Source organism: Alteromonas sp. Cnat3-28 (assembly GCF_022348265.1).
Classification (GTDB): domain Bacteria; phylum Pseudomonadota; class Gammaproteobacteria; order Enterobacterales; family Alteromonadaceae; genus Alteromonas; species Alteromonas macleodii.
Genome location: NZ_JAKREY010000008.1, coordinates 115,344 through 173,014, shown reverse-complemented (window position 1 = coordinate 173,014; position 57,671 = coordinate 115,344). Strand labels below are relative to the sequence as shown.

The 57,671-nt window shown below is 43.7% G+C and carries 47 protein-coding genes and 1 pseudogene (2 of these 48 cut by a window edge); 24 read left to right on the top strand and 24 right to left on the bottom strand.

The genetic code is table 11. From position 1 onward, the window contains the following. From MHM87_RS10495 to MHM87_RS10480, 4 genes are all read left to right on the top strand, one after another. Window positions 1-1,208, top strand: partial view of a thiamine pyrophosphate-binding protein gene (locus MHM87_RS10495; RefSeq protein ID WP_239258979.1) — the 3' portion only. The gene continues 550 nt to the left of window position 1, outside the view; the window shows 1,208 of its 1,758 coding nt (coding positions 551-1,758); its start codon lies beyond the left edge, outside the window; the stop codon is at window positions 1,206-1,208. 326 nt (window positions 1,209-1,534) lie between these two features. After that, window positions 1,535-2,380 (top strand): glycosyltransferase, encoded by an 846-nt coding sequence (locus tag MHM87_RS10490; protein ID WP_239258977.1) that lies wholly within the window; start codon window positions 1,535-1,537, stop codon window positions 2,378-2,380. Continuing rightward, window positions 2,377-3,588, top strand: a complete 1,212-nt coding sequence (locus MHM87_RS10485) for a glycosyltransferase family 4 protein (RefSeq protein ID WP_239258975.1) — start codon at window positions 2,377-2,379, stop codon at window positions 3,586-3,588. The genes MHM87_RS10490 and MHM87_RS10485 overlap by 4 nt, the downstream gene beginning before the upstream one ends. Then, window positions 3,589-4,764 (top strand): glycosyltransferase family 2 protein, encoded by a 1,176-nt coding sequence (locus tag MHM87_RS10480; protein ID WP_275443500.1) that lies wholly within the window; start codon window positions 3,589-3,591, stop codon window positions 4,762-4,764. It begins immediately after the preceding gene. An 11-nt stretch (window positions 4,765-4,775) separates the two neighbouring features. Here the strand turns inward: MHM87_RS10480 and MHM87_RS10475 are convergent, their stop codons facing one another. The 3 genes from MHM87_RS10475 to MHM87_RS10465 form a co-directional block, all read right to left on the bottom strand. Further along, window positions 4,776-5,495 (bottom strand): WecB/TagA/CpsF family glycosyltransferase, encoded by a 720-nt coding sequence (locus MHM87_RS10475; protein ID WP_239258971.1) that lies wholly within the window; start codon window positions 5,493-5,495, stop codon window positions 4,776-4,778. A 203-nt stretch (window positions 5,496-5,698) separates the two neighbouring features. Then, complete coding sequence (locus MHM87_RS10470; protein WP_239258970.1) at window positions 5,699-6,493, bottom strand: hypothetical protein; 795 nt, start codon at window positions 6,491-6,493, stop codon at window positions 5,699-5,701. 238 nt (window positions 6,494-6,731) lie between these two features. Further along, window positions 6,732-9,161: a hypothetical protein gene (locus tag MHM87_RS10465; RefSeq protein ID WP_239258969.1), complete on the bottom strand. Its 2,430-nt coding sequence runs from the start codon at window positions 9,159-9,161 to the stop codon at window positions 6,732-6,734. A 292-nt stretch (window positions 9,162-9,453) separates the two neighbouring features. On the opposite strand from MHM87_RS10465, the pseudogene MHM87_RS10460 reads away from it, so the two are divergent. From MHM87_RS10460 to MHM87_RS10430, 7 genes and pseudogenes are all read left to right on the top strand, one after another. Beyond that, window positions 9,454-10,300, top strand: a pseudogene (locus tag MHM87_RS10460) (IS66 family transposase); the annotation flags it as partial. A gap of 244 nt (window positions 10,301-10,544) precedes the next feature. Then, on the top strand, window positions 10,545-11,231 hold the full coding sequence (locus MHM87_RS10455; protein WP_239258968.1) for a PEP-CTERM sorting domain-containing protein: 687 nt from the start codon (window positions 10,545-10,547) through the stop codon (window positions 11,229-11,231). 320 nt (window positions 11,232-11,551) lie between these two features. Next, window positions 11,552-12,532, top strand: coding sequence for a phenylalanine--tRNA ligase subunit alpha (pheS, locus tag MHM87_RS10450; protein WP_239258966.1), 981 nt, complete (start codon window positions 11,552-11,554; stop codon window positions 12,530-12,532). 14 nt (window positions 12,533-12,546) lie between these two features. Continuing rightward, a complete protein-coding gene (pheT, locus tag MHM87_RS10445) occupies window positions 12,547-14,934 on the top strand; it encodes a phenylalanine--tRNA ligase subunit beta (protein WP_239258964.1) in 2,388 nt (795 codons plus the stop codon). Window positions 14,935-14,937: 3 nt separating this feature from the next. After that, a complete protein-coding gene (gene ihfA, locus MHM87_RS10440) occupies window positions 14,938-15,237 on the top strand; it encodes an integration host factor subunit alpha (RefSeq protein WP_014949129.1) in 300 nt (99 codons plus the stop codon). Window positions 15,238-15,351: 114 nt separating this feature from the next. Further along, window positions 15,352-15,897, top strand: a complete 546-nt coding sequence (locus tag MHM87_RS10435; RefSeq protein WP_239258962.1) for a hypothetical protein — start codon at window positions 15,352-15,354, stop codon at window positions 15,895-15,897. A 486-nt stretch (window positions 15,898-16,383) separates the two neighbouring features. Further along, window positions 16,384-16,977: a hypothetical protein gene (locus tag MHM87_RS10430; protein WP_061094791.1), complete on the top strand. Its 594-nt coding sequence runs from the start codon at window positions 16,384-16,386 to the stop codon at window positions 16,975-16,977. A 60-nt stretch (window positions 16,978-17,037) separates the two neighbouring features. On the opposite strand, the gene ybaK is transcribed toward MHM87_RS10430, so the two are convergent. Beyond that, window positions 17,038-17,508 carry a Cys-tRNA(Pro) deacylase gene (ybaK, locus tag MHM87_RS10425; RefSeq protein ID WP_239258960.1) on the bottom strand — a complete coding sequence of 157 codons (471 nt, stop codon included), beginning with the start codon at window positions 17,506-17,508 and terminating at the stop codon, window positions 17,038-17,040. Next, window positions 17,505-19,907 (bottom strand): penicillin acylase family protein, encoded by a 2,403-nt coding sequence (locus MHM87_RS10420; protein WP_239258958.1) that lies wholly within the window; start codon window positions 19,905-19,907, stop codon window positions 17,505-17,507. Before MHM87_RS10420 ends, ybaK begins: the two co-directional genes overlap by 4 nt. Window positions 19,908-20,005: 98 nt before the next feature. On the opposite strand from MHM87_RS10420, the gene nagZ reads away from it, so the two are divergent. Continuing rightward, window positions 20,006-21,016, top strand: coding sequence for a beta-N-acetylhexosaminidase (gene nagZ / locus MHM87_RS10415; protein WP_239258956.1), 1,011 nt, complete (start codon window positions 20,006-20,008; stop codon window positions 21,014-21,016). 46 nt (window positions 21,017-21,062) lie between these two features. Here nagZ and MHM87_RS10410 read toward each other — a convergent pair whose 3' ends face one another. The 4 genes from MHM87_RS10410 to MHM87_RS10395 all read right to left on the bottom strand — a co-directional run bounded on the left by MHM87_RS10410 (window position 21,063) and on the right by MHM87_RS10395 (window position 27,573). Continuing rightward, the gene (locus MHM87_RS10410) at window positions 21,063-21,578 is read right to left on the bottom strand and encodes a cob(I)yrinic acid a,c-diamide adenosyltransferase (RefSeq protein ID WP_049586488.1); all 516 of its coding nucleotides are present in this window, start codon (window positions 21,576-21,578) and stop codon (window positions 21,063-21,065) included. Between the two features lie 83 nt (window positions 21,579-21,661). After that, window positions 21,662-23,413 carry a CsiV family protein gene (locus MHM87_RS10405; RefSeq protein WP_239258954.1) on the bottom strand — a complete coding sequence of 584 codons (1,752 nt, stop codon included), beginning with the start codon at window positions 23,411-23,413 and terminating at the stop codon, window positions 21,662-21,664. A gap of 1 nt (window position 23,414) precedes the next feature. Continuing rightward, a complete protein-coding gene (gene mfd, locus MHM87_RS10400) occupies window positions 23,415-26,912 on the bottom strand; it encodes a transcription-repair coupling factor (RefSeq protein WP_239258952.1) in 3,498 nt (1,165 codons plus the stop codon). A 58-nt stretch (window positions 26,913-26,970) separates the two neighbouring features. Further along, window positions 26,971-27,573 carry a PilZ domain-containing protein gene (locus MHM87_RS10395; RefSeq protein ID WP_110287954.1) on the bottom strand — a complete coding sequence of 201 codons (603 nt, stop codon included), beginning with the start codon at window positions 27,571-27,573 and terminating at the stop codon, window positions 26,971-26,973. Between the two features lie 192 nt (window positions 27,574-27,765). Here MHM87_RS10395 and MHM87_RS10390 point away from each other — a divergent pair, with 192 nt between their 5' ends. Both MHM87_RS10390 and MHM87_RS10385 read left to right on the top strand, forming a co-directional pair. Next, a complete protein-coding gene (locus MHM87_RS10390) occupies window positions 27,766-29,076 on the top strand; it encodes a lipoprotein-releasing ABC transporter permease subunit (protein ID WP_239258949.1) in 1,311 nt (436 codons plus the stop codon). A gap of 77 nt (window positions 29,077-29,153) precedes the next feature. Next, window positions 29,154-29,717, top strand: coding sequence for a phosphoribosyltransferase family protein (locus MHM87_RS10385; protein ID WP_014949139.1), 564 nt, complete (start codon window positions 29,154-29,156; stop codon window positions 29,715-29,717). A gap of 24 nt (window positions 29,718-29,741) precedes the next feature. Here the strand turns inward: MHM87_RS10385 and MHM87_RS10380 are convergent, their stop codons facing one another. The 5 genes from MHM87_RS10380 to MHM87_RS10360 all read right to left on the bottom strand — a co-directional run bounded on the left by MHM87_RS10380 (window position 29,742) and on the right by MHM87_RS10360 (window position 34,864). Next, complete coding sequence (locus tag MHM87_RS10380) at window positions 29,742-31,184, bottom strand: ATP-binding protein (RefSeq protein ID WP_239258947.1); 1,443 nt, start codon at window positions 31,182-31,184, stop codon at window positions 29,742-29,744. Further along, window positions 31,181-32,356: an FIST C-terminal domain-containing protein gene (locus MHM87_RS10375; RefSeq protein WP_069944128.1), complete on the bottom strand. Its 1,176-nt coding sequence runs from the start codon at window positions 32,354-32,356 to the stop codon at window positions 31,181-31,183. The genes MHM87_RS10380 and MHM87_RS10375 overlap by 4 nt, the downstream gene beginning before the upstream one ends. Before the next feature lie 111 nt (window positions 32,357-32,467). Continuing rightward, entirely contained in the window at window positions 32,468-33,109 is a 642-nt protein-coding gene (locus MHM87_RS10370; RefSeq protein ID WP_110287957.1) for an energy-coupling factor ABC transporter permease, read from the bottom strand. 43 nt (window positions 33,110-33,152) lie between these two features. Further along, entirely contained in the window at window positions 33,153-33,962 is an 810-nt protein-coding gene (xthA, locus tag MHM87_RS10365) for an exodeoxyribonuclease III (RefSeq protein ID WP_014949143.1), read from the bottom strand. A 182-nt stretch (window positions 33,963-34,144) separates the two neighbouring features. After that, window positions 34,145-34,864: a hypothetical protein gene (locus MHM87_RS10360; RefSeq protein WP_239258945.1), complete on the bottom strand. Its 720-nt coding sequence runs from the start codon at window positions 34,862-34,864 to the stop codon at window positions 34,145-34,147. A 317-nt stretch (window positions 34,865-35,181) separates the two neighbouring features. Here MHM87_RS10360 and MHM87_RS10355 point away from each other — a divergent pair, with 317 nt between their 5' ends. Next, complete coding sequence (locus MHM87_RS10355; RefSeq protein WP_039227089.1) at window positions 35,182-35,577, top strand: DUF2750 domain-containing protein; 396 nt, start codon at window positions 35,182-35,184, stop codon at window positions 35,575-35,577. A gap of 16 nt (window positions 35,578-35,593) precedes the next feature. Beyond that, window positions 35,594-35,986, top strand: coding sequence for a SufE family protein (locus tag MHM87_RS10350; RefSeq protein WP_239258943.1), 393 nt, complete (start codon window positions 35,594-35,596; stop codon window positions 35,984-35,986). A 21-nt stretch (window positions 35,987-36,007) separates the two neighbouring features. Here the strand turns inward: MHM87_RS10350 and MHM87_RS10345 are convergent, their stop codons facing one another. Then, entirely contained in the window at window positions 36,008-37,297 is a 1,290-nt protein-coding gene (locus tag MHM87_RS10345) for a glycosyltransferase (RefSeq protein ID WP_239258941.1), read from the bottom strand. 489 nt (window positions 37,298-37,786) lie between these two features. On the opposite strand from MHM87_RS10345, the gene MHM87_RS10340 reads away from it, so the two are divergent. Beyond that, window positions 37,787-38,632 (top strand): HDOD domain-containing protein, encoded by an 846-nt coding sequence (locus tag MHM87_RS10340; protein ID WP_014976262.1) that lies wholly within the window; start codon window positions 37,787-37,789, stop codon window positions 38,630-38,632. 39 nt (window positions 38,633-38,671) lie between these two features. Here the strand turns inward: MHM87_RS10340 and MHM87_RS10335 are convergent, their stop codons facing one another. Then, the gene (locus tag MHM87_RS10335; protein ID WP_039229981.1) at window positions 38,672-39,487 is read right to left on the bottom strand and encodes a thioesterase family protein; all 816 of its coding nucleotides are present in this window, start codon (window positions 39,485-39,487) and stop codon (window positions 38,672-38,674) included. A 169-nt stretch (window positions 39,488-39,656) separates the two neighbouring features. Here MHM87_RS10335 and MHM87_RS10330 point away from each other — a divergent pair, with 169 nt between their 5' ends. Together MHM87_RS10330 and MHM87_RS10325 are read left to right on the top strand one after the other, a co-directional pair. Beyond that, window positions 39,657-40,979, top strand: a complete 1,323-nt coding sequence (locus MHM87_RS10330; RefSeq protein WP_239258939.1) for an MFS transporter — start codon at window positions 39,657-39,659, stop codon at window positions 40,977-40,979. 71 nt (window positions 40,980-41,050) lie between these two features. Next, window positions 41,051-41,863: an alpha/beta hydrolase gene (locus MHM87_RS10325; protein ID WP_239258937.1), complete on the top strand. Its 813-nt coding sequence runs from the start codon at window positions 41,051-41,053 to the stop codon at window positions 41,861-41,863. Between the two features lie 69 nt (window positions 41,864-41,932). Here the strand turns inward: MHM87_RS10325 and glgC are convergent, their stop codons facing one another. Continuing rightward, window positions 41,933-43,219, bottom strand: coding sequence for a glucose-1-phosphate adenylyltransferase (glgC, locus tag MHM87_RS10320; protein WP_239258935.1), 1,287 nt, complete (start codon window positions 43,217-43,219; stop codon window positions 41,933-41,935). Window positions 43,220-43,983: 764 nt separating this feature from the next. Between glgC and MHM87_RS10315 the strand changes: the two genes are divergently transcribed. Together MHM87_RS10315 and MHM87_RS10310 are read left to right on the top strand one after the other, a co-directional pair. Then, a complete protein-coding gene (locus MHM87_RS10315; protein ID WP_014976267.1) occupies window positions 43,984-44,517 on the top strand; it encodes an SRPBCC family protein in 534 nt (177 codons plus the stop codon). Between the two features lie 76 nt (window positions 44,518-44,593). Further along, window positions 44,594-45,748 carry an MFS transporter gene (locus tag MHM87_RS10310; RefSeq protein WP_239258933.1) on the top strand — a complete coding sequence of 385 codons (1,155 nt, stop codon included), beginning with the start codon at window positions 44,594-44,596 and terminating at the stop codon, window positions 45,746-45,748. Window positions 45,749-45,754: 6 nt separating this feature from the next. Here MHM87_RS10310 and MHM87_RS10305 read toward each other — a convergent pair whose 3' ends face one another. From MHM87_RS10305 to MHM87_RS10275, 7 genes are all read right to left on the bottom strand, one after another. Further along, window positions 45,755-46,441 (bottom strand): hypothetical protein, encoded by a 687-nt coding sequence (locus tag MHM87_RS10305; RefSeq protein ID WP_231514273.1) that lies wholly within the window; start codon window positions 46,439-46,441, stop codon window positions 45,755-45,757. 605 nt (window positions 46,442-47,046) lie between these two features. Continuing rightward, the gene (locus MHM87_RS10300) at window positions 47,047-47,943 is read right to left on the bottom strand and encodes a hydroxymethylglutaryl-CoA lyase (protein ID WP_275443503.1); all 897 of its coding nucleotides are present in this window, start codon (window positions 47,941-47,943) and stop codon (window positions 47,047-47,049) included. A gap of 4 nt (window positions 47,944-47,947) precedes the next feature. Continuing rightward, window positions 47,948-49,966 (bottom strand): acetyl/propionyl/methylcrotonyl-CoA carboxylase subunit alpha, encoded by a 2,019-nt coding sequence (locus MHM87_RS10295; protein WP_239258929.1) that lies wholly within the window; start codon window positions 49,964-49,966, stop codon window positions 47,948-47,950. Further along, a complete protein-coding gene (locus MHM87_RS10290; protein WP_239258927.1) occupies window positions 49,956-50,756 on the bottom strand; it encodes an enoyl-CoA hydratase/isomerase family protein in 801 nt (266 codons plus the stop codon). The genes MHM87_RS10295 and MHM87_RS10290 overlap by 11 nt, the downstream gene beginning before the upstream one ends. A gap of 11 nt (window positions 50,757-50,767) precedes the next feature. Next, on the bottom strand, window positions 50,768-52,375 hold the full coding sequence (locus MHM87_RS10285) for a carboxyl transferase domain-containing protein (protein WP_239258925.1): 1,608 nt from the start codon (window positions 52,373-52,375) through the stop codon (window positions 50,768-50,770). 257 nt (window positions 52,376-52,632) lie between these two features. Then, window positions 52,633-53,802, bottom strand: coding sequence for an isovaleryl-CoA dehydrogenase (locus MHM87_RS10280; RefSeq protein ID WP_239258923.1), 1,170 nt, complete (start codon window positions 53,800-53,802; stop codon window positions 52,633-52,635). Further along, on the bottom strand, window positions 53,799-54,206 hold the full coding sequence (locus tag MHM87_RS10275) for a MerR family DNA-binding transcriptional regulator (protein ID WP_014949161.1): 408 nt from the start codon (window positions 54,204-54,206) through the stop codon (window positions 53,799-53,801). The genes MHM87_RS10280 and MHM87_RS10275 overlap by 4 nt, the downstream gene beginning before the upstream one ends. A 352-nt stretch (window positions 54,207-54,558) precedes the next feature. Here MHM87_RS10275 and MHM87_RS10270 point away from each other — a divergent pair, with 352 nt between their 5' ends. The 3 genes from MHM87_RS10270 to kynU all read left to right on the top strand — a co-directional run. Further along, a complete protein-coding gene (locus tag MHM87_RS10270; protein ID WP_014949162.1) occupies window positions 54,559-55,734 on the top strand; it encodes an acetyl-CoA C-acyltransferase in 1,176 nt (391 codons plus the stop codon). A 108-nt stretch (window positions 55,735-55,842) separates the two neighbouring features. Further along, window positions 55,843-56,985 carry an alpha/beta hydrolase gene (locus tag MHM87_RS10265; protein ID WP_239258921.1) on the top strand — a complete coding sequence of 381 codons (1,143 nt, stop codon included), beginning with the start codon at window positions 55,843-55,845 and terminating at the stop codon, window positions 56,983-56,985. Beyond that, window positions 56,975-57,671 carry the 5' portion of a kynureninase gene (gene kynU / locus MHM87_RS10260; protein ID WP_239258919.1) on the top strand. The gene runs 539 nt beyond the window's last position, so the window shows 697 of its 1,236 coding nt (coding positions 1-697); it begins with the start codon at window positions 56,975-56,977; its stop codon lies off the right edge, out of view. Before MHM87_RS10265 ends, kynU begins: the two co-directional genes overlap by 11 nt.

Sequence of the window (57,671 nt, the reverse complement as noted above, 5' to 3'; positions counted from 1 at the left end):
CTGAAGTTAGAGTGTTAAAGAGAATTAACTATAATGATCAATTTCCAATTTTAACGAAACAGGTTAAACGGGTTGCTATTTATATTTGTTCGCATGCGGTATTTACAGAATCAGAAACAAAAGCTATTGACGCATTTTGTAAGAAAAATGATGCGGTCGTTTTCTGCGATCATACTAGTCGGTACAAGGGGAAATATAGAACTATGCTTGCTTTAATAGCAGGACAAGAAAAGTATGACTCTCCGCTTTGTTTCCCTGATTTGTTAATCCACATTGGAGAGTTATCGGGAGACTACATGACTTATGGTGTGTTGAAGGGCGCTAAAAATGTCTGGAGAGTTAGCCCTGACGGAGAGGTTAGAGATACATTCCACAAACTGACTCATGTTTTTAATATGCAAGAACAGACTTTCTTTGAGCATTACGCTAAACATCCGTTAAGAGAAACAGTGGACGAAGATTCTTACTTGAACGCATGTATTGCTGAATATAAAGATTTATACGAGAAAATACCCGAATTACCATTCTCTAACAATTGGGTAGCAAAATATGTTGCGCCTCGTATCCCGGAAAAAAGTGTGTTGCATTTAGGGTTGAGTAATACTTTACGTGCATGGACGTTCTTTGAGTTACCCAAAACCGTAAGTACAAGTTCAAATGTCGGTTGTAGAGGTATTGATGGGGTTTTATCTACATTTCTTGGAGCTTCTCTAGTTCAACCGAATGTTTTACACTTTTGCGTTTTAGGAGATCTAACCTTCTTTTATGATATGAATGCGATTGGGAATAGGCATGTAGGTAACAACTTAAGAATTATACTTGTTAACAATGGGAGAGGTATGGAGTTCCGGTTACATTCACATCCGGGGCAAAGACTTATGGGTGAGGACGCGGACGCTTATGTTGCGGCGGCTGGACACTTTGGAGAAAAATCACCTGATCTCGCGAAAGGCTATAGCCAAGCACTGGGTTTTGAGTACCTAAGTGCGAATAACAAAGAAGAGTTTGATATAGCTATAAAACGGTTTTTAACCCCCCAGATAACTGACAAGCCTATGTTATTAGAAGTTTTTACAGACTCAGAGAGTGAACGTAATTCGTTACAGGCGCTTGTTAATTTAAAATCTGAAGTAAACACAAAAAAATTAGTTAAAGCAGTGGTCGGAAAATCTGGTGTGAAATTGGCGAAGAAGCTTCTCAATAAATAGACAAAAAGCTGTTAAATAGTTGAAACAGTCAAAAAAGGTTGAGGGGAAGCGACTAATTTAATAAGTCGTTTCTCCTTTTAAAATAGATTGTCTTGTCCACTTTCCCTAAACTGTCTTCAAAACTCTATGGAATTTTTTGGGTCTAGTTTTTGCTTGGAAAATGTAAAGGCTCAGAGTGAAAACGAAAAGGTACTTCAATACTACCGTTCTCAGTTCATGATTTCTAAAAATTACTACTATAGTAACTTGTAATTTAATTACGTTTTTCTGTTACCATTGAGCTTATAAAGCATTTATTAGTTAGACTGTTTTAAAAGGGATTTAGATTGTTAGTTACTGTGTATATCACCACCTATAATCGCAGAAAGCTTTTAGAGCGGGCGATTAATTCAGTTTTGAATCAAACCCACTCTCCAATTGAACTTATCGTAGCTGATGATGGCTCAACGGACGGCAGTCAAGAGTACCTAACGGAAATGCATGAGCAAGGTATTTTAACCGCAATTCTCAATACAACCGGCAAATCGAAAGGAGCGTGTTACGGTCGAAATAAAGCAATTTCAACGGCTAAAGGGGAATTTATATCTGGATTAGATGACGACGATTACTTCGAACCATGGCGAATAGAAACATTTATTAAAAAATGGCAAGAGTATACAGTAAATAAAAAAGTGTTCTCTGCGTTGTTTGATAGTGTGGTAGAGCATAGAAAAAGTGGTTTAGTAGCGTGTTATGATATGGAAGTAGCTACTTACCAGAAGTTGAGAAAAGGTAATGTAGTTGGTAACCAAGTGTTCACTAAAACTTCTTATTTGAAAGCGGTAGGTGGCTTCGATGAACAGATGCCAGCACTACAAGATTGGGATACTTGGTTGCGGTTATCTAATCAATACGGAGATATCTTGAATGTAAACACTCGTTCTTATATTCAAATTCAGAATCACGAAGGCGAGAGAATAACTGGCAAACCTGCTGACAAGATTCGTTTCGCATTCAATCGATTGATGAATAAGCTTCAGCCATTAACTCGCTCAGAAGAGTCACATTTGTTATCTACTATGTATGGCGGTTATCCTCAAATCGATATCAGAATTTCCGAACTTTTTAAAATATTTATGGGTGGTCATTTTAGGAAGGTCGCTCAAGTCGTTAAAAGGACTTTACTTAAATGAAGATTCTTTATCTTATTAACCAGTACCCTAAAGTAAGCCATACCTTCATTAGACGAGAAATAATGTCGCATGAAGAGAATGGTATAGAAGTTTTAAGGGTTGCTATGCGTTCTGATGATCCGAACGACATGAGCAAAGTTGATTTCACAGAATATGAAAAAACGCACTACGTGTTGAAACAACCCAAATTTGAATTATTAAAGCACGTTTTTAGTGCAATTAGAGAAAATCCAAAGAGCTTTCTTAAAGCTTTAAAGGTGTTATTTAAAATGCATTCTGCATCGAAGCAGAGCTTGCTAATTCATTTAATTTATTTGGTGGAAAGCTGCAACGTTGCGAAAGTCTGCAAAGAAAGTGACGTAGATCACATACACGCGCACTTTGGTACTAATCCGGCGGAAGTAGCCATGTACACAAGCATTATTAGTGGCGTACCTTACAGCTTTACCGTTCATGGGCCTGAAGAGTTTGACAAACCTTTAACACTTAACCTAAGCCAAAAAATAAAATACGCGAGCAGAGTAATAGCGATAACTAATTATTGTAAATCGCAGCTTTTCCGCTGGGCTGATTATGAAGACTGGCAAAAAGTAGGGATTGTCCACTGCGGTCTTGAGGATAACTTCTTCAATGAGCAAATTTTAAACTCGAATAGGGAAGGGGACGAATACCGTTTTTTATGCATTGGTCGCTTATGTGAGCAAAAAGGGCAATTACTTTTATTAGAAGCATTTTCTCGCTTTATTAATGCTGGCTTTAAAGCACACCTTACTTTAGCTGGTGATGGCGAAATGCGAGTAGAAATAGAGTCTTTCATTAATCAGCACAATCTGCAAGGAAATGTAACCATAACGGGTTGGGTTGATAGCATCGAAATTAAAGAGTTACTCAGTAAAAGTGACGCAATGCTGTTACCTAGTTTTGCCGAAGGTTTACCCGTGGCTATTATGGAGGCTATGGCTACAGGTGTGCCTGTTATTAGTACGGCTATTGCAGGTATACCAGAGCTTGTAGTCGATAAGGTTACAGGCTTCTTGGTGTTTCCTGGTTCCGTTGCTTCACTGGAAGATGCATTAGTAGCGTTTACCAAATTGAGTCAAGGTGAGTTAGATGCGGTTCGAAAAAGAGCTTTCGAAGCGGTTAAGAAAGAACATAATATAACGACAGAAGCTGAAAAGTTAGCTGTGCTGGTTGGAGCAAAAGAATAAATGCTCCTACTAAATATTGTTTTCTTTCTCGTGGCTTTTGTATCAGCCTTTCTTTCTTTACAGCTATTTCTAGGTCTTCGAAATAGTAACTCGGTTGAAGTAAACAACAGTAACGATACTCTGCCATGCGTGGTCCTAATTCCGGCACATAATGAGGAGTTAGGTATTGCAAAGACAATAATGTCTGCAAGAAAAGAGGTTAAAGAAGGCGACTTGATATTGGTTGTCGCAGATAATTGTTCAGACAGTACGGCTGCTGTTAGTCGAGATGCTGGAGCTATCTGCATCGAACGTACTAATCTAGAATTAGTAGGTAAGGGTCATGCATTGCAATACGGGGTCGATTACTTAACCGAAAATGATGTTGAGTTTGCTACCGTTGTTGTAATGGATGCTGATTGCTTGTTTGGTGAAGGGAGTTTACATACGTTACTAAATGCGTCTCAAACGAAAAATTGCGTAGCGCAGGCCCTTTATTTAATGAGATCGCCGAATAAAGAAAACATAAAGCTTAATATCAGTGAGTTTACCTGGCTGATAAAGAATTGGGTGAGACCATTAGGCCAAAAAAGGCTAGGAATCAGCTGCCACCTACAAGGTTCTGGAATGGCTTTTCCAAAATCAGTTTTAAATAAATACTCTTTAGCATCTTCCAGTATTGTTGAAGACCTTGAACTAGGTTTGCACGTAGTTCAAGGGGGGGAAGAAGTGACGTTTGTTCCCCATGCATTAGTGACGAGTGAGTTTCCTGAGAACAATGAAGGGCTTGAAAACCAACGAAAGCGTTGGGAGCACGGCCATCTATCTGTTGTAAAGAAAATGCCAAGTATGATGCTGCAAGGCTTGAAACAGTTAAACTTTAGGTTGTTTTTTCAGGCATTAGATGCAGCAATTCCCCCAACTATTATGTGGATAATACTCACAATTCTTACTTTAGTTGTCTCGTTTATCGCTGCAATTTTCGACGGTTTTTACTGGTCTGCAGTTATAGGGATGTGTATCTCTGTTTTTGCTTTAGCAATTGTCTGTGTATGGTTTAAATATGGGAAAAAAATACTACCACCAGCACAACTAAAAGGCATGATTCCTTTTGTGCTAGGCAAATTCAGTGTTTATCGCACTTTTGTTTCAAACCGAGAGAAGAACTGGGTGAGAACGAAGCGGGACAATGAATGATTAGGTTGATATCAACCTAATCTTTCTTGTTTCATATTTTTCCGTAATATCCAGAAAAACTTCGGTATACCTATAGCATATCTATTAAATAATCTAATTGGCTCATTCATTAAACGATAAAGCCATTCCAAATTAAGTTTTCTAAAAATAGAGGGGGCGCGCGTAAAACGGTTTGCAATGAAATCAAATATGGCGCCGCCGTTCACTACAACCAATGGATTTTCATAGTTGTGCTGTAGGAATGCTGAAAAGTACTCTTGCTTCGGCATACCCATGCCCAGTATTAATATTTCGGGTTGATGTGCCTCTACAAACTCAAACATTTTTTCGTTACTTTGAAAGCCATCTATAAAAGCTTCAACATTGTGACCGTTTGATTTATAGATTGATGCAGCTTGCTCTATGTAAGGAGACTCTGTTCCGATAAAACATACTGACTTCCCTTTGAAACGGTCTAAGACTAACGGTATTAAATCGGTACCGTTAGCGTTATAGCCAACGGGCTTGCCGTATTTTTTTAAAAGTATTTTTGCGCCAATACCGTCTCTGAACAAAAGGTCTGCACCTAGCAAGCAGTTTTTAAACTTGATATCACTATTTGCCATGGTATAAGCGTGGGCATTGATAAAAGAGATCACACTTACCTTATTTTTCTGTAATTCTTGCTCGGTTAAAGTAATGGCCTGCGACTCAGTTTCAGCTGTGGTTATTTTACTGGCGATGCATTTCATATTAAAGCTTCTGTAAAAGAGCGTGTTGAAATAGAAGTTTGTCCCATTGTTATGTCTATGGTTAGCTTCAATTTATCATCTCATAAGTGTGGGAATTTGTATAAGTTACCAGTTCTACAAACGTTGTAGAGATATCTTCTTGGGTGAAATATAATCAATATTGAATATTCAGCCGTATAACATTTTATGCATTATGCAAAATTCTAATAAAGGTACTGCTCAAATTTTGTGGCCTTGAGTGCTCTTTCAATATCATCGTAGTTTGTAATAATATCTGCGAGATTTTGGGAAAGAACTTTTCGATGCTTGCTCTTAACTTGAGTACTTTCAACGCCAAGGAAATCAAAAATTTGCGAATTATGTTTTGATGTGCTCTCAGGACTCGAGAAGTAATCTTCATAAGAGAGTTGGTAAAACGGCTGCTTTTTAGATAACTTTGCAGCGAAAGCATTTTCTTCCTCATTCAGCTTATAGTCCCTTTTTAACTTAGCCAGAAGTTGCTCAATATCTATTTCAAAGCTTTTGTTCTCTGTACTATTCTCTGTTGTTGAGACTACACCTGCCTGATGCATCAACATCGCAGAGATTAAGCGCTTCAAAATATTACTTCTTTTTAGATGTATTATACTGATTTCTTTTGAATCAAGGAAATAGTTGTAAAGGTTATCTTGCTTTACATTTACGAAAAAGTCTTTAATTCCTATTGTTTGCGTGTCGTATCGACTCTTCCAATTGACAGGTTGCTTCTTCCTTAAATGCGAGTAAGCGCTATAACATTGTGCTAAGTAAAAATAAGTACTTTTCCTATATAACATATCTAAGTACCGTTCTTTGCTTAAACCACCCAATCTGAATAAAGGTTTATGAACTTTCTTCAAAAGTGTCCAGTGTCCTAATACTTCACCGTAGTTAACTACTTTAGCGTTCAAATTAAGAGTGTTTGCAAGATAATTGCTACCGCAACGACCGCTAGTGAGGATGAAATGTCTTTTATGCAATTTACTCTTCCTTGATCTCAGTAGTTAATAATCAATTTCTGTTTGTTCAGTTAATATACTAAACCTAACTGAGCCTTCACAACAATTTTTGAAGGCTCAGTGAAATTTTCTCAACACTAAACTGATTAATTATTATTTATCGATGACAGCATCGTGGAAAGCTCATAAATTTTTTCTAAACTAAAGTTTCGCCAATGAGTGAATTTAATTCAAATGATATATAAATGAGTTTGAATTTTTAGCAACCTACAAAAGAGTATAGGAACGTTGTTTCTATTCGAGTAATAGACCCTACTTTTTGAAGTAAGTAAATAAAACGCCCATCGTCTGAAAACTCTGTATCAACTACGCCACTTTCGTTGCCAAGAAGGCAGGTCATGTCAATCCAAGTATCTGAATGTTGTTTATTCATGAGTACCATTCCACTAGAACTTCCGCCCCAGCTAACTGCGCCTGCTATTGTAAGTAGCCCATTAGGTGCTTTGTTAAAACTTAAGAAAGCAGAGGATGAAGGTTCGTTCAATATCTCAACGAAGTTATTTTCACTTTCATTATATTTGTACACAACGGCGTTGCCTCTTGCACCTATTATGAAAATTTCGCCGTCTATATATGCCATATTAAACGCCCATAATCCCGCAGGCGCATTGACAGTTTTGACCAATTCGTTTGTTTCGATATCGTTAAAATAAAGCTTCTGCTGGTCGTCAATATGATAAGACATTATATATCTATCTGTTTTAAGAAGTGCCCGATAAACACGGTTGTTTGAAGTAGAAAATATCTTTTCAGACGTTGTTTCCTGTATATCGTTATTATTCTGCCGAGGGGTAAATTTCAACTTAAACAAACCACCAATAGAGCCATCTTTGTAAACGAGGATTTCTTCATCAACTACAAGCTTTCTTGAGTAGCTTTGACTCCAGAATGCTTCTGCATTACTTCTATTAGTAGCGTCGTCTATTTTTTGAACGTTAAGGAAGTTGTCTTCTTTATCGGCTGTCAGTAGGTAGTCTTGTGCTAAGTTCCATGGCGAAAGCGTTGCAAATACGCCTTGTTCATTACTATTAACAGACCAAGTATGCCCGGCGAGAAGCCAATCACTACTTCTTCTTGGGAAAATTTGTGTAAACTTATTTGGAGTTTCTAATGGCATTGAGACTAAGCCATTATCCATACTAGTAATGTATAACTTATCTGCGTCAATGTGTATGTCGGTTCCTACAAAGTTGCTAGCGTCTCTAGATTTTTCGTAAATCTTATTTGTACTTACATCGTAACCGTATATACCTCGGTAGTCGCTAAACCATATCTCTCCTAATACAGAGCGAGGCATACCTATAGGCTTAGTCATTACCTTTCTCCATTGTCTAAATGGCAGAGATGTATCGAAGCTAATAGGCACTTTGTCTCCAATAGTTAAACCTTCAGGAGTTAAAGTCAATTTGTATAGCCCAGCATTCCAAGTACTTCCAAGAGCAATTAGGTGGTTACCTTCTGATGTAGTATCCTTTAACACATTGAGAATAGATTTATTTTTTAAATCAACGGTAACTGAAGCAAACGAATCTAGTTCGAAAATTCCTTTTTGCGTATATACTAGGGACCCTAAAGATGCACCGAGCCTTTCAATTCTTAATATATTTGACGGAAATGTGTATTCTAAAGTTTGACTACCGTCACTTTTGTTAATTCTATAAAGCTTCTTGCCATTAAAGCCAAAAAGATAATCGTCGCTTTCATCAAAGTAAACGCCTTTTAGCTTGCTGATAGATAACGGTGTTTCACTTACATTCCCGTTTCTATCTATACAACCCAAAGTTGGCTGTAAAGCTGCAAAGCAAGTCACGCCGCTAGGTGACGTGGAATAAAGTTGGAGTGTTGTGTTTCGATAAGTTTTAAGTTCGAGCCCTATAGGTGACCACGTGTTATCGGCCCTAAGTTCTAAAAGTTGATTCTTTGTAGCGGCTAACAGGGAATTATGATGGATCAATAAACCAGTAATATCATAATTAGTCAGTCCTTTAACAAGAGGGTCCCACCCAGAACCATTAAACTTCCAAACGCCAGTAACATCAGAAGATGCATAAATTTCTCCCTCGAATTCGACGACACTACTAAAGAGCCCGCTTCCTCCCCAACCTATACGTAAAATATCAGGTTCACCACTTGAGGCAGGTACACCCATTATCAAAGTAGGATCCAAATTAGCCTTTACAATTAGCTCTACAAATTCTTGGCTGCTCAGTATGTCCTGCTGCCCAGCCTTTTGGGTTAAAGATTTCGCACTTTTAGGAAACAATACCAATAAACTTTCTAATTTTGACTTTATCTCTTCTTTATCATCTTGTTTCCATGTTGATATAAAGTTGAGGTTGCCGTTAGCCGCGGAAGCTAAAGTGCCTGTTCGAACCATTTCAACGATATTGGTTACATGAGCGTCGGAAAACTCATTTTGAGTATGCTCTTTTAAAAAACTAGCTACATAACTATGTAGCTCAGTGTCTTTTACGTTTATTAGTTCGGATGAAGTTGCTAATAGCTCGTCCCCCAGCTGCGTTTTTTGGGTTGTAGACGTTAAAGTAGATAGACAAGAGCTTAGCGAGGAGCTGACTAAAACTATTGCTAATATATAGAGTGCAGCAATAGATAATGAAGGGACTTTCATATGAAATTCCTTTGTTTTGCATATAGAAAAAAGCCAAGTTTATTGGCATCTGAAGACTAAGTACGAAAAGCACTGTGCAAAATAGCCTAACTATAGTGTAGTTAGAGCAACTTAATGTGCCAATAATTAGTTCATCAATAGAACAACGAAATTTTCTCCTGATTGATTTGGCTTGTGCCCATTTCTTCTCAATATGTAAACCTCCCCTAATTAGTTGCACCCATAATTAGAGGTTTCGGCCTGTTCATGCTTACTTAAATATTCCCATGGTGTCAGATCATTCAGCGCATCATGGGACAGGCTCAACGACCTTGAAGACCGACTGAATCAGAACAGTCGTAACTCATCGCGTCCGCCATCTTCTAATGGCCCGGGGGCGTCTTCTTCTGAGCCACCTAAAAAGCTAACTGGACGCAAGCGCCTTGCACAATCTGGTCATAAAGGCACCAAGTGAATGCTGGCCATGAAACCCCGACGTACTATCCCGATGATATATGTGCCTGTGGCGGTGTAATTACCATCAGCGATTCACCGTATCGCCGCCAACAGGTATTTGATATTCCCTGTCAGGCCTTCTCTGTGATTGAACATCAGTTACATCAGGGCCAATGTTGTCAGTGCAGCAAAACGATAAAGCCACGTTGAAGGACAACGTCAATCAGGGGCAGATGGGCAATAACCTGCTGGTTCATGTGGCGATGCAGTCGGGTCAGTTTCATCAGAGTATCAGTAAAAACCAGCAACAGCTCGACCAGAACTTCGGCTTATCGTTCAGTCGCGGCGCTATTTCTGAAGCGCAAAGCCGCGTCATAGCGGTACTCAGGCCTGCCCATCAGGATATCAAAGCGACTATGCTTGATGAGGCTGTGGTTCACTGTGATGAAACGCGTCATCAGCGAGGCAACGAAAATCGCTGGATGTGGCAGGTATGCACACCGACACTGTCTTGCGTTGTGACCCACTTCTCACGGGGCGCATGGGTGGCCAAGAAAGTACTGGGCGATAATCCTGAAAATATTGTTGTTACCGACCAGTATGCCAGTTATCACTATATTGATGCTGACCACCGACAATTATGCTGGGCGCATATCTTAAGAAAAATAAATGCCTTGGCGGAAAGCTGGAGCACGAATAAAACCACTTACCCTCTGCTAAACGACTTCAAAGCTGCCTGTCAATAGGGCCTGGTGAACGGTTGCGGTTAAGCCGTTTTTGTATTGTCATAAAATTTTACAGTAAAGCTCTCTGGAAAGTTTGTGCCTTTATAAATTTTTGATTTTAAAAGTTAAATATTTTTGGTATATTTAATGCATAGTTTGGCATTAATATCATTTGAACAAAATTTATTAACTTTCGACGTGCGCTTTTAGCTTTGGAGTATATATGGCGAGCTTTAGTACAAAACATTCAGCTTTAAAAGTTGTATCAGGATTCATCGGGCTTTGCTGCCTCTCTTTGAGTCTTAATGCAAAAGCTGCTTTTATAGATATTGATTTTACAATTGACGGTAATACCTATCACGAGCCCTTTACCGTTACCAATAATTCGTCTGCAGGTCTCAATATATTGAGCTTTGCGCTCGATTTAAGACCTAACGCAAGTAGTTTTTTGTGTTTTGATGAAGTAGCAAACTCTTGTCATAGTACTGTTGGTAGGAATTTTGCCGTGGTCGGTTCTAATGATGTTGGGTTTTCTTCTTATTCTGTTCTTGACGCTGTTGGCGGGATAAATACTCCTGACTTTTTACTCGTAAATTTTGACAGTGCTAGCTTTTCTTCAGGAGAGCAATTTAGTTGGGCAATTGATATTGATGGAGCTGCGTCAAGCGGTACCGTTCTAGGTAATGAACTTATTGGTAGCCTATTCTTTGTAGAAATGTCAGACGGTATTACCTACCAAGGGGCCATTGAAGCCGTTGCTGGTAACAGTGACGCAGGTCAATTGGTTCTTTACGGCAGTAGCCCTTTAACGATAGATAATGCGATAAACGCCGTTCCTGAGCCATCATCTATTTTGTTGTTTGGTGGTTTACTGGTCGCACTGACAAGATTTAGACGCAAAACCCTTTAATCAAAGTTCAAGATTAAGAGGTATGGCTTATCTAAATTAGGTCAAGTTCTCCAAATAAATGGCTCGCTTAAAAAGTGGGCCATTTTTTATTTAATGGTCATTAAGAGTATTTACGATGTAATCCAAAGTCATCACAAAAACACTTGATTGTCCATAATTCGTGATCAAGTCACCAAAATTTCGCCATTATCAGCTATATAGGGTAGCGGTAATGTCAGTCACTCGTGTAAACTACCGCTTTTATTTCAGGCAAGCCTTAGCGCACAGAATAATTCTTCCTATGCTTTGGCCATGCAGTCATCATGTAAATTGAGGAAAACATGGAGCTTGACGCTATTATCAATCAGGCACAAAGCCAGATTGACGCTGCACAAGATGCAGCCACATTAGACCAAGTTAGGGTCGAATTCATGGGTAAGAAAGGTAAACTTACCGACTTACTTAAAGGGCTTGGAAAGTTATCGAACGAAGAACGTCCTGCCGCGGGCCAAAAGATTAACCAAGCTAAGCAAGTTATTCAGCAAGCTATTTCTGCAAAAGGTGAGTTTTTACGCACTGAAGAGCTAAATAAAAAGCTAGCAGAAGAAGCGGTAGATGTAACTTTGCCTGGTCGTACAGAAAAGTCAGGAAACTTGCATCCGGTAAGCCGCACGATTGCGCGTATTGAATCTTTCTTTGGAGAGCTAGGCTTTTCAGTTAAGACTGGCCCTGAAATTGAAGATGGTTTTCACAACTTCGACGCGCTGAACATTCCTGCGAATCACCCAGCGCGTGCCGATCACGACACCTTTTATTTCAACCCAGACATGATGCTTCGTACGCAAACCTCTGGTGTTCAAATTCGTACTATGGAAGCGGAAAAGCCACCACTGCGTATTATCTCGCCAGGGCGCGTGTATCGTAATGACTACGATCAAACTCACACGCCAATGTTCCACCAAGTGGAAGGTTTGATGGTTGATAAGAACGTTAGCTTTACCGACCTTAAAGGTATTTTGCACGACTTCCTACATCACTTCTTTGAAGAGTCACTAGAAATTCGCTTCCGTCCGTCTTACTTCCCGTTTACTGAGCCTTCAGCTGAAGTAGACGTTATGGGTAAAAACGGTCAGTGGCTTGAAGTATTGGGCTGCGGCATGGTGCACCCGAATGTACTTAAAGCTGTGGGTATCGACCCAGAAGAGTACACAGGTTTTGCCTTTGGTATGGGCGTAGAGCGCTTAACTATGCTTCGTTACGGTGTTAACGACTTACGCGCGTTCTTTGAAAACGATCTTCGTTTCCTTAAGCAGTTCAACTAAGGCAGAGAGTACACATGAAATTCAGTGAAAAATGGTTAAGAGAGTGGGTTAACCCGTCGCTGTCGGCACATGAGCTGTCTGAACAGTTGAGCATGGCTGGCCTAGAAGTAGACGGTGTTGAGCCAGTAGCAGGCGATTTTAAAGGCGTGCTAGTGGGTGAAGTGGTTGAGTGCGGTCAGCACCCGAACGCCGACAAACTGCGCGTAACTAAAATTAACGTAGGTGGCGATGAGCTACTTGATATCGTTTGTGGTGCGCCTAACTGCCGTCAGGGCATTAAAGTAGCCGTTGCTGTTGTTGGCGCTGTCTTACCTGGTGACTTTAAAATTAAAAAAGCAAAGCTTCGCGGCGAGCCGTCATTCGGTATGCTATGTAGCTTCTCTGAGCTAGGTATTAGCGACGACCACGACGGTATTATCGAGCTTCCAGCCGATGCACCTATTGGCGCAGACATTCGCGATTACCTTGGACTTGATGACAACGCCATTGAAGTAGACCTAACGCCAAACCGCGCAGACTGTTTGGGTATTCGCGGTATTGCCCGTGAAGTTGGCGTACTTAATAACCTTGACGTGTGCGAGCCTGAAGTAGCTGCGGTAGACGCAACTATTGAAGATAAATTATCAATTACGTTAAGCGCTGACGACGCATGCCCACGTTATTTGGGCCGTGTGGTTAAGGGCGTTAACGTTAAAGCAGCATCGCCACTGTGGTTAGTTGAAAAGTTACGTCGTTGCGGTATTCGCAGCATCGACCCCATTGTAGATGTGACAAACTTTGTATTGCTAGAGCTTGGCCAGCCAATGCACGCGTTTAACCTTGCCAGCATTGAAGGCAATATTAATGTGCGTATGGCGAATGAAGGCGAAACGCTTACACTACTTGACGAAACCGAAGCTAAGTTACAAAGCAATACGTTAGTTATTGCTGATGACAACAAAGCGTTAGCAATGGCGGGTATTTTCGGTGGCCTACACTCTGGTGTAACTACTGAAACCCAAGACATTTTGCTTGAAAGTGCGTTCTTTAGCCGTGATGCGATTATGGGCCGTGCCCGTCAGTACGGTTTGCATACCGATGCGTCGCACCGCTATGAGCGTGGTGTAGACCCACAGCTTCAGCGTAAAGCCATGGAGCGCGCTACTGCACTGGTACTAGAAATTTGTGGTGGTGAAGCTGGCCCTGTAATTGAAGCAGTGGCTGAAGACAAGCTACCTAAGCAAGCTACGGTTACGCTTCGTCGCGAACGTTTATCTCGCGTACTAGGCATTAGCATTGACGATGCAAAAGTAACGGAAATGCTTAACCGCCTTGGTTTAGACGTAACGCAAACTGAAGCAGGCTGGGAAGCAGTTGCGCCAAGCTATCGTTTCGATATCTCAATTGAAGAAGATTTGATTGAAGAAATTGCGCGCGTATACGGTTACAACAACATTCCAAACGTGGCACCAAAAGCGACGTTGGCAATGCTGCCTTCGCTAGAAGCCAAGCTGCCGCTTAACACTATGAAGTCGTTGCTTTTAAGCCGTGGCTACAATGAAGCGATTACTTACTCGTTTGTAGATCCTAAAATTCAAAACGCATTATTCCCAGACGTAAAAGGTATGGTGTTACCACACCCAATTTCATCTGATATGTCGGTAATGCGTGTAAGTTTATGGCCGGGTTTGCTAGGTGCTACTGCTTATAATCAGAAGCGTCAGCAGCAACGTGTTCGCATGTTTGAAACCGGATTACGCTTTATTCCTCAACAAGATGCGCCAAATGGTGTATTGCAACAGCAAGTAATTGGTGGTGTAGTAGCAGGGCGTCGTAATGAAGAACATTGGGACTTGGGCGACAGCCCGGTTGATTTCTTCGATGCAAAAGCCGACGTTGAGGCGTTATTGGCACTTACAGGCAGAACCGGTGAGTTCCAGTTCGTTACAGGGCAACACAGTGCGTTACACCCTGGCATGACGGCAAAAATTTTGCTTAATGATGAAGAAGTTGGCTATATTGGTGCTATACACCCGCAGTTCACTAAATTGCTTGGTGTTAACGGCCGTGTATTTGTGTTCGAACTAGTGGTAGATGCCATTACCGATCGCAAGTTACCGTCAGCCGTACCAGTATCGCGCTTCCCATCGAATCGCCGTGATATTGCTATTACGGTTAAAGATGAAGTGCGTGTAGGGAATGTTCTTTCTTACATAGAAAATATTGGCGTAAATCAACTAGTTGCTCTAAACTTGTTCGATGAGTACAAAGGCAAGGGAATTGAGCCTGGCTATAAGAGCCTTGCTTTGTCACTTCATTTACAAGATCCGGATAAAACCTTGGAAGAAGCTGAGATTCAGCAAGCTGTAGATACTGTGGTTAAAGGTCTGGAATCTGAGTTTGGGGCCGCGTTAAGAGAGTAAACTATGGCATTGACCAAAGCCGAGATGGCTGAACACCTATTCGAGAAACTAGGCATTAACAAGCGTGATGCGAAGGATCTGGTAGAGCTTTTTTTCGAAGAGATTAAAGGCGCTCTGGAATCTGGTGAGCAAGTAAAACTGTCAGGTTTTGGCAACTTTGACCTGCGTGATAAAAATGAACGTCCTGGCCGCAATCCAAAAACCGGTGAAGACATTCCAATTAAAGCACGTCGTGTGGTTACATTCCGCCCGGGTCAAAAATTGAAAAGCCGAGTTGAAAACTCTGCACCTGTCGACCAATAATCTTTAGGTCGTTACAATACTGAAAAAGAGCGGGGTCTCTCGCTCTTTTTGTATTGCTTCTTTTATACAGTGCCGTCGCACTGGTTTTCATATGCAATTTCTTTGGAGGAAAGTGTGAAGAAAGCACTTGTCGTTCTTGCTATTATTGTTGCAGCTACGTTTTCATGGTTTGCTTATCTGTCGCTAGATGCAGACAAACGAGACCAAGACGCAGCCCAAGTTCCGCTTATTACGGTAATGGAAATTCTTCACGCAAGCGATTTGCAGGAAGGGGTTAAGCAGGCCGTGAAAGATGAAAATCTCGAAGTCGTAGACTCTTGGATGGCACAAGCCCGTGAAGTAGGGCAGGCTGCCAACCTGTCATCAGAAGATATGGAATATCTTAATTCCGAAACTGCGAAAGATTACGTTGTATTCAATGCTAAACGCCAGTTGTACAACGAAGCGTTTGAAGCGCGTTATTATGCATTGGAAGAGGTAGAAACGCTAAAAGAGCAATATCCGGAAGCCAAAGACTTGTTTCCCAGTACTGATGCACTGATTGAAAAGCGTGATGCGATCATTCAACAAATTGCTGTCGCTATTTCAGGAAGCGAACAGCCTGACGAAGCAGCGCTTGAAGAAGCGCGTGAGCAATGGTTAGCCCAGGCGGCCAATTAGATTATGATTATAAGTTATAACTTAGGCTATTGCTCGCGCTGCACTCAAACACTCACCAGAAACCTATACCACAGACCAGCTTCATACCCCTTCCTACTTTTCGTACTATAAATTCGTTGAAATCTTGATTTGAAAATGTACGCAATTTGGCGTACATTTGTCGTGCGCGTGGAGTGCTGGGTGCGTTACAAGGAAATAAAGCGACAGGTCATTGACTGTCTAAATAAAGGATACGTTTCCCATGAGCAGAGAAACGATATTGACGTTAAAAATTTATTGGCAATTGGGCAAGTGTCGCTTGAGGAAGTTGCCGAAATTATAGGTCGAAGTCGAGGAAACGATTATTCTTCCAGCCTTCATCATTTTGATAGCTGCATTACAGTACACGTAATTAAGACAAAGCTAGCCGGTCACAATTGGTATGTTAAATGGTATTACGTAGAACCGAATAGCGTTTTTATTAGCGTCCATCATTAAGGAAAAGATATGAAAATTTTCAAAGTCGGCGAGTCGCAGAAAGCGGCATGCAGCACGTGCCAGTCATTTGAAAATGCGACATTTCAACTTAGAGATGTTCCTTTCAGTGATGGTACGGGAGTGGTTAAAAAGGTTTTGGTGGGGGTATGCGATAAGTGTGAAAGCGTAACCGTGTTACCTCACCAATCTACACCTGCGGTTAAACGTCAATATGAAGCAAAGCGAAAGCCAGTGGAAGGGCGTTTACCTGCGCATTTAATCGATATTCTAAATTTAGCGACAATGGAAATTGGTGCAACTACAGACTTTGTTCCAAGCATGATGAAGTACTACATTCACTCATTGTCTGAAGATGAAAAGTCAGCGAAAAAGATAGCGAGTTACCTTCAAAGTGACTTGGCAAAAGGTAGATCAGAAAAGCGCCTATCGCTAAAAGGGCGTAAGATTTTCGAAGACATAGAGCACCTTAAATCACTCTCGCACATAGAAAACACCACTGATTTACTGAAAGGTATAATCCTTAAGATAAACGAAGACGTGCTGATTAAAAAAAGGCTTAAACCAATCGAAAACCTTAAGAATATAATGGCGGCAGTCGCATAACTAAAAGCTGCATTGTAAGTTTTTAGTTATGCAGCTAACCATATATTGGGTTGTAAAAAGTTAATTTACCGAAATATCTGCAAACTTAGCATTTGTTAGCGTAGCTAGATCAGATGGGGCGAGGGCCACTTCTAAACCTCGTTTTCCGGCGCTTACATGAATAGTTTGCAGATTTTCAGCGCTTTTATGAATGACGCTCGCTAACCGCTTTTTCTGCCCTAATGGGCTTACACCACCAAGTACGTAGCCTGTTGCAACCATTACTGCATTTGCTTGCGCCATTTCTACCTTTTTAACACCTAACGCTTTGGCCATTTTCTTTTCGCTAAGTTTGGTGTTTACAGGGACCACGGCCACGGCAAGCTTGTTGTTATCTGTACTCACTACCAAAGTTTTAAAAACGGTATCCGCATTAAGGTTAAGCTTTTCAACCGCCTCTAGCCCGTAAGATGACGCATTTGCGTCGTGTTCATATTTTAAAACGCTGTGAGCGATACGCTTTTTAGTAAGCAAAGTGATTGCAGGTGTCATTCAACCTCTTTTTTGTAAAATGTTCGGCTGTGTATCGGCTGGCTGGGCAGCAGAGGGGTAGCTGCGTGTGTTGCGTAGTCGTTAAAGCCAGTTGTAAAAAATTTTGACAGTGGGTGGCCAGATTGTCCGCCAGGTAGTGTTAGAATGGCATCCTCTAAATGGCCAGGGCTGACAAATAGTCGCTCAGAGGCACCAAAACTAGGTGCTTGTACAGCAGGCATGTATGTATCACCAAAACCTTCTACTTGTTGCATATTTAACATATCACCAACTAGAGGAATTTGATCGGCAAATGGATGTTTCACAGACAGTGCGTTCACTTTGCCCCAAGCTAATGTTTCCATATTAGCTTCTACTGGTGAATACTTGTCTAACAGCTTGTGTTTGGCGCGCCTGTAGGCGTCTACAAGTAATTCGTCGAAACTTTCAGTATCGTGAGGTAGCCAAGAATCAGGTTGGCTATGAATAAGTTGCCACACAGCAGGTTCAATGCCACGTAAGAGTGTACGGCTGTTTACACCTTGTTGGTCTAACGTTGAAAGTACGCCTCCAAAAAGGGTTTGTACCACTTCCTGCCTAAAGTGCTTAACTAACGTGTAGCCAACCGAATCTTCACATGCGCATTCGTCCCATGTGTTTAGGTAAGCGAGGTCGGGTTTAAATTCAATGTCTTGCATATTGAGCAGCCCAAACAAAAGGTGCTGCCAAGGAATAAGAAAGCGGGCATGATTATCTAACTGAATGGCGTAAAAGTCAGTCTCAGTAAAGGTGTCTTTTTCAAATAAACGGTCTCTTATTTGTTGTCCGCGAGCACCTAGCGCGTAACCACCGTCGCCCCAGACTTTGAAGTCATCAGCCGAAATTACTCTGGCATTTGCAGTCCATATTCTTCCCATATCGGGGTTTAAAACCATGGGAAGCTTTGATGCGCGCTTTTGTGGTGTGTTTACTGCTTCTTGTTCTTTTATAGCAGTGAATGAAGCCTGCTGCCTTTCCATAACTGCGCCGCCAGGAAGCCAAGCCGCATTGCCGCTTTCATCAACAATCACGAGGTTTTGCGTGGGAATAGCAATGCGTTGGCCCATCTTTATCGCTGCTTGGACATTTTTTGCATTGCCGAAGTTTATTATTCCCAAGTTGGCAGCAAACGGATGATGCGCTACCCAATTAAGTGCATAGCGCTTGCCATTGAGTTCTTTCACTGGCCCATACGAACTTACTTCAAACTCAAATGTGTGCTCACCATCAGGTAAAGGAATACGCTCTGTTACCGTACTTGTGGCCGTCGATTCGCCTAGCTCAATCCAATCTACATTGTCTAAATTTGCATTCGTAAAACCCCAAGCGATATGGCCGTTGGTGCCTACAACAATGCCAGGAATGCCCGGAAGGGAAACCCCGGTTACTTGCACATCGCTGCCCGATTCTTGATAGTTTAGCTGGGCGCGATACCAGATGATGGGAACCCGTAAGCCCAAATGCATGTCGTTTGCTAAAAGGCCTGCGCTTGTAGTGGTGTGACTCCCGGTCACCGCCCAGTTATTGCTACCAATATCAGGAAGTTCAGTACCGTTATATTGTGCACGGGCAATAGCAGTATTGTCGCTATCGTTTGAGTACTGAGTAGTCGCGTCTTCAGGCTCTTGCTTAATGCTCTCGCCATTACTATCTTCTGGTGAGTGAGTAATTGGGCGTAGCGATGCAGGGTACTCTGGAATAGGTGCTTCAAGCAATGGTATCTCGCTGGCATCAAGCGCTGCCTGATAATTACTCGGCTGAGTAATGAAGCTGTATACATCATTCCCAAATGTTGAAAGCAGTGCCTCTCTCGCTAAATCAAGTTCTACTTGGCTACCTTGTAAATCCAAATACATACTGTAAATCACAAGAATACTGTCGGTGGGGCGCCATTGTTTTATATCAACGCCTGCAGCTAGGTATTCAAAAGGTGGCAGCGTATACTCAGACAATGCGTCATTTACGCCGTGGGCGTAACGTACAAGTAGTTCTTGTTGTTTTGAGGGAAGGTTATCGAATACGGCTTTTGCTCGTTTCTCAAATTGATGAAAGCGGGCTTTTTTATCGATATCTAGGGCAATGTCGCCCACCCATTGTGACAAACTGCCCGATGCGGCGCGGCGCTGTAAGTCCATTTGAAAAAAGCGATCTTGAGCATGCGCAAAACCCAGTGCATAGGCTGCGTCGAAAATATCGTTGGCTTTAATAACAGCTTGGCCTAGTTCGTCACGGCTTAGCTCTGTAGGTGCGTTTACGTGATAGGTGGCGCTATTTCCGTCAAGTGCGGGCAAACTCATACGAAGCGAGATGTACAATCCCAGTACCGTTAAAAAAAGCAGTGCTAAAACACTTAAAACCAACCACTTGAACCAATTTATCACGTGTAAAACTCCCTATTTTTCTCTATCCTAACCACAGAACTTGCAAAATTGAAGTGATGTTTTATGACACATACTAAGGCGGTGCCGTGGGGCCATTAATGTTGGATTGTCAGGCCGAAGAACTTCTGCCTGAAGAAAAGGAAAAGTTAACACATCCAGTAGTGGGTGGCGTTATTTTATTTAGCCGCAACTATCATGATAAACGTCAGCTCTCTGCGCTGGTTCAAGATATAAGACGCTTTGCAAAGCGTCCAGTACTGATCGCCGTCGATCATGAAGGAGGCCGCGTTCAGCGTTTTCGTGAAGGCTTTACTGCCATACCTGCAATGGGCGATATTTTAAGGCAGTCAGAGCATCAAGATGAAAGTGCTGCATACGCAAAAGCGTGTGGATTAGTATTGGCTTATGAACTTAAAACCTTAGATATCGATTTTAGCTTTGCACCGGTGCTTGATATAAATGGTGTATCGCAAGTTATTGGTGACAGGGCATTTTCAGACAGTGCAGACGACGCTATTCGCCTTGCCGCTCATCTAATCCAAGGTCTAAAAGCCGTAAATATGCCAGCTATTGGAAAGCACTTTCCTGGGCATGGCAGTGTAGCGCCAGATTCTCATGTAGCGTTACCCGTCGATGATCGCGAATTTGATGAGATACGCAGTACCGATATGGTGGTCTTTGAACGCTTAATTGAGCGTGCGTTGCTTGATGGCGTTATGCCTGCCCATGTTATTTATAATCAGGTGTGCGATAAGCCTGCGGGTTTCTCAACTAAATGGCTGCAGGATATACTTAAACAGGATCTAGGCTTTGGCGGTGCAGTATTTTCTGATGATTTGTCCATGCACGGCGCAAGTGTCGCGGGAAGTTACGTTGAGCGCGCTGAGGCAGCGCTAGAAGCAGGGTGCGACATGGTACTTGCCTGCAACAATCCGCAAGGGGCTGAGACTATCCTTGATGGATTGGAAACGCGCTTTGCTAACCTGTCTCACAACGATTTACAAAAGCAAGAACGCGTTATGGCACTTTATGACCGTGTCATGCCTGCAGGGCTAAAAGATAAATACGACAGTGGGGTTGAGCTGGTGAAGCGCTTAAGCGAACGTTAGTTTTTATAACTACCGTTTTTCGTTTTCTGATTTTAATGCCGGCCGCTTAAACTGGTACTTCGTCTACGCCAGCTTCTATGTTTATAAATCGTGCAAAAGTGAAGAGAAAATCGCTTAAGCGATTTAAATAAGCATGTACCACTTCTGGCACGTCATAATGTTTAGATAGGCTAATGACAGCACGTTCAGCTCGCCGGCACACAGCACGACAAACATGAGCTTGCGCAGAAGCCTTACTTCCGCCAGGCAGTACAAACGACGTATTAGGCGGCATTTGGCGGGTAATATTGTCTATAAGGCTTTCTAGGTTCTCAATATCAGTTTGCGTCAGCGTTGAGCTTGCTGAAATAGCAAAGCCAGCTTGAAACAGGTTGCGCTGAATATCCTGGAGCATTGGCTTATGTTTGTCAGTAACATGCGCTGCTAGTAGCCCGATATGGCTATTGAGTTCGTCCATATCGCCGTAGCTTTGTACTACTAAATCATCCTTATCTACACGTACGGCTTTGTCAGCGTAAATTTGCGTGCTGCCCTTATCACCAGTGCGAGTGTAAATCTTCATAAAAACATATATCTCTCTATCAATCGCAAATGTTGTTTTTTTGCCTTTAAAACCAAAGCACTTACACTAAGCGTTTACTCAAATCACTCGCTAACGTCAGGGCGATTGTAGCGACGAATTTGTACTACAAAACCAAACAGCGGGTGGTCGAAATAATGCAGTTGCGTACTGATTACACGTCTTTGCTCAGCTAACGGAACTGAAACCAGTTTGTACGCTGTTGATGTCGCCTGACGGGGCTTAGCAGCATTACCAGAGCTGTCATCTTCACTGCTGAAGTAGCTCATTGGCACCGGCTGGCGATAAAACATCTCGCCATCTACATGAAGGTAAGGTACGCGGTTGATATATTTAAGAAATACTTTGATAGTGCCGTCAATTTCCCAAATGGGTGTTCTTAATGAAGCATCGGTAGTGTCATCTTCACCTTGCTCTACAATCATCGGCGTATCAAGCGCTTTAAATGCGCCATACTCTATAGCCTGTGGGTTTGACAAACGGCGATCCAAATCGGCAAAAATATCTGAAACAGCAAGAAATTGATCAGTGCCTTGCGCTGCAGTTTTATCAGCTTCAAAAGCAGTACTTACATCACTTAGGCTGTTTTCATCTGTGCTCGATGTATTTCTATAGTTATCATTATCAGTAAGAGCGGCGGTGGAGCCGTAACCAAACTCTGGAGCGGAATCGTCAGTTTCACTGTTTACATTATCAACGTGTTTTGAAGCTCGCACATCACCGTTCAAGTCAAACTGCTGCGCGTAGTTTTGCCCACCATAAAGACGCACGTTGAAAGCTTTGTTCTTACCAAATATAACTGGCTGACGCCAGGTTGCATGAAACAAACGTTCTAGCTCGCGATTAGAACGTATTTGGCGAGAAATTGAAGACAGTGCTTGCTGATTACTGGTAAGCAGATGCGCTTTTGACGCAAGCGGCCAGTCGTGCCCTTCAATGATAATAGGTAAACTTGCTGGAGCGGGTAGCCTATTATCCGGCTGATTCACCTTCCATACGATTACAGGTTGAAGCGCGCTGCTTCTAGACTTGCTCTCGCTTGTCGAAACGCCTGAGTTTAGTTCGTCGTCGCCTCGAACAACAACGTTCAGTGCAGTGGTTACCTCAGCGCTAAGCCATGGCTTCTCTTCTTCACAGTACTTAAATACAGGCACCGTGACAGGTGAGGAATCTTTTACGCCGAAGAATGACGTCCAATAGCTGGCGATGGTTGCAGCATCAGGAGCGGGTGTGACGTCGTCAGTGATGAACCCCTCATTTGAGTAGTCAAGGCTATCGCTATAGTCAGAGTCTGTTGAAGAATAAGTAGCGCCATACTCATCGACATTAATGGTTTCGCTTTGTGCCTGACTCGCTACGTCTGGTGTAGGAGATGGCTCATTGGCTGTTAAGCCGGATATTTCATTATATCCATAGCCCGCTTCTTCAGAGTAAGAGTTAGGAGACATGTCACCGTACTGCGAACTGTTATCTTTAGACAGCGACAAAAAATCTACATCTTTTGCGGGTACGCTCAATAGTCCGTTGCTAGGCCACTTAACCGATGTATCAGCGCCGCAAACGGCTAACCCTTGTTTTAGATAGCTTATATCAGGCGAAATGATATCGCTGATGATGTCTGCCTGAGCGCGAGGGGCTGACAAGTTGTCAGCCAAAGAAAACTGCTCTTCTAACTCAGTTAGTGCCACGTTGCGCTTAAACGCAATAACTTCCACATCGAACCACCAGTTGTCATTGGCGTTAACTGTAGTTGAAATTGTCGTTGAGAAAACGGCGCTTATTGATGCAACTAACGGGCACCAGCGAGATAACTTCATGTTACCGCGACTCCTTTGCAAAATCGGCAATAATATCGCTAATAAACGCGATGCGCTCTTTAGCTGTTTCGGTCTTTTTCACCAAACGCAGTTTTTGGCTTCCTTCAAACTTAAAGGTGTTTGGTTTGGTTTGCACCAAACTAATAATATAGCCTGGGTTAACCTTAGTGGTTTCTTTAAACTCTATGGTACCGCCTTGGGCCGACAAGTCTACTTTTAGAATGCCCAACGCCTGGGCTTTTAGTTTAATTTCAGCCACTTCTATCAAGTTTTTGGCAGGCTCTGGCAATAGACCAAAGCGGTCAATACATTCTACCTGGAATTCATCAATGTCGTCTTGGGACGTACAGCTTGCCAGGCGTTTATATAGCGATAGGCGAGTGTTAACGTCGGCAATATAGTCTTCAGGCAATAGGGCTGGAATACGCAGTTCAACTTCGGTATGGCCCGAGGTCGCGTCGTCTAACGAAGGCTCTCGGCCTTCTTTAAGCGCGTTAACGGCTTTATCGAGCATATCCATATACAAACTGAAACCAATACTCGCTATTTGCCCCGATTGGTCATCGCCTAACAGCTCACCGGCACCACGAATTTCTAAATCGTGGGTAGCAAGCGCAAAACCTGCACCTAAATCCTCAAGCTGCGATATTGCTTCTAAACGTTTTACTGCATCTTTGGTCATGCGCTTTGGATGAGGCGTTAATAAGTAGGCGTACGCTTGATGATGCGAGCGACCCACACGACCACGAAGCTGGTGCAGCTGCGCTAAACCTAAATGGTCGGCTCTATCCATAATAATGGTATTCGCACTTGGTACGTCGATACCTGTTTCAATGATGGTAGTACACACAAGTACGTTGTAACGCTGGTGGTAGAAGTCGCTCATTACGCCTTCAAGTTCACGCTCGCGCATTTGGCCGTGACCCACTGCAATACGGGCTTCGGGAACGATTTCAGCGATTTCTTCGGCCGTTCGCGCAATGCTATCTACTTCGTTGTGAAGGAAGTAAACCTGACCACCACGCAATATCTCACGCATAATGGCTTCGCGAATAACGGCTTTATTACGCTGCTGGACAAAAGTTTTAATTGATAAACGACGGGCAGGGGCTGTGGCAATAATCGATAAGTCGCGCATGCCTGATAACGCCATGTTAAGCGTACGAGGAATTGGCGTAGCGGTTAACGTTAAGATATCTACATCGGCACGTAAGGACTTAAGTTTCTCTTTTTGACGCACGCCAAAGCGATGTTCTTCGTCGATGATCACCAGCCCCAAATCTTTATATTTAATATCGCTAGACAGCAGTTTATGTGTGCCTACTACGATATCTACTTTCCCTTCGCCGATGCGCTCAACCACAGATTTTTGCGCTTTACCGCTTACAAAACGGCTCATCACTTCAATTTCAAACGGCCACGCAGCAAAGCGGTCTTTGAAGTTCTCGTAATGCTGCTGAGCCAGTAGGGTAGTGGGCACCAAAATCGCCACCTGTTTACCAGCATTAGCAGCAAGGAAGGCCGCGCGCATGGCAACTTCGGTTTTACCGAAACCTACGTCACCGCAAACTAGGCGATCCATAGCCGATGGACTGCCCATGTCGTGCATAACCGCAGCGATGGCTTGGGCTTGGTCGGGTGTTTCTTCAAAGGGGAAGCTGTCTGAGAAGGCTTGGTAGTCATCCCAATTTATTTTGTAGGCAAAACCTGGCTTGGCTGCACGGCGGGCATATACATCTAATAGCTCGGCGGCCACGTCACGAACTTTTTCGGCGGCTTTTTGCTTGGCCTTTGTCCATGCGTCAGAACCTAGGGCGCTAACTGGCGCGCTGTCGGCATCGCCACCAGTGTAGCGTGAAATCAAGTGAAGCGACGCCACAGGCACGTAAAGCTTAGATTGCTTGGCATACTCAATGCACAAATATTCGGTTGCTACGCCGCCCGCGTCCAACGTTTGAAGGCCCAAATAACGGCCAACACCGTGATCGAGGTGCACCACAGGCTGACCAATAGAAAGTTCGGCCAGGTTACGGATAATGGCGCTTTCGTCGGTGGCAGTGCGTTTATCGCGAAGGCGGCGCTGGCTTACCTTTTGCCCTAATAGTTCGGTTTCGGTAATGAATAACAGCTCGCCTTCCTGAGTTTGCCAGCGGAAACTGTTATCAACCATACCCACGGTAATGCCAATGGCGTCGTGGCTTGCGATAAAATCGCTAAAGCTATCAACAATCTTTGGTTTGATGCCTGCTTTTGCGAGTACGGTTAGCAAACCCTCTCGGCGACCTTGGGTCTCAGCACAAAACAGTACCTTAGCCCCGTTGTCAGTGGCTTGATTTACCGTTTTAATGAGTCTTTCAGCAGGTACTTTTTTCTGCGAGTTAATCGCGATGTCATCAAGCTTTTCGCACTGAAGGTTGCTAGTACCTGATTTTTCTTCAAGTACCTTGCTGGAAAGAGATGCACGAGGCCACTGTTTTATGGCACCAAATAGCTCATTTATAGGTAAAAATAGCTCGTCTGGTGCAAGCAGTGGACGTGCTAAGTTATAACGATACTGCTCGTAACGTTCTTGTACGTCGGCCCAGAAAAATTCGCTGGCGTCTTGCACATCACCGTGAAGTAATAGCAGGCTTTTAGGGTGAAGATAGTCAAAAAGCGTGGCGGTTTTTTCAAAGAAGAGTGGAAGATAATATTCCACACCGCTCGGCATGGTGCCCTTGCTTACCTGAGAAAATACGCTTTCAGATGCATTGTTTGCGTCGAACTTTTCTAAAAACTGCTGGCGGAAAAGCGTGATTGCCTCTTTGTCTGTGGGGAATTCTCGTGCTGGAAGCAAGCGAATTTCGTTAACAGCCTCGCCAGAGCGCTGGGTTTCAGTATCGAAATAGCGAATGGAGTCGATTTCGTCATCAAACAAGTCTATTCGAAATGGCTGGTCGCTTCCCATCGGAAAAAGGTCGATGATGCTGCCGCGCACCGAGAATTCGCTGTGGCTCATTACCTGACTAACATGCAGGTAGCCGGCTTGCTCGAGATTGCGTCTGAACTGATCTCTATCTAAGGTGTCGCCCTTATTTAGCATAAGCAAATACTTTGCTAAATAATCGGTAGGGGCTAAACGCTGCATTAACGTATTAACAGGCACGATGAATATGCCTTCGCCTTGCTGTGTGAAGCGGAAAAGGGTTTCTAATCGCTGAGAAACAATGTCTTGATGAGGCGAAAACGAATCGTAGGGCAGTGTTTCCCAATCTGGAAACAGGGTAATAGGTGTCTGCTTTGTATTATCGCTTAAGAAAAAAGCTATTTCTTTTTCGAGCTTCATTGCCGATGGAGTATCGGCGGTAATCAGTACAATAGGGCCTTTGTATTGGCTGAGTGCTTGGCTAATGCACAGCGCGGCACTACTGCCTTGGAGTTGGCCCCAGTGTTTGTGATCTTGTGAAGAGGCTTCTTTTTTAGGCGCAGGTAATGGAAGCGATAATAAAGTGGCTGTCATGACGTCCTGTTTTTTAAGTGCAAGATGAGTTTTACGGCTTATATACTGATGTTAGGGTCTATTCAGATCCCGCTTTTTTTTCTTTTGCCCGCTTTCTTAACTGTTGTGTTTGAATATGCAAGCTAGCGCGAACCAAAAGCTCCTGATCTTGCTCTCGAATGGTGTTAAAAATAAAGGCAATATGGTAACTATCTTCAACTTGCTCGCAAGTAATTACTTCGCCATAACAAAAAATTGCTGCTGCTTCGGCATCCAAGAAAAGTTTAAGTTCCGCCTTAGCACCCACGTCCAACGCTTCTTTTGACTCGATGACTACACCGCCACCACCGAGCTTTACGGTTTTGAAGCGAAACTCTGGTTCGTCTTGCTGGTGCAAAACGAATGACATCATCAAATCGATTTTTCGTGCCTGATGGTTTAAGTAATCAGTCAGCGACTCAGCATGATCACTTAGGTTGCGAAGCGGACGAATTGCCTGTGCTTCAATAGCGGCCATTTCGCTGGCAATGCGAAATGCATACGGCATCGACTCCTCTAAGTTTTCTTCATCTGGCACTACTTCGTCTTCACCTAACGGGCGCATATTGGCGTTTATGCGATGTGCGATAGAAAAATATTCATCGAATTGGGCTTTTTTTTGTTCTAGGCTAAGTTCGCTCACATCATTCCTCTGCCACTAATTCTTGTGCAGTTAGTAACTTATAAGTAGTATACCGATCACACGTAGTATACCCACTTTACTATTTTGGGGTTAACCCGTCATCTCGTCTTTGGGCTACTTATCTGAATTTCTCATTCATTAAGCATAGCTAAACATAAGGCAGATTACCGTATTACTGAAAAGCAAGGCGCTATGTTTTATCCTCTTTCTGCATTCATTGCTTATCGTTATGCCAAGTCTAACAAAGCAAGCCAAACCAGTTTTGTTTCATTTATTAATCGATTTTCAGTGGCCGGTATTGCACTGGGGTTGATGGCGCTCATTATCGTTGTGTCTGTTATGAACGGCCTAGAAGGTCAACTAAAACAGCGCATCTTAGGCATTGTCCCTCATATTGAAGTTACAAAGACACCCATCATAAGCGAGAACCCTAGCAGGACATCCAACGAAAACGCAGTTATAGAGACACCCACGCAAACTGCAGAAAAAACGCAGACAGTTACTTTAAAAGAAATTAGCGAGACACCCATCGAAGGCGTTGTTGCCACTATGGCTTACAGGGAAGCTGAAGCAGTAGTGCAGTCTCGCTCGGACTTGCGTGGTGTCCAGGTTCACGGTGTTCAACCTGAAGTAATGATTGAGCACACTTTGGTTGCAAACCATATGGAGCAGGGGCGATTTAGCGATTTAACTGAGGGGAGTTTTGCAGCGATCATTGGGCGCTCGCTTGCCATAAAACTTGAAGCACGAGTAGGAGATAGATTGCGTGTCATGGTGGCTGGTGCAAGTGTGTATACACCGTTTGGAAGAATGCCAAGTCAACGGCTTGTAACCGTGGTGGGTGTATTCGATATGGGTTCACAGATGGACGACAAGGTGATGTATATGAACCTTGAAGACGTTAACCGCTTAATGCGAGATCCTAAAGGCAGCGAACAATCCCTTCGGCTATTTTTAAATGACGCTTTTAACTATCAAGCAGTTGTTAGCGCGCTCACCGATAGGGTGGGTGTCTCTGTAAATAATATGAAGACTTGGCGTGAGCGTCAGGGGCCGCTATTTGATGCCGTCAAGATGGAGAAGAACATGATGACGCTCATGTTGCTGCTTATTATCGCGGTAGCGGCATTTAATATCGTTTCGGCACTGGTAATGGTGGTAACGGAAAAACAAGGCGATATCGCAGTACTCCAAACTCAAGGTATGTTACCCAGTTCAGTAATGTGGATTTTTGTGTTAAACGGTTTGTTTAACGGCATTAAAGGCGCTGGCATTGGTCTAGTATTAGGCGTAGTGATTACGCTCCAATTAAATAACATTTTGGACCTTATCGGGTCGCCGTTAGCCTTAGCTGCAGACGGTAGAGGGCTGCCAATTGAAATGGACGTTGTACAAATTGTAGGTATTGCTTTGCTGTCTTTGCTACTGTGTGTTTTAGCCAGCGTTTATCCAGCGCGCAAAGCGATGAAAATTGCACCATCGCAAGCGCTCCAAAACGAATAAATCGCTGAATTTACCGTGCAAGTTAGTGCAAAATTCACTATACTCGCGGTCTTTTAAATTTTGCCCAGTGAGACGTCATGAACAAGAATTTTATCACCTCGCAATCGCTTCTACAGGATTCCTTTCGCCTAGCGGCAAAGGTGTATGAAGACGGCTTTCGCCCTGACTTTATTATTGGTATCTGGCGTGGTGGTGCTCCCATTGGTATCGCGGTTCAAGAATTCTTTGAATTTAAGAATACGTCAACCGACCATATCGCAGTACGTACATCGTCTTACTACGGAATAAACAAACAATCGAAAGAGATCCGTGTGCACGGATTACACTACTTGGTAGAAAACGCGAATGCTGATGACAAGTTGTTGATTGTTGATGATGTTTTCGATTCAGGCCGCAGCGTAGATGCACTTATTAAGCAAATTAATAAACTAATGCGTTTGAACATGCCTAAAGATATTCGCATTGCATGTCCGTGGTACAAGCCGCAAAACAACACAACAGACATCGTGCCAGATTATTACGTTAACGAAAGTGATGAATGGCTAGTTTTCCCTCATGAAATTGCGGGTTTGTCGGAAGAAGAAATTCGTGAAGGCAAAGGCGAGCTGGCTGACGTTATGGACATTTTGTTCAAAAAATAGTGAGTAATTGCTTGATATAAGCGACTAGGAGCTACTGTCAAACGTATCTAAACCGCACGCTTGTGCGGTTTTTTTATCTTCCAACTTTGTTGGAAAAGATAGTGTAAATGTGGTGCCCACGTTTACTTCACTTTCTACGCTAATGGTTCCCCCCATCGCTTCAACGATGGAGAACGAGATATAAAGTCCTAATCCAGTGCCTTTGCCGGTTGGTTTGGTGGTGTAAAACGGTTCAAAGAGCTTTTGAAGGGCATGCTTTTCTATACCGCAGCCCGTATCTTTTACCGTTATGACGGTGTGATCTTTTTCTTCAAACGAAGAAATAGTTAATTTATCCCCGTCTTCCATCGCTTGCGCAGCATTTACGAATAAATTGACTAATACTTGGTTTAATTTTCCTGTTTTTCCCTTAATTAAAGGCACATCGCTTAGGTGCTGTTGAATCTTTATGCGGTGCTTCAATTCACTGTTTACTAATCGCAAGGCGTGAGCTATGCAGTCGTTCACGTTTACGGTCTCATCATCGGGAATATCTGCATCGTGGGAAAAAGAGCGAAGACTGGTGATAATGTCTGTAACTCTATTTAGGCCTTCCTCTGATTCGCTGCAAATATCTGCAATTTCGTCGCTTAATGAATCAATCTTATTTTCAACCTTCCACTGTTTCGCAGCTTCAGCTACCTTCAGCCTCTCATCGTCGGTTGCGCTAGCCGCCAATTGTAAGACGATGTCTTGCATTTGCGATAGCGCAGGCAGCACGTTCCGTAAAAAGTGAATGTTGCTATTAATGAAAGCAACAGGGTTATTAATTTCATGGGCAACACCAGCGGCAAGTAAACCTAGCGATGCCATTTTTTCTGAATCGATAAGGCTTTTTTCTACAATGGCTTTTTCTTCTTTCAACCTCACCGTTTCAAGCGCCATTAGCTTAGCCTGCATCCCCATGGCCATTTGCTCGGTAAAGGTACGGTATCTGTTAGCCATATCCACAAATTCTTGGGTGTAATAACCCAGTGCTTGATGGCAAAACACAATAACTGCGTGTTGCTGATGTACTTTAAATGGACAATAAAGTACAGAGGTGACGGGCGTGTCGAATAAGGATAGGTGGCGTTGCCACGTCGCTTGCTGCTTAATGTTGAATAATGCTATAGGCTCACTTTTAACCGCACGGGAGAGTGTGTCATCGATTTGCCATACGGTGTTAAGTAGCGGTGGATGGGTGCTGTTAATGCACCTCATTTTGCCAGCGCTTTCATTCTCAAGAACAAAGCAAACTTGATAATTATACAGTCCTTTGAACACACTAAACATTTTTTTATAAAGGTCTTGTTCGTCCTCTGCGGTAAGCAATACGCGAGTGCCTTCTAGCAAAGCATCGCTTTCCTTCTTATGTGCCTCAGCCTGCTGTTTAAGGCGGTAAACAAGCGCTAGATCTTCTAAAACATTTTCGTAATCTTTATTCATTGAGAGAACACTACCGCTGATATCATAAGGTTGCCGTGTCTGTTCTTGCCATCTAAAAAGCGCCCTTGCTCACCAAAAGTAAACGGGCCGCAAATAGGTAATGCTGGAAATTTTTCTTGCAGCGAATTCAGCATGAAATTAATTTCGTCTCCAACCATCAAGCGACATCCTGCGCAGTAAATCATTAGTACGCCAACAGGCTTTCTATTTTCGGGCAGCAACATAACCGCATTGTTTATCACACGCTCTGCACGAGACGTAAGGCTAGAAATGCTACCTTCCATCAACACCAACTCTTCACCTTCTTCTACTTCTGAAAAAACATGTAGTGCACCACTTTCATCGACAGAATCGGGGTGGCACAGAAGGTAATTCACCGCACCGTTGTCTAATTCTACTGGTCTGCCTAGCGGTGCTGACGATGTTAGTCCTAAAATTTGACCGCCATATAGCTGTTGAGCGATAAGGTTATTGGTCGCTTTGTTATAAACGGTGCTTGCACCGCTATTGTTAAGCTGTTGTAGTTGGCGTCCTTTCGCTTTCGTTGCTTTAAATAGGGTATCGGTTGGCTTGTATCCTGAGCTATAACTCACCCCTAATGGAGTAGAGGGATACATAACTGCAACTACCACAGTGTGTGGTCCGCACGCATCTTTTGTAACGGTTGTCCAGTCGCCTGAAACCGTGTTGTCTGCCATTGAACCACCAAAAATAGGAACTTGAGTCCCTACAATGCTGGCGAAACCTTCAAGTATTCTTTCTTCTTCTCCTGGCGGCAACGCACACCAAATTAACGCTGGGCTTTCATAAGGTCTTCCCGCATTGTTTAGCGCATTTTGTAACGCGATGGCGCCAGCTTCAAAGGCGCTGTAGCAGGAGGCGTCTGCACTTCCAACGCCGTAGGCTCCACCATCGTCATTCACACAAAAAAGCGCTAACTGGCACCCCGCGTCAACGGTACTGCCGTCGCAAAGTAGCGCTCCTAAACAAGAGCTGGAAATGAAATAAGGCGCGGTAAACGCGCTAAGGCCATGTTGAAGCTCGTTAAAAGGTAAGTCTGCATTGCCGTAGCCAATAACGAGTGAAGGTGTATTTTCACTAAATAACCTATCTATTTCGGACGCCATACTAGGTGCGTCGTTACACTCCAACGAAAATGTTTGTATATACATTCGGCCTTTACCACTCAACCATACTCTTTAATAATAGATTGAAATTAGGAAAAGCTTATTAAACATTAGTTGAAGAGTTACACGAGTTACAGTAAACGTGTTGAAGAGAACTTAATTATCGAGGTAAAACTTGTCGTGAAAGGTATAAACCCACGTTGGCTGGTAGATCACTAAAAGCGTTATCGCCATACCGTTTAACAGAGCTTCAGGAAAGACCAAAAGTGGTATAAGCAAAACGTAGTTGTCAAAAATGATGTCCCAAGTATATGTACCTTCAATGTAATAAAACGCACCGAGCGTTAGCGTCTTTAATGCAATAGAAAGAGCGGCAGGGAAAAAGGCACAAACAAAAATGTACACGAAAAGTTGTCGAGGGATACGGTGAAAAGAAAGCATATAAAATAGATAGGTTATGCCAATAGGTACAACGGTGCCGAGTAGCCCGTTAACGCCAAAGTTTTCCCAACTTCCGTAGCCGACTGCGTTTGCGCCTAATAGCGCGATAAACGATGCAATAATAGCGTTTCTAAAGCCGAGCATTAATGTCAAAACTGAAAGGCCTAGAAAATGAACATCTAGGCCCTCGAAGATGCCTGCTTTAAACAACCAGAGAACGAAAAGCGAAGCAGCAGTTCCAAAAATAAGGTGTTGCTGCTGCTTGTTACTCGCAAAATGAGTAAAGTCCACATGCCTGACCGCACCGAGTAAAAATACACCGTAAATCAGCAATGCTAGCAGTTGTAGTGAACTCACTTTTACTCCTTAGTTAATGGCGGGGAGCAGTATTTAGTACTGTTTACCCTTTATACTCAGCCCAAATAGGCGCATGATCAGACGGCTTTTCGATGCCTCTCAGCTCATAATCAATACCGGCGTCATGTAGTTTTGCATGAAGCGGTTTTGTTGCCAAAATCAAATCTATGCGAAGGCCACGATTATCGTTGAATCCTTTTGAGCGGTAATCGAACCATGAAAACTTGTCGTTTGTCTCTGGGTTGAGTGTTCGAAAACTATCTTCAAAGCCCCAGTCAATTACTGTGTTCAACCACTCACGCTCTTCCGGCAAGAAGCTGCATTTTCCAGTTTTCAGCCAACGTTTGCGGTTGTCTTCACCAATGCCAATGTCCAAGTCTGTATGAGAGATGTTGACATCGCCCATAACAATTACGTTGTCATCTGGTGTGTGGTTATCATCTAAATAAGTCATTAAGTCTTTGTAGAACTTACGCTTAGCTGGGTACTTGGTTTCATGCTTTTCGTTTTCGCCCTGAGGGAAGTAACCATTTAGAACGGTAACGGGCTCGCCAGCATCATCGGTGGTTTTTAAAATAATCATGCGACGTTGGGCGTCTTCGTCATCTGTTGGGAAACCCATCGACACAGAAAGCGGCTCTTTCTTCGCCAAAAAAGCAACGCCGTAATGGCTCTTTTGTCCGTGGAAATAAACGTGATAGCCCATGGCCTCAACGGCTTCTACCGGAAACTGTTCGTTGTGAACTTTAATTTCCTGTAAGCCAATAATATCGGGTTGGTGTGCGTCGATAACCGCCTGAAGTTGATGTAGACGAGCGCGAATACCGTTTATATTAAATGAGATTACTTTCATGCTTTTTTAGTGGTTGCTTCGAATTTGGCTAGAGTTTACCAGAAACTGCACGGCCGCTTAACGACGTTTTGCCACTATATTAATGCATTCAGTCGATTGGCTAGATTAAGTTTATTTATAGCTAATGGTGAAATCGCTGTGTATAAAAGCTCGTCATTAGCATAAATTTAGTCATCCATTAATCACACGCTTGCCTCATGGTAGGGAGTGGCATTTGGTGCCGTGCGTTTGCCGAGTGAAATCAAAAACTCAAACCAAGCATTTGCGTCTTGCACAGCGTTCTTAACAAAGCTTTCATTATCTAGGCCGAGCTCGGGTAAGAGTATTTCTACTTCTTGTTTGAAAGACACCCATGCTTTGGCACATCCCGCCATCGCTTGATAATACTCGGTAGGAATATCTAACGTCATGGCTTCTAACCGCCTAACAATAATGTTGGCGCCCATTGATGAGCCCAACCATACATAGATGGCTGCGATGGCATGGCTGGTGGTTGAATTGGAGCAAGGAGTTAACTGCGCGATAGCCTGGGCGTTTAAGACTGGCTCATCTTTGTTTTTTATTCTTGTAGTAGGTTCGAGCTTGGAATGGGTGTCATTGTAACGTTGTTGAGCAGACAGTGTTGCGGACGACAACGCGTGGGTGTCATTGTTAAGCGCTAGTAGAACAACTTCGCTATTGAGCATTGAGGCGATGCGGCTAAGGGAAGGGGTCTGGAGTGCAGCCTGTTTTACGGTTTCTGCTGTTGTTTGGTGAAACACCCTCATGATGTTAAGGATGGCAAGATAGGTCTCATGGTTAAACTCACTATCTTTGTGGTACATCGAGAAGGGAAAGGTATTTTCCAAAATAGCGTGGTTGGCATGGGTGTCTTGCTTAAGAGCAGTAAATAGATTGCGCATGAGGTAAAGGTCTTTGCGTTTAAGCTTTCACAGCGTTGGATGATTTGCTCTAACTTTATCATGGGTGTCTTCGTAACGGGCGAAAAATGTCAATGTTGATAATGTAATGGCTGATCGAGTTACAACCGGGAGTGATTCCCGTAATTTCAGGGGTAAACTTGGGTGTCTTCTTAATAATGTTTTTGATGATGAAGAAGAGCTATGGATGGGTGTCTTTGTAAGTGTGTTAGCCGAGGGGGCTTTTTTAACGTTTATTGCATTGCGCCTATTACTGGGGCAGGTATACTTGCCGCAAAATTTGAGATAGGTGAAATAACGTGTTTCCAGAAACAGTTGCAGACAAATTGAGTGATGCGGTTATCGAGCAAGCGATGAAGCTAAGTGCAGAAGACCGACAAGAGCTTGTAGTGAGCTATATTGCAAAAGCAAATGAAATTTGGATGGTGCAAGGTAGTGAAGGTTTTGTGATGTTTGAAGGTGGTGAAAGCGTTCAGCTACCAGTATTCCCGCATCACGATTTAGCTCAAAAGTTTGTAGATATAAACGAAATTGAAGGCCAATGCGTGAATATTACACTCGATGAGTTTATGCAAACTTGGTTGCCGGGCCTTGATAAGAATGGCGTTGAGCTAGTAATGTTCCCCACCACGAGTGATGTTGAAAACCTAGTTATGACTGCAGATGACTTAGCCTCAGAGCTTAGCGGAAATTAAGCAAGGTATAGAGATCATGAGTTCTCTCGAAACTTTGCTTCCTCTGGCTTCATCTTTGGCTAACGCGAAAGGATGGGACGATTTTACTCGTACACTGATGCTTGCGGGTAAATCGCTTGTCCCGCTTCCAGCGGAAAAACGTTCGGCTGAAACAGAAGTAGAAGGGTGTGAAAGCCCGGTATGGCTCGCCACTTCTGACGAACAAGGCAGTTTGATGGCTTACTCGCCTAGCAAAGTGATTCGCGGCGTGCTTGCAGTATTGTTAGAAAAAGCAAACGAGTTAACCCCGCAGCAGCGCAGTGAATTCGACTTTGAGAGATATTTGTCTCGCTGTCAGCTGGAACGCTACTTAAGTCAGTCCCGTGGAAACGGGATTAAATCTGTAATAGCTAAATTAAAGAGCATCTAGCCGCTAAACTAGTGGCTGCCGTTATTTGTTTTTTGCTTCAATCCACTGGCTCATGTACTTGCTCGCTGTCAGTGTTTGATGCCACAACAAGCTTTGCATAAATAAACCGTTTCTATGCGTGTTAAGCGACTGTTTTAAACCAATGATTCTTTCAATTAACGGCACTTCTGGCTGTTCGCTTTCAAATGAGCTAAGTATTGATGCCGTTAAGCTACTAGCGCTATCCCACGTAGACTTATCATTGTGAAGTGCCACAGCTTGTCTGACGTAGTCTTGAATAACCGCTGCGTCAGTTGTATTCGCGCTACAAAGCGCACCAGGCCATTGCGCTAGTTGCTTTGGATCATCGATTTCCTGTATATTGCTATTAGCAGTGATTGAACCGGTTGAGGTGATACCTTCTGCGCCTATCCACGTGGTGATACTAGGAGTAGCGCAGCGCATCGCATCAATTAGTTTGCCTTTAATGCCTGCGCCAAATCGTAAAGGAGCAATCAGCACCTTTGCGCTCAACATTATAGACTCCACATTTTCGGCCCAACCTTTTACCAAAAAGCCTTGTTTTTCGTTGTGCAGTTGGGTGGCCTTTTTAGGCGGGTAAGCGCCGTATATGTGCAATTCTGCTTTGGGTAGCGCTTTTCTTATCTCAGGCCATATGCATTGCTTAAGTTGCAGAACCGCGTCCCAATTAGGCGCATGGCGAAAGTTTCCAATATGAACAAAGTGCGCTCTTTCCTCAAAAGGAAGCGTGACGAGGGGCGTTTTTCCTACCACAAGAGGGTGGTATTGGAGCTGCGCTCTAGGTACACCGTAATGTTCCGTCAAAAGCGCCATTTCTCGTTTTGAAATTACTAATGTAAGGTCGCTTCTTAGTATTGCTGCAACTTCTCTTTGCGCCAATTCGCTATTTAACTGAGCAAGGCGAGCATCATTGTCCTGTTTTACCGCTTCGTGCCTAGCCTGACGCAGGCTGTGCAAATCTTCAGTGTTTAAAACTCGAAGTGCATCTGGGCACGCGTCTTTTACTCGCCAAGAAAATTGCTCTTCTGTCATGTAGCGGTCGAATATAACAACGTCAGGCTTTAAATGCGCTATTTGGCTATTAAAAGAACTGCAATTCAGTGCCACAGAATGCACATCAACGCCTAATGCTGTAAGGTCTTCTTTATGGTCGCTATCGGTGGCAGCGGTCAGAAATGTCACATTGAAATCGGCAGATAAGCAACGCTTAATAATAGCTAACATATTTTGGCCCGCGGCCGAAGAATTTGGCTCAGGCCACACATAACCGATAACAACGACATTTAACATGGATGGATTACAACTTTTGCTTTAAGAATTATGCCATCAAGGGCATAGTGAATAGTATGCAAATACTACCATAAATTTGAATTGGTCATTACAAAAGCAAGTGTTCCTTAGAAAAAATAATTCTTATAGGTAATTACCCTAAGTTTTTCTGTGTATTAGAATTATTTGTATGTAAAAAGGGTTAAAAAGCTATAATACAGGCCGTCCAGAGATGCGCTGAATACACGAGGGCAGTGCGTATCAGCGGCGTTGCGTGAATTGTTGATGTTCAGCGTAAAGCAAGATTTTCAAATTGAAAATGAGCCCCGCGGTATCACGGCTTATGAAGGATTCAGGTTAACTTAATGATTAGTAAAGAAATCATACTTTTTTACTAGTTGATACTTATTGACCAACTACATTTTTGTGCCTATACCTTAATGGACACAAGGCGAATGGAGGTGCCTTCAACGCTACATTGACAAAGGCGGCATGAAAGAGAGTGCACGAATGAATTTAGATGAACTAGTTTCGAAAGCGGAAAACCTCTTTGTTTTACCTGATTCGGTAACTCGACTTAAAGCTTGTATGGATGATGAAGCTTCAAGCATTGACGACATCGGCGATATTATTGCTTTCGATCCGTCATTGGCAACGCAATTGCTAAGAGTAGCAAACTCAGCGCTCTATCGTTTTCCTAATAAAATAGACACCGTCACAAGAGCCATCCAGGTAGTGGGGACCCGCTCCACTTATGACTTGGCACTGGCTTATGGCGTAAGCCAAGCATTCAGTGATGTAGACGGTCAACGTATCGATCTCGACAAGTTTTGGGAGCAAAGTGTATCGTGCGGTCTCCTGGCAAAATACTTTGCCGATATGCGCAATATTCGTGAGCCTGAGCGACTCTTTGTTTCGGGGCTGCTTCACAATATAGGCGAGCTGGTAACCGTTTCGGTTTTGCCTGAGTCGGCAACCCGTTGTCAGGCATTCAACACCAGAGTAAGTCCTGCTGAACTTCAATTTGGAGTGCTAGGGTTCACGTATGCGGAATTATCGGCAAGATTAATTGAAAAGTGGGATATTCCAAGCTCTATTTATACGCCAATTGCCAGTATCCACAAAGAAGAGGAGGAGTCTGCTTCTACAGATGAGAAGATTCTACAACTCTCGTATGTGTTGGCACTCGATAACGTTAACCCTGAGATCTACCCGAGTTATCACAACTTAAAGCCAGAATTGCATGAGGCATTGTCGCTTAATCGAGAAGATTTAGAAGACGCGCTAGATATAACCAACCTGCAGTGTATTTCGGTAATTTCCCTGTTTAACCCTAACGCGTTTATGCTGTATTAACGTAACGTTTTTAACGTGCTTTTCGAAATGCCGTAGCGATCAGTCGAAAATCGCTACGGTTTGCCTACTGATGGCAATCACTTCATTATCCTTATCCCAAATCGTCGCTTCAGTATGACCATAACCATCTGCAGCTTGTCTTGTGTGAGCTTTATAAGCAAACCAGTCTGTCGGGCTTACCGGCTTGTGAGGATGGATAAATTCCAAGTTCCAACTTACTGTACTGGCTGGTGCCGGAAGCTTCATCATTTGTAAAAGTGTAGGTGGCCATGCGTCGATCATAGTAATGATATGTGCATCAGTGATGGCTTCGGGGGGCTGCTTGAAGCGCATAAAGCCGTGATAATGGCTGGTTTTTCTGCGCGTAAATGGAATGCCGCCATCTTCAATTGCCAAATCAAAATAGCGTAAGAATTTAGGCGTAACTTTAGGTATTTGCGGGATGAACTTTGCTTTATTCGGCTGAGGCATGTCGTGTGTATCTGTATTCTCAACTTGAATACCTGACTGACGCGCAACACCAAAACAGGCTTGCGAAAAAACACAGCTTTTGCCGTCTTGAATAGCATGAGCAGTGAACTGAGAGACATTTTTCCCTGTTCTAAGTAGCGTTACTTCGATAGAAAAAGGCGCTTCAAGAGATAGGGGACCGACAAAGTTGGTGGTAAAAGAGCGCAGCACACGGTTATCAGTGACTTGCTGCTTTACTGCGGTGTAAAGCATACCGGCAGAAATTCCTCCAAACGCAGTTCGTCCCTGTCCCCACGTCTTAGGGATAACTAGTCCATCAACTTTCCATGTGTTTTCCGAAGTTTGAGATAATTGAGGAATATTGAGCAATTCATCTACTGTCATATTTGCTTGTCTGGTCTGATGAGTTAAGTGTTTGTCATCGTACCTTAAGCGCTATAGAACGAAAAGCCTCAGTTAGAAATTTTCGTTATGTTAACAAATAAGTAACAATTAGTTGTTTATTTTTTTGCCTAATGCATAGACTGGGCTATTGTCACTCAAAAGGACTGTTATGGCCCATACTCACGTTGAAGGTATTCCCGCTGCAGAAGCAGGAGCATCTAGAAGTTACCGGAATTACGTTCTATTCATATTAACCTTGGTGTATGCCTTTAACTTTATAGACAGGCAAATCATTGGGATTTTATCTCCTTTTATCAAAGCCGATTTGGGGTTAGATGACGCCCAACTTGGGTGGCTTAAAGGCATCTACTTTGCGCTACTTTATACCGTGATGGGGATCCCAATTGCATGGCTTGCCGACAGGTACAGCCGCGTTAATATCATTGCGATCTCTCTAACGCTTTGGAGTGGTTTTACCGCTGCATCTGGGTTAGCAGCCAATTACATGCAGCTTGCCATAGCACGTATTGGTGTCGGCATTGGTGAAGCGGGTGGTAGTCCTCCGTCCCACAGTATTATTTCTGACTTATTCCCTAAAGAAAAACGCGCGGGCGCGCTCGCAATATACTCTTTAGGTATTCCTTTTGGCGTCATGCTTGCGTTCTTTGCATCAGCGTTCTTTTTACAGGGCGGCTCTGCCGACTGGCGAACGGTAATGTACAGCGTAGGTATTCCAGGGGTATTACTGGCTATTTTGCTTAAGCTCACGATCAAGGAACCTGCCAGAACGGTCTCTTTACCAAGCGCAGATGATGCGAATAAGCCGAGTGTAAAGTCGTCGCTCAAGATGTTACTGAAAATTCCGACGTGGTGGGGAATGGCACTGGGTATTTCCTTTGGATCATTCGGTAACTATGCCATATCGACATGGGTAATTGATTACTACGTTCGCGCCTTTGCGGGTTTAGATATTACACAGTTGCTAATCGTTTTTGGCATTATCAATGGCACCGCCTATGCGCTCGGTGTATGGCTAGGAGGCTATATTGCTGATAGATGGGGTAAGCACAATAAAAAAGCTTATGCGTTATTGCCCGCTATCGCACTTATTATTGGTGTGCCGGCATTTTATGCATCGTTACAAGTGCAAGATTTGTGGCTATCAGTAGGGCTCATGGCGCTGTTGTTATTCACCAGTGGTTCATACCTAGGCCCAAGTTTTGCGATGGCACAGACACTAGCTCCAATAAACGTAAGAGCCATGTCGACAGCGTTATTCTTCTTCGTATTGAACATCATTGCGCTGGGTGGTGGCCCAACGCTGACGGGTATTATTAGCCAAGCATTGGTGCCATCTTTAGGCGAGACGGAGGCATTGAGACAGGCACTCATCTACCTAGTAGTTCCTTACGCGCTTTCTATTACCGTGTTCTTGTGGACGAGCACGAAGATTGTAAAAGATTGGGAAATGGCAGAAGCCAGAGGCTTATAGTATTATCGAACTTTCATGCTAAGGGGCTGATTTAAAGCCCCTTTGTTGTTTGAGTATAAAGGAGTGTATTGGTGACATCGTCAGAGTTGAGTTTTCATTTTGCCCATGCAAATGGATTTCCGGCAGGTAGTTATAATGCGATGTTTTCAGCGTTACCTGATCACTTTCACCGTCTTCATGTTGAGCGCTTCGGACACGATCCTCAGCTTCCTGTGAATGGTAACTGGCGCAATCAAGTTCAAGAACTCATCAAGCATATAAAAAAAGAGAACAAGGATCCGCGAGGCGTGTATGGTATTGGGCATTCATTTGGTGCTGTAATTACCTACATGGCGGCATGCGAGGCGCCAGAGCTGTTTAGAGGCATTATTTTATTCGATCCGCCACTTGTTGTTGGCCCGTTAAGTTACTTTTTTAAATTCGCGAAACACACGCCGTTAATTAACAAGCTAACGCCAGCAAAACTCGCGCAAACACGCAAGACCAGCTGGCCAAGCAATACTGATATGGTGGCGTACTTTCACAGCAAAGCATTGTTTAGGGACATGGATAAACGATGCGTGCGCGATTATGTAAAATCTGTAACAGCCTTGAAGGGTGACAATATTTCACTCACATTTCGTGCAGAAGTAGAAGCAGATTTGTTTCGCAATGTTCCGCACAATTTGGGTAAATATAAAGGAAAGCTTAAGTGTCCGGCCGTATTGGCGACAGGAAGCAAAAGTAACGTGTGTAAGCCCGAAATGTACTCGCGGCTTCTGAAGCATAATGCTATTGAGCATAGCGTGCTCGATGGTGGCCACATGTTTCCACTAGAACACCCTGAGCAGGTAGCGAGCTTTATTGAGCGTACATTAACGCAGTGGAGTAATGAGGCGAATTAAATATTACGGAGATTGATTTAAGCGTTTTAACGCCAAAATCAATCTCGCCATAACATTAGGATAAATGAGTTAGTCGTGCTTTCTAGGCTTGCTTAGTCCACCCACGGGCTGACCTAACATTTCTCGCGTCACCAGTACCACGCCTTTTTCAGATACGCGGAATCCACGAGCCTTGTCTTGCTCGTGATCGTAACCAATTGTAGTTCCTTCAGGAATGACACAACCTCGATCGATAATCACCTTTTTCAGCTTGCAATGGCGTTTAATTTCCACATCAGGAAGAATAACGGCGTCTTCAATAAGGCCATAGGAATGTACGCGTACATTGGAAAAGCAAATAGATGAACGAAGTGTAGAGCCTGAAATTATACAACCCCCAGAAACTACGGAGTTAATCGCTTCACCACGTCTGTCGTGGTCTTCCCAAACAAATTTTGCTGGTGGAAGTTGTTCTTGGTATGTCCATATGGGCCATTTTCTATCGTATAGGTTCAACTGAGGTACAGGAGCAACCATTTCCATATTGGCTTCCCAAAATGAGTCGATAGTACCTACATCGCGCCAGTAGGCGTTGTCTTCGCCACTTTTCTCAAAAGGATAGGCGTATACAGGGTGGTCGGCGATGATTGATGGAATTATGTCTTTACCGAAGTCTCGTTGCGAGCCCATATTTTCAGCATCAACACGTAATTGCTCGAATAAAAACTCTGTATCAAACACGTAATTGCCCATAGATGCTAAGCAGCGCGTTGGGTCATTAGGAAGTGGAGTCGGGTTAGCTGGCTTCTCTTCAAATCCGTTAATACGATAGTTTTCATCAACCGACATAACGCCAAACGCACCCGCGGCTTCTTCCAAGGGCACCGACATACATGAAACCGTCATTTTGGCACCAGACTCTTTGTGCTTGGCCAACATATCACCGTAGTCCATGCGGTAGATGTGGTCGCCTGAAAGGATCATGACATATTTTGGAAGCTCATCACGAATGATATCTATGTTTTGGAAGACCGCGTCTGCGGTTCCTTCATACCAACTGTCGGAGAAACGTTGAGAAGCGGGTAGGATTTCTACAGATTCGCCAAGTTCTTTTTTGAAATGACCCCAACCGCGAACCAAGTGACGAATAAGAGAATGCGACTTGTATTGGGTAACCACGCCTATTCGACGGATACCTGAATTAACACAATTTGATAGCGGGAAATCGATAATTCTAAATTTACCGCCGAAATAAAGTGCCGGTTTGGCTCGCCAATTAGTGAGCTCGTGTAGTCTAGAACCTTTACCACCCGCGAGGATGAGCGCATATGTATCGCGAGTAAGGTTACTGATGTAACGAGAACTTTGATCTGCCATTTCCTATAAACTCCTGTAATAAAGCGACAACTGTGTATCGATAGAAATATAAAAAGAAAACGAAGTGTTGCGATTGACTGCGCTATGCATGATAGGCCTGATTGAACAGGCTTTCTTGATAACCTAAATCCATATTACACAAGATAATTTAGAATGACAGCGCGATTTTCATGCTTTGTGATGAAATGGTAAATGTTTTTAAAAAATTGTAGGTTGGGGGGCTCTCGCCCTTACAGAGACACCCACCCTAATTCCCTTAATCTCATCCAATGGCATTCAACCGTTGCTCTTACAAAGACACCCACCCTTATCTTTTATTCTTAAGCTGGAATAGGCTTCTTGAATTAAAGTATTAGCATGACACCCATCGCTACTATGAGTTAGTTACTTAGTAAATTTGACGATAAAAAAGTTAGCGAGACACGCAACTCAATTTCATCACGAGCATGCAGAGATGACCTTTGATTAAAGCAAGTCACTGTGTAGACAGCTATTTTTAAACTGTAGAAAGTTAGTCTACACTTTGCTCGATAAGCGAAGTGGTTACTTCACGCATCATAAGGTTTTATTGCTGAGTGTCCTTTCTCGGTAACGCGAAAGAGAAGGCTCATAATAGTTATGTTGAGTATAAATTTGCTTTCAACTGCGTTAAACATGACGGGATGGGTGTCTATCTAACAGTAAAATGAGCAAGAAAGATCTTTAAGTGACAAATGTTAATTAAATGTTATATTTGAAGAGTCAATTCTTTTATGGAGTCTCAGATGGGAGCGTTAAAAAAACTCTTAATGGTCGTAGGTGTTGTTATCGTATTATTTGTCGCAACAAGCTTTTTTATTCCTAAAGATTACAGCGTTGAAAGAACAATTAATATTGATGCTCAGCCATCAGAAATATATCCCTATGTCGTTGATTTGAAAGAGTGGAAGAAATGGGGCGTATGGTTCAAGCGTGATCCTGATATGAAACTTGATTATTCAGGGCCTGATAGGGCTATTGGGATGCGTTCCGAGTGGTTAAGTGAAACCGAGGGAAATGGAGAAATGGAGATTACGCAACTAGAGCATAACAGACGTGTGATGTACCGATTATATTTTCCCGATTTTGACATGGGTTCATCGGGCGTCGTAGAAATTGAGCCCACAGAAAATGGTTCTCTTGTAACCTGGAGAGATGAAGGCTCGGTAGACAATAACCCTATAAACAAATATTTTGCTTTGATGATGGACAGCATGATTGGTCCGGATTTCGAAATGGGCCTAGAAAATCTTAAAATACTCGCTGAAAACGCTGGGTAGGGCATATAACTTTCTGATCTGACTGGATAAGTGCACCGTATATGTTCAATCGAATTGCGGTGCATGCTTACCTTCCATGAAACAAAAAAAATTACTTATTACAGGCCTTTCGCTTAATAAACTAGCCGACCTACTGATCTCTGCTAAAACAACCTTGACCGCACTTCTTATTAGCATCGGCGCACCAGTTTGGATGATAGGCTGGCTGGTTCCAATTAGAGAGTCGGGCGCGCTTCTGCCTCAAGTACTTATTAGCATTTATCTTCGAAAACATACTCAGCGGCACTTGGTTTGGCGTGTCGGTATGCTCACACAAACGCTTTCAGTTTTCTGTATGCTGCTCGCGGTCATTTTATTTTCAGGGGGCTTGGCGGGTACCTTGATACTTATTTCCCTTGTCTTCTTGAGCCTGGGTCGCTCTGCCTGTTCTCTTACCGTGAAAGATATGGAGGCTGACGTAGCTAAGAAAGGAGAGCGGGGTAATCTAATCGGAATTGCATCTACCGTTTCAGGCATGGTGACCCTTGTTATCGCTATACCTTTGGCAATTTACGACGGCTCTCTTTCTTCGAACGTACTGCTGATAGTCTTGTGCGGAAGTCTTTTATCATTTGTTTTGACCCTTATATGTGTATGGCCTGTTAAAACGACGGTAGATGTGGGTGATAAAGAGGAGAAAGCGTTTAGTATTGACTTCGACGCCACGGTTTACAAATTCATTTTGGTAAGAGGGCTTTTCGTTCACTCAGCCTTGGTTGCGCCTTATTTCATGATAGAAAAAAATGGAGATGTAAAAGAGCTGCTTCCTATTTATATAGGAGCCGAAGCAACTGCTGCTCTTCTATCATCAATAATTTGGGGAAAGATTGCAGACAAAAGCGCAAAGTTAACACTTCAAATTTCAGGGTTACTCACAATAATTTCATGCATTGGTTTGCTTACATTGCAAACGACGACGATTGTAACCTCTGCACTGTTGTTTTTCTTGTTATCGGTATCCCATGCTGGCGTAAGAACCGGACGTAAAACATATAGTTTAGATGTTAAAGAAGGCCATGAAAGAACAGAGCTGGTTGGCTTCTCAAACACGGCTATAGGTATGATTTTATTAGCATTCGGTGCACTTTACGCTGCATTAACCCCTGTTTTAACCTTTTCAGTGGTTTATATTATGGCTGGTATGCTGTTACTGGCAATTATCACTACTGTTATCTTACCTGACGAGAAGTAGAATGGTTTAGTCAAAGCATATCGCTGCCGAAGATATTTTGGCCATTCGTTTTCTTTTAGTATTTGCTTGGAACTTCCGCATAGATGAACCGTCTCCTGCCGCGACTGAAAACACGTTTTCGAAATCACTGATAATGTGATGCCAATGATGTTGGCATACACCAAGAGGTTTTACATGTTGAATGGGTCTCGTTTGAGCGGCTATCGAATCGGTGTTGCGCAACAGTTGGATTGACTGGTTAAGAAGATCGCAATAGTCATTCAATGTGAAATCTAAGCCGCGAGTGTTTCTACATCGTTGGTGGCTCTTTAATGGCATTAACCCTTTTATTGTCTTGTTTTGTGAAATACTCGTGTTCAATCTTTTATTAATGCTTGTGTGATATGAGTCTTGTAAGCCCGTTGCGACCTTTGCGCGTATAGGGTTTAAGTCAACATATGCCATACATGAAAGTAGAGCTTTTTCTGTTAGCAATGCTTGTGAACGGAAGCGACCTTCCCAAAATCTGCCAGTACAATCGTCCTCTTCGTTTGCTTTTCTCGCAATATACTCGTTTAAATTTCTCATGAACCAGCTTATGTCGTAGAGCCTTTTTCTATACACATCAGCAGTACTTTTAACTGTCTCATACTCACTTTCGCTCAAGATCTCGCCCTTCATAAACTTTTGAGTAAGTACGGTTCCTTTGTGCATTTTATGCCATTGATGTAACACAGTTTGTAATGACCATGAGAGCGCTGCCTCTTTATTCACGCATAAAACGATATGGACATGGTTACTCATAACAGCGTAAGCACAAATATCTATCGCGAATACCCGGCTCAAAAATAACAGCCGTTGTTCTACCCACGATTTTCGATGCTCGTAACTAACTCTATTGTTTCGGTCGTACCCGCAGAGGTAGCTACGGCGCACGCAGCGAGATATACAATGATAGTAGGGTGTATCTTTTAAACTAATGAGGGATTTTCTGCTTTGAGCCATGTTAGATAAATGCAAGGTAATTAGTCATTGTGTGACCTTAGCATTGTGAATATTCAGTTGTGACCTGACCGATGGACTTGTTTTGTTCTAGAAGAGACACCCAACGTAAGACTTTTCGCTGAAAAGTAATGAATATTTGAAGAGACATCCAATGCAAAGCTAACTTGCTGAGCGTGAAAGAATGTATTTATGAGTTTGTGCCGATAAACTTATAAAGACACCCATTACATAAGCGGTGATTTTAAGTGAAACTTCACAATTAGGGTGGGTGTCTTTCTTAGAGGGAGCGTATTACCGCATCCCCCATCAGTTTTTTATTTCGCTAGAAGCGCATTAGCTGCTTTCGACACGGGAGAGCGGCCTAAAAGTTCTGAAATGTAAGAAGACGCTACTAACAATTTCGCCATGTCAATACCTGTTGATATACCCATACCGTTCAACATATATAGAACGTCTTCAGTTGCAACATTCCCACTTGCACCTTTGGCATACGGGCAGCCTCCAAGTCCTGCAACAGCTGAATCAATGGAAGAGATGCCGTATCCAAGGGCAGTGTATAAATTCACTAGCGCTTGTCCATAAGTATCATGGAAATGGGCGGCAACTTTGCTGACATTAATCTCTTTCAATACGTCATCTAATAGCAATCTTGTAGACATTGGTGTGCCTACGCCGATAGTATCGCCGAGGGATACTTCGTAACACCCCATGTCAATAAGTTCCTTACTCACCTGTGTAACGGCACTAGGTGAAATTTCGCCTTCATAAGGACACCCCATTACGCATGAAACGTAGCCCCTCACTTTGATTTTGTTTTCGCTTGCCAGGTCAAACACTGCCTCGAACCGCTTTAAGCTTTCGCTTATAGAGCAGTTAATGTTCTTTTGTGAAAAGGATTCAGAGGCAGCACCGAATACTGCAACCTCTTTCGCACCCGCTTCAATGGCTGCTTCCAAGCCTTTAAGGTTAGGTGTCAATGCAGAATAATGAATCTTGTCTTCGGGGCTAAGCGCCTTAAAAACCGCATCCGAGTTTGCCATTTGGGGCACCCATTTGGGCGATACAAAGCTTCCTGCTTCGATACGGTTAAGGCCAGTTTTAGAAAGAAGTTGAATAAGTTCAATCTTTTGTTCGGCGCTTAAGGCCTGCTTTTCATTCTGAAGGCCATCTCGAGGACCTACTTCAACAATACTCACTTCTTTAGGAAACATCACATCAAACCTCGGCAGCTTCTTTAGTGGAGAACGCCAACAGTGTTGCGCCACCGTCAACTAGTTCACCGGGATTGAAAAAGAATTCTTCCACTGCACCATCGTGCGGGGCAATGATGCTGTGCTCCATTTTCATCGCTTCCATAACTAGTATAGGCTCCCCTTTTTTGACCAATACACCCTTTTCGACCAAATGCGCCACTATGGTTCCGTTCATCGGGGCACTGAAATTAGCGTCGCCATTATCATCGTTATCATCACCAAGAGATGCTGAGATTAGGGTGAACCTAGCATGGGTGTCTTTGTTGAAGAGTGTAAACACGCCATCATTATCTGAATACGTAAATGTTGATTTGTACCCATTAATTGTTGCATGCAAAGCACTATCTACCAGCTTGCCTGTAACGTCATAGGAATTGTCTCCAACAGTTAGCTCCCAAGCATCTTCAGTTCCGTGCCGCTGGTGTTTGACTCCAACATGCACTTCTTCTTGGTTGCAAAGCAAGGTGAGAGTTTCTGTATGATTTGCGTTAGCGCGCCACGCACCGGCGGTTGACCACACAGATGGGGTTTTATCGCTTCTAGAAACTTTTCTATTTAAAAGTGAAAGCAATGCCATCACAGGAATGTTTACTTGGGTGTCATCGCTAGCTGCAGCATTACTTGTCGCGCTAAACAACGAATCATGGTGTTTCTCCACAAACGTAGTTGTGAGCTCAGCGGCAACGAACGCAGGGTGTGTAGCGACACGCTTTAAGAAGTCGATGTTTGTGCTTACACCGTCAATATAGTAGTCACCCAATGCACTAACTAGGCGTTTGAGCGCTATCTCACGGTTCTCTCCCCAAACCACAAGCTTGGCAATCATAGGGTCGTAAAAAACGCTTACCTCATCACCCTCAACAACACCTGTGTCAACGCGAACTACGTCGTTTTCTTTTGGCGTACGTAAAAGGCACAGCGTGCCGGTAGAAGGCAAAAACTCGTTGTTTGGATCTTCAGCATAAATGCGCGCTTCGAATGCGTGTCCTGTTAAGGTGAGTTCATTTTGTTGTTTGGGAAGGGGCTTTCCTTCGGCAATAGTTAATTGCCAGTGAACCAAGTCCTCACGGGTGATCATTTCTGTCACAGGATGCTCTACTTGCAAGCGTGTATTCATTTCCATGAAGTAAAATGAATCGTCTTCATCAAGTAAAAACTCAACCGTTCCCGCACCTACGTAGTTAATGGCTTTCGCCGCGAGTATCGCCGCTTCACCCATTTTTTCTCTCACTGACTGAGACATGTTGGGGGCAGGGGCTTCTTCAATAATCTTTTGGTGTCGGCGTTGAACTGAACAATCACGTTCAAAAAGGTATACGCCGTTGCCATGAGTGTCACAGAAAACTTGAATTTCAACATGGCGAGGGCGCGTCAGGTACTTTTCAACCAGCATGTGGTCGTCACCAAAGCTCGCCATAGATTCACGTTTGGCTGCGTTTAATGCTTGAGAAAACTCTTTTTCACTCCAAACTTGGCGCATACCTTTACCGCCACCGCCAGCAGCGGCTTTTAATAGGACTGGGTAGCCCATATCATCGGCAGCGCCTTTCAATACCGCTTCACTTTGATCGTCGCCGTGATAGCCTGGGACTAAAGGAACACCTGCTTTTTCCATAATGTGTTTAGCGGCTGATTTAGAGCCCATCGCTTCAATTGCAGATGCTGGTGGGCCTACAAAGATAATATTGTTTTTGGCGCATAGATTCGCAAACTCAGCATTTTCTGAGAGAAAGCCGTAGCCTGGGTGGATAGCGTCTACACTAAGCTCCTTTGCTTTTTCAATTATCAACTCGCCTCGTAAATAACTTTCCTTCGACGGAGATGGCCCTAGATAAACAGCTTCATCAGCCATTTGTACATGAAGGGCATTTTTGTCGGCGTCAGAGTAAACGGCTACCGTCTTTATACCTTGAGTGTTGGCTGTCTTTATAACGCGGCATGCAATTTCACCACGGTTTGCAATTAGTAATTTATTTATCATTCTTAACCTCCACCCATGAAGCACTGCGCTTTTCTAAAAAGGCTGACAGACCTTCTTGACCTTCTTCAGATGTCCTAACTTGTGCGATAAGTTTGCTCGTCTTTGTGAGAAGCGCATCGTTAATCTCTTGCGTAGACACCCATTGCACTAAGTCTTTTGCTTTCGCCACTGCTTGGGGGCCGTTTTTCAGTATGTTTGATAAAATATTGTCGATAGTGCTATCGAGTTCGTCTTCTGTTACTGATTCGCTCAAAAGTCCAAGTCGTCTCGCTCTGCGCGCAGAAAATACTTCAGCGGTCTGGAAGTAGCGTCGGCATACTCGTGCGCCCATTGCTTCAACAACGTAAGGGCTGATAGTTGCTGGAATAAGGCCAATTTTAACTTCACTTAAGCAAAATTTACTGAGCTTGCTTCCAATAGCAATATCGCAACATGCAATTAAACCAACAGCACCGCCAAAAGCTGCGCCTTGTACTCTTGCTATCGTGGGCTTCGGCATTTTATAAAGCGTCTGCAGCATGGTTGCTAATGCAAGTGCATCACTTTCATTTTGCGCTTCGGTATAACTGGCCATTTTTTTCATCCAGTTAAGATCGGCCCCTGCACTGAAACTTTTGCCTTCCGCTCGTAAAATTAGCGCGCGAACGTTTGCGTCTTCCCCCGCTTTTTTAAAAACGCGAGTAAGCTCGTTTATCATTTCGTCGTCAAAGGCATTATGTTTTTCAGCTCTGTTTAAAGTAACAGTGGCAATGTTTCTTTCATCTACGCTGTAAATCACTGATTGTTCCATTACCTGCACTCCTACATTCTAAATATGCCAAATTGGGTGTCTTCGATAGGCTTGTTAAGCGCCGCTGAAAGCGATAGACCAAGCACTAATCGCGTGTCCGCTGGGTCAATAACGCCATCATCCCAAAGCCTTGCAGACGCATAGTATGGATGTCCTTGTTTTTCGTACGTATCGATAACAGGTTGTTTAAATGCCTTTTCTTCTTCTGCAGACCATGATTCGCCTGAGCGCTCTTTTTGGTCGCGCTTAACCTGAGCGAGAACGCCAGCAGCTTGTTCACCACCCATTACAGAGATTCGAGCGTTTGGCCACATGAAAAGGAAGCGTGGGTCATAGGCTCTGCCGCACATGCCGTAGTTACCTGCACCGAAACTTCCGCCGATAAGCACTGTGAGCTTTGGCACATTCGCACATGCAACGGCGGTTACCATTTTTGCGCCGTGTTTTGCGATACCGCCATGCTCGTATTGCTTACCGACCATAAAGCCTGTGATGTTTTGCAAAAACACGAGAGGGATTTTTCGCATGGCGCATAGTTCGACAAAATGAGCACCTTTAAGCGCGCTTTCACCGAAAAGTATGCCGTTGTTAGCCACAATGCCTACAGGGAAACCGAAAATGCGTGCAAAACCACAAACCAAGGTTGTGCCGTAAAGCGGTTTGAACTCATCAAAGTCTGAGTCATCCACAACACGCGCAATGATTTCTCTTACATCGTAAGTCTGACGACTATCAGCAGGCACAATGCCGTATATTTCTTTGGTGTCGTAGCGTGGAGGTTTTACCTCGGCCACGTCCAGGCATTCTGGCTTCTTTCGGTTTAGTCTGGAGACAGCATTACGCGCTAATGAGAGCGCGTGGTGGTCGTTGTTGGCGAGATGGTCGGCAACGCCCGAAATTCGAGTATGAACGTCACCACCGCCAAGCTCTTCTGCGGTAACCACTTCACCTGTTGCAGCTTTAACAAGCGGTGGGCCGCCCAGAAAAATAGTCGCTTGTTCTTTAACGATAATGCTTTCATCAGCCATGGCGGGAACATAAGCACCACCAGCTGTACAGGAACCCATTACTACCGCAATTTGAGGAATATTCTTAGCAGACATATTCGCTTGATTAAAAAAGATGCGACCAAAGTGCTCTCTATCTGGGAATACATCATCTTGGCGAGGTAAGTTAGCGCCACCTGAATCCACTAAGTAAATACAAGGTAGGTTATTTTGCTCTGCGATCGTCTGAGCGCGAAGGTGCTTTTTCACAGTAAGAGGGTAGTACGTCCCGCCTTTTACAGTGGCATCATTAGCTACAATCATACACTCGATGCCAGCAACAATACCTATACCGGCAACTACCCCAGCACAAGGTACATAGTCTTCATAGACTTCCCATGCAGCCATTTGGCCTATTTCCAGAAAGGGCGTGTCTAGGTCAATCAGTGCGTTGATTCGGTCGCGAGGTAGAAGTTTCCCTCGAGACACGTGGCGCTCCGCCGCTTTTTCACCGCCACCTTGGCAAATTTGTTCGATTTTTTCGAGGAGATCATTTACCTGAGCCTGCATGTGTTCAGCATTTGCGATAAATGTTTCGGATTTAGTATTTATACTTGAGCGAAGAACGGGCATAACCCCTCCTTGTGTTGGGCCTATGCGACCGGCTGTCGCGTTAGCCACTAGTTAGCAAGATGATTAGCAAGACACCCATGCTAAGCGCTTTCGCTGCGCTGGGTGTCTTTGCAATTCATTAGCCTATTAATAAAGTTCAGCTTTTCTAAATCTACTTTAAATAGAGTAGGGTGGGTGTCTTCCTAATTTCTATGACACAGGGAATGCCTAAGCTTTCCCTGTTTCAAACGAAGTTTGTTTCCACCCAGAACTCCGTATTACTTCGATTCGTTAAATAGCTCGCGGCCTATAAGCATTCGGCGAATTTCAGACGTTCCCGCGCCAATTTCATAAAGCTTGGCATCACGTAATAGGCGACCTGTCGGATATTCGTTGATGTAGCCATTACCACCAAGTAGTTGAATAGCATCTAATGCCATTTTGGTTGCTAGTTCCGCTGAATAAAGGATAGCGCCAGCAGCATCTTTTCGCGTTGTTTCACCGCGATCGCATGACTGTGCAACGGTGTAGACATACGCGCGTGCGGCATTCATTTGCGTGTACATGTCAGCTACTTTGCCTTGTACTAGCTGGAATTGACCAATTGATTGGCCAAACTGCTGACGGTCGTGAATGTAAGGTACTACGATATCCATGCACGATTGCATAATGCCTAGCGGGCCACCTGATAAAACAAGGCGCTCGTAATCTAGGCCGCTCATAAGTACGCGAACACCTTCGCCTTCTTTGCCAAGAATGTTCTCAGCTGGTACTTCGCAATCTTCGAAAACTAATTCACAGGTATTAGAAGAGCGCATACCTAGTTTGTCGAGTTTCTGTGCGCGGCTAAAGCCAGGGAAATCGCGCTCTACGATAAACGCTGTGATCCCTCTTGGCCCTGCGTTAGGGTCGGTCTTAGCGTAGATAACAAATGTATGTGCATCAGGACCGTTTGTGATCCACATCTTGTTGCCGTTAAGGATGTATTTGTCGCCGCGTTTTTCAGCTTTCAACTTCATACTAACAACGTCCGAACCTGCATTGGGCTCGCTCATTGCCAGTGCACCAATGTGTTCACCGCTTACTAACTTAGGCAGGTACTTTTCACGCTGGGCATCGTTACCGTTTTTAAAAATCTGGTTAACACAAAGATTCGAATGTGCGCCATAGCTCAAACCGATACCACCTGACGCGCGGCTAACTTCTTCCATTGCGATAGTATGCGCAAGGTAGCCCATATCAGAGCCACCATATTGCTCTGAAACTGTAACGCCCAATAGGCCCATACCGCCAAGTTTTGTCCACAATTGGTTTGGGAATTGGTTGTCTGCGTCTGCTTGTTCAGCAAGAGGAGCAATCTCATTTTGTGCAAATTGATAGACCTGATCACGTAACATCTCGATGTCTTCGCCAAGTCCAAAATTTAAAGTAGGGTAGGAGGTGTTCATGCGATATTTCCTCGTTTGAGTTCTGCGAGTTCTTCACGGCAACGTGCTTCAACATCATCCAGTTCAGTCATTAACATCTGGATGTCTTCTAGCTGCTGTTTAAGCACCGCTCTTTTCTGTTCAGTCATTTCAAGCATGGCTTCTAACTGAATAGCCGAATTGGGGTTGGTGTCGTACATGTCGAACAGTGTTTTGACTTCAGCAAGGGAAAATCCTAGTCGTTTCCCTCGCAAGATCAGCTTTAAGCGCACTCTATCTTTGTTCAGATAAACGCGATTTTGTCCCGTTCTTGACGGTGACATTAGGCCTTGTTCTTCGTAAAAACGAATTGAACGAGGAGTAATGTCAAACTCTCGAGCGAGTTCGCCTATTGCATATGTTGTTTCGTCGTCGTACTTGCTCATTACACGTACCTTGTATTTCAGCGCTGTTTAACACCCTTGTTTTGACGTGGGTGTCTTTGTAATTAAATTCTCTGTAGTAGGTTGGGTGTCATTGCAATAGCACTATCGTTTTAAGGTAGATGGTTTTATATACCGCTATATTAAAACGTAGTGTTTGGTTGACACATACTTAGTACAGGTTTACGTTAACGTTAATTACATTTTACGTTAAGGTAAAGTAACATTTTGCTAACGTCAATTTTTCATGGTGAAGGCAAGACGTTGTAGCTGTTAGGGGTGTTTACTTTTGTATACATCTACGTAGCTTTCTTCACTTAACTCTATAATTTATATGAATTTTAAGGGCACGGTTATGAGTAACGAATCAGTAGTTATTGTCGCGGCTAAGCGCACACCAATGGGTGGTTTCAACGGTAATTTGTCTTCGCTTGCTGCGACCAAACTTGGAGAAGTTGCGATTAAAGCAGCCTGTGAAGAGATGGATGTCTCTGTCATAGACGAAGTCATTATGGGGTGTGTGTTACCTGCAGGGCTTGGTCAATCACCCGCGCGTCAGGCGTCGCTGGGTGCTGGGCTTCCGCTAAGTGCGGGTGTCACAACTATCAACAAAGTATGCGGGTCGGGCTTAAAAGCGGTAATGATGGCGCACGATTTAATTAAAGCGGGCAGCGCGACAGCAGTCGTGGCGGGCGGAATGGAAAGCATGAGTAATGCGCCATATATGTTGCCTAAGGCTAGAACGGGATATCGTATGGGTCATGGTCAAGTACTTGATCATATGATGTTAGACGGTCTGGAAAATGCCTATGACGGCAAAGCAATGGGCTGCTTCGCACAGGATACTGCTGATGAAGAAAATATTTCTCGCGGTGAAATGGATGAGTTTGCTCTAAGCTCGCTTTCCAAGGCACATGAAGCAATAAACAGCGGAACTTTCGTCGATGAAATAGTACCCGTGACAGTCTCTTCTCGTAAGGGCGATACTGTTGTTGATACCGATGAAGGCCCAGGTTCCGCTCGCCCAGAAAAAATTCCAACACTAAGACCAGCTTTCAAAAAAGACGGTACAGTCACGGCTGCTAACTCAAGCTCAATCTCTGACGGTGCAGCGGCACTGGTTGTAATGAGCGAAAGCAAAGCAAATGAACTTGGTCTAGCACCGCTTGCGCGCGTGGTTGCTCACGCTACAAATTCTATTGAACCTGAAAACTTCACCGTTGCGCCTGTTGGCGCTATGGAAAAAGTGCTGGATAAAGCAGGTTGGACGAAAGAAGAAGTCGATCTTTTCGAAATTAACGAAGCATTTGCCATGGTAACCATGTTGGCTGTCAAGAAGCTTGGACTAGATGAAAGTAAAGTAAACGTAAAAGGCGGCGCTTGTGCGTTGGGTCACCCAATTGGAGCCTCTGGTGCACGCATTTTGGTAACACTACTTCACGCGCTTAAGCAACGCGGTGGTCGCAAAGGTATCGCATCTTTATGTATTGGTGGTGGTGAGGGTGTAGCGCTTGCCGTTGAAATGCTCTAAGCCACTGCTCTAAGCCACTATAGATAGCTAATATGTAAAATATTTAATCACGGAGCCTAATCACATTGATTTCGCTCTGTGGTTCAATATAAAGAAAGATACAAAAGCATGAAGACAGTGACTTACGTTATCAATTCTATAACCCTTGCGGTTGCGCTATCCACTTTAACGCTTGTTGCGAAAGTCCAAGCTGACTCATCGTTTTCAGTAAACTCGACTTACGCAGACACCCACGGTAACAATGGCACTCACTACGAGGAATCACGTTCTTTATCGAGTAATGAAGACACCCACGATGACTTAACTCTGTCTCCGCTTCACGAGACCCAATCAATCGTTGATGTTTCTGACGACGCTGTTTCGGAAGACACCCACACTAACGAAGAAAAAAAGACTTCGGATGACACCCATGCCAACAGTGCCCATGCCAACAGTGAATCGTCAGCTATCTACCCCAAGAAAATAAGCCAGGTGCCTTATTCAGCGTTGGGTGTCTTGCTAACAAGCGAAGCTGATGAACAATTCAGCTACGGCGATGACCCATTACAAACGATTTATACTTGGCACGGACGTTTGTCTGCGAACGCAATGTATGCTGATAAAGCGTTAATATTTATTCACGGTGGGTGTTGGCTTAATGCCTACGGTTACGAACATGCGAAAGGGATGTATCATGCTTTAGCAGAGCTTGGGATGGGTGTCTACGTAACAGAGTATCGGCGTGTAGGTGATGAAGGCGGTGGCTGGCCCGGTAGTTTAGACGACGTGACACAAGCAATAAGTACAGCCTTAAAACGAATAGAGAACGAAGGGCGCTACACTAACATTTACATTGCGGGGCATTCTGCTGGTGGGCACTTAGCTTTGCTTGCTGCGCAACGCCTTTCTTCGTCATCCTTGAACTTATCGCGCGCAAACATAAAACGGATTATCGGGTTAGCGGCAATTACGGACATCCAGTCCTATGCCATGGGACATAACAGCTGCCAGTCGGCTACAGCGAAATTCATGAATGGAACGCCTGAAGATGTTCCAACCGCATATCAAAGGGCGACACCACGCCCAACCCATGGCAGTTTGCCAATTACACTACTCCAAGGCGATGCTGATAGTATAGTGCCAGCGCGCCACGCTGTATTATCTGGAACCAACCAAAAAATAATTAAAAATGGTGGCCATTTCGATTGGCTTCACCCTGAATCAACATCCTTTGATGCTTTACTTGAGGTTATTAGTGAACATGATGAATAAGGTTTTTTCAGCTGAACAACTTGATATTAAAGATCCACTCCGTGACAAGGCGCAGGCGTTTTCGCTTCCCGCTAATACGGTCTATTTAGACGGGAATTCGCTAGGACCTCTTCCTAAGGCTGCGAAACAGCGAGCTGACGAAGTTGTCAATGAACAGTGGGGAAAGGGGCTCATTACAAGCTGGAACAAGCATCAGTGGATCCATCTACCTCAAATAGTGGGTGATAAGATTGGCGGCCTGATTGGCGCTAAAAGTGGCCAAGTTATTTGTTGTGACTCCATTTCTATCAATCTGTTTAAAGTATTAAGCGCGGCGTTAAAAATGCACCCAAGTCGCAAGGTAATAGCGACTACCCGCGATAATTTTCCTACCGACATATACATGGTGCAAGGCCTGCTTGACTTACTCGGCAGCGATTACAGTATTCGCTATGTTGACGAAGCATGCATTGGGTCGCAGCTAACTGATGATATTGCCGTACTGATGCTGACACAGGTAAATTTCAGAAGTGGCAATAAACTCGATATGCAAATCATTACCGAGCAAGCCCACCAAAAGGGCATTTTAACTTTGTGGGATTTAGCGCACAGTGCTGGAGCATTTCCTGTCAGCCTAGACGCATGTAATGTGGACTTTGCAGTCGGCTGTACCTACAAATATCTAAATGGCGGCCCTGGTGCGCCAG

Bases quoted from the DNA above. Each gene is read 5' to 3' on its own strand.
- MHM87_RS10485 (WP_239258975.1), top strand. From the start codon at position 2,377: ATGAAGATTCTTTATCTTATTAACCAGTACCCTAAAGTAAGCCATACC.
- MHM87_RS10480 (WP_275443500.1), top strand. From the start codon at position 3,589: ATGCTCCTACTAAATATTGTTTTCTTTCTCGTGGCTTTTGTATCAGCC.
- MHM87_RS10475 (WP_239258971.1), bottom strand. From the start codon at position 5,495: ATGAAATGCATCGCCAGTAAAATAACCACAGCTGAAACTGAGTCGCAG.
- MHM87_RS10465 (WP_239258969.1), bottom strand. From the start codon at position 9,161: ATGAAAGTCCCTTCATTATCTATTGCTGCACTCTATATATTAGCAATA.
- MHM87_RS10455 (WP_239258968.1), top strand. From the start codon at position 10,545: ATGGCGAGCTTTAGTACAAAACATTCAGCTTTAAAAGTTGTATCAGGA.
- pheS (WP_239258966.1), top strand. From the start codon at position 11,552: ATGGAGCTTGACGCTATTATCAATCAGGCACAAAGCCAGATTGACGCT.
- pheT (WP_239258964.1), top strand. From the start codon at position 12,547: ATGAAATTCAGTGAAAAATGGTTAAGAGAGTGGGTTAACCCGTCGCTG.
- ihfA (WP_014949129.1), top strand. From the start codon at position 14,938: ATGGCATTGACCAAAGCCGAGATGGCTGAACACCTATTCGAGAAACTA.
- MHM87_RS10430 (WP_061094791.1), top strand. From the start codon at position 16,384: ATGAAAATTTTCAAAGTCGGCGAGTCGCAGAAAGCGGCATGCAGCACG.
- ybaK (WP_239258960.1), bottom strand. From the start codon at position 17,508: ATGACACCTGCAATCACTTTGCTTACTAAAAAGCGTATCGCTCACAGC.
- nagZ (WP_239258956.1), top strand. From the start codon at position 20,006: ATGTTGGATTGTCAGGCCGAAGAACTTCTGCCTGAAGAAAAGGAAAAG.
- MHM87_RS10410 (WP_049586488.1), bottom strand. From the start codon at position 21,578: ATGAAGATTTACACTCGCACTGGTGATAAGGGCAGCACGCAAATTTAC.
- MHM87_RS10405 (WP_239258954.1), bottom strand. From the start codon at position 23,413: ATGAAGTTATCTCGCTGGTGCCCGTTAGTTGCATCAATAAGCGCCGTT.
- mfd (WP_239258952.1), bottom strand. From the start codon at position 26,912: ATGACAGCCACTTTATTATCGCTTCCATTACCTGCGCCTAAAAAAGAA.
- MHM87_RS10390 (WP_239258949.1), top strand. From the start codon at position 27,766: ATGTTTTATCCTCTTTCTGCATTCATTGCTTATCGTTATGCCAAGTCT.
- MHM87_RS10385 (WP_014949139.1), top strand. From the start codon at position 29,154: ATGAACAAGAATTTTATCACCTCGCAATCGCTTCTACAGGATTCCTTT.
- MHM87_RS10380 (WP_239258947.1), bottom strand. From the start codon at position 31,184: ATGAATAAAGATTACGAAAATGTTTTAGAAGATCTAGCGCTTGTTTAC.
- MHM87_RS10375 (WP_069944128.1), bottom strand. From the start codon at position 32,356: ATGTATATACAAACATTTTCGTTGGAGTGTAACGACGCACCTAGTATG.
- xthA (WP_014949143.1), bottom strand. From the start codon at position 33,962: ATGAAAGTAATCTCATTTAATATAAACGGTATTCGCGCTCGTCTACAT.
- MHM87_RS10360 (WP_239258945.1), bottom strand. From the start codon at position 34,864: ATGCGCAATCTATTTACTGCTCTTAAGCAAGACACCCATGCCAACCAC.
- MHM87_RS10350 (WP_239258943.1), top strand. From the start codon at position 35,594: ATGAGTTCTCTCGAAACTTTGCTTCCTCTGGCTTCATCTTTGGCTAAC.
- MHM87_RS10345 (WP_239258941.1), bottom strand. From the start codon at position 37,297: ATGTTAAATGTCGTTGTTATCGGTTATGTGTGGCCTGAGCCAAATTCT.
- MHM87_RS10340 (WP_014976262.1), top strand. From the start codon at position 37,787: ATGAATTTAGATGAACTAGTTTCGAAAGCGGAAAACCTCTTTGTTTTA.
- MHM87_RS10335 (WP_039229981.1), bottom strand. From the start codon at position 39,487: ATGACAGTAGATGAATTGCTCAATATTCCTCAATTATCTCAAACTTCG.
- MHM87_RS10330 (WP_239258939.1), top strand. From the start codon at position 39,657: ATGGCCCATACTCACGTTGAAGGTATTCCCGCTGCAGAAGCAGGAGCA.
- glgC (WP_239258935.1), bottom strand. From the start codon at position 43,219: ATGGCAGATCAAAGTTCTCGTTACATCAGTAACCTTACTCGCGATACA.
- MHM87_RS10315 (WP_014976267.1), top strand. From the start codon at position 43,984: ATGGGAGCGTTAAAAAAACTCTTAATGGTCGTAGGTGTTGTTATCGTA.
- MHM87_RS10310 (WP_239258933.1), top strand. From the start codon at position 44,594: ATGAAACAAAAAAAATTACTTATTACAGGCCTTTCGCTTAATAAACTA.
- MHM87_RS10305 (WP_231514273.1), bottom strand. From the start codon at position 46,441: ATGCACAAAGGAACCGTACTTACTCAAAAGTTTATGAAGGGCGAGATC.
- MHM87_RS10300 (WP_275443503.1), bottom strand. From the start codon at position 47,943: ATGTTTCCTAAAGAAGTGAGTATTGTTGAAGTAGGTCCTCGAGATGGC.
- MHM87_RS10295 (WP_239258929.1), bottom strand. From the start codon at position 49,966: ATGATAAATAAATTACTAATTGCAAACCGTGGTGAAATTGCATGCCGC.
- MHM87_RS10290 (WP_239258927.1), bottom strand. From the start codon at position 50,756: ATGGAACAATCAGTGATTTACAGCGTAGATGAAAGAAACATTGCCACT.
- MHM87_RS10285 (WP_239258925.1), bottom strand. From the start codon at position 52,375: ATGCCCGTTCTTCGCTCAAGTATAAATACTAAATCCGAAACATTTATC.
- MHM87_RS10280 (WP_239258923.1), bottom strand. From the start codon at position 53,802: ATGAACACCTCCTACCCTACTTTAAATTTTGGACTTGGCGAAGACATC.
- MHM87_RS10275 (WP_014949161.1), bottom strand. From the start codon at position 54,206: ATGAGCAAGTACGACGACGAAACAACATATGCAATAGGCGAACTCGCT.
- MHM87_RS10270 (WP_014949162.1), top strand. From the start codon at position 54,559: ATGAGTAACGAATCAGTAGTTATTGTCGCGGCTAAGCGCACACCAATG.
- MHM87_RS10265 (WP_239258921.1), top strand. From the start codon at position 55,843: ATGAAGACAGTGACTTACGTTATCAATTCTATAACCCTTGCGGTTGCG.